Annotated in this window: 57 protein-coding genes and 1 tRNA gene (1 of these 58 running past the window's edge); 26 read left to right on the top strand and 32 right to left on the bottom strand. The window is 36.6% G+C overall.

Translation table 11 applies throughout. From position 1 onward, the window contains the following. Positions 1 to 474: 474 nt before the first annotated feature. Positions 475 to 2,124: a DUF6029 family protein gene (locus ACPDG9_RS07145; protein ID WP_430527070.1), complete on the bottom strand. Its 1,650-nt coding sequence runs from the start codon at positions 2,122 to 2,124 to the stop codon at positions 475 to 477. Positions 2,125 to 2,127: 3 nt separating this feature from the next. After that, positions 2,128 to 2,616, bottom strand: coding sequence for a TlpA family protein disulfide reductase (locus ACPDG9_RS07150; protein ID WP_430527071.1), 489 nt, complete (start codon positions 2,614 to 2,616; stop codon positions 2,128 to 2,130). Between the two features lie 124 nt (positions 2,617 to 2,740). Between ACPDG9_RS07150 and ACPDG9_RS07155 the strand changes: the two genes are divergently transcribed. Beyond that, positions 2,741 to 3,673, top strand: a complete 933-nt coding sequence (locus ACPDG9_RS07155; RefSeq protein WP_430527072.1) for an Omp28-related outer membrane protein — start codon at positions 2,741 to 2,743, stop codon at positions 3,671 to 3,673. Between the two features lie 105 nt (positions 3,674 to 3,778). Here the strand turns inward: ACPDG9_RS07155 and ACPDG9_RS07160 are convergent. Both ACPDG9_RS07160 and rseP read right to left on the bottom strand, forming a co-directional pair. Next, positions 3,779 to 3,852 (bottom strand) — tRNA-Asn (locus ACPDG9_RS07160). Between the two features lie 76 nt (positions 3,853 to 3,928). Beyond that, positions 3,929 to 5,281, bottom strand: a complete 1,353-nt coding sequence (rseP, locus tag ACPDG9_RS07165) for an RIP metalloprotease RseP (protein WP_430527073.1) — start codon at positions 5,279 to 5,281, stop codon at positions 3,929 to 3,931. Positions 5,282 to 5,606: 325 nt separating this feature from the next. On the opposite strand from rseP, the gene serS reads away from it, so the two are divergent. The 5 genes from serS to ACPDG9_RS07190 all read left to right on the top strand — a co-directional run bounded on the left by serS (position 5,607) and on the right by ACPDG9_RS07190 (position 10,374). Continuing rightward, positions 5,607 to 6,878 (top strand): serine--tRNA ligase, encoded by a 1,272-nt coding sequence (gene serS, locus ACPDG9_RS07170; protein ID WP_430527074.1) that lies wholly within the window; start codon positions 5,607 to 5,609, stop codon positions 6,876 to 6,878. Between the two features lie 93 nt (positions 6,879 to 6,971). Continuing rightward, positions 6,972 to 7,283, top strand: coding sequence for a DUF4286 family protein (locus ACPDG9_RS07175; RefSeq protein WP_430527075.1), 312 nt, complete (start codon positions 6,972 to 6,974; stop codon positions 7,281 to 7,283). 11 nt (positions 7,284 to 7,294) lie between these two features. Further along, a complete protein-coding gene (gene rsmA, locus ACPDG9_RS07180) occupies positions 7,295 to 8,083 on the top strand; it encodes a 16S rRNA (adenine(1518)-N(6)/adenine(1519)-N(6))-dimethyltransferase RsmA (RefSeq protein WP_430527076.1) in 789 nt (262 codons plus the stop codon). After that, complete coding sequence (mgtE, locus tag ACPDG9_RS07185; RefSeq protein ID WP_430527077.1) at positions 8,064 to 9,416, top strand: magnesium transporter; 1,353 nt, start codon at positions 8,064 to 8,066, stop codon at positions 9,414 to 9,416. The genes rsmA and mgtE overlap by 20 nt, the downstream gene beginning before the upstream one ends. Positions 9,417 to 9,426: 10 nt before the next feature. Then, positions 9,427 to 10,374 carry a 2-hydroxyacid dehydrogenase gene (locus tag ACPDG9_RS07190; RefSeq protein WP_430527078.1) on the top strand — a complete coding sequence of 316 codons (948 nt, stop codon included), beginning with the start codon at positions 9,427 to 9,429 and terminating at the stop codon, positions 10,372 to 10,374. A 39-nt stretch (positions 10,375 to 10,413) separates the two neighbouring features. Here the strand turns inward: ACPDG9_RS07190 and ACPDG9_RS07195 are convergent, their stop codons facing one another. Continuing rightward, positions 10,414 to 10,854, bottom strand: a complete 441-nt coding sequence (locus ACPDG9_RS07195; RefSeq protein ID WP_430527079.1) for a hypothetical protein — start codon at positions 10,852 to 10,854, stop codon at positions 10,414 to 10,416. 172 nt (positions 10,855 to 11,026) lie between these two features. Further along, positions 11,027 to 12,850, bottom strand: coding sequence for a GNAT family N-acyltransferase (locus ACPDG9_RS07200; protein WP_430527080.1), 1,824 nt, complete (start codon positions 12,848 to 12,850; stop codon positions 11,027 to 11,029). Positions 12,851 to 13,151: 301 nt separating this feature from the next. On the opposite strand from ACPDG9_RS07200, the gene ACPDG9_RS07205 reads away from it, so the two are divergent. The 3 genes from ACPDG9_RS07205 (at position 13,152) to ACPDG9_RS07215 (ending at position 16,344) form a co-directional block, all read left to right on the top strand. Further along, positions 13,152 to 13,919, top strand: coding sequence for an exodeoxyribonuclease III (locus ACPDG9_RS07205; RefSeq protein ID WP_430527081.1), 768 nt, complete (start codon positions 13,152 to 13,154; stop codon positions 13,917 to 13,919). A 24-nt stretch (positions 13,920 to 13,943) separates the two neighbouring features. Further along, a complete protein-coding gene (locus ACPDG9_RS07210; RefSeq protein ID WP_430527082.1) occupies positions 13,944 to 14,846 on the top strand; it encodes an OmpA family protein in 903 nt (300 codons plus the stop codon). 157 nt (positions 14,847 to 15,003) lie between these two features. Next, a complete protein-coding gene (locus ACPDG9_RS07215) occupies positions 15,004 to 16,344 on the top strand; it encodes a mechanosensitive ion channel family protein (RefSeq protein WP_430527083.1) in 1,341 nt (446 codons plus the stop codon). Positions 16,345 to 16,388: 44 nt separating this feature from the next. On the opposite strand, the gene xseB is transcribed toward ACPDG9_RS07215, so the two are convergent. Both xseB and xseA read right to left on the bottom strand, forming a co-directional pair. Further along, positions 16,389 to 16,583 (bottom strand): exodeoxyribonuclease VII small subunit, encoded by a 195-nt coding sequence (xseB, locus tag ACPDG9_RS07220; RefSeq protein WP_430527084.1) that lies wholly within the window; start codon positions 16,581 to 16,583, stop codon positions 16,389 to 16,391. Then, positions 16,544 to 18,031 (bottom strand): exodeoxyribonuclease VII large subunit, encoded by a 1,488-nt coding sequence (gene xseA / locus ACPDG9_RS07225; protein WP_430527085.1) that lies wholly within the window; start codon positions 18,029 to 18,031, stop codon positions 16,544 to 16,546. Before xseA ends, xseB begins: the two co-directional genes overlap by 40 nt. 177 nt (positions 18,032 to 18,208) lie before the next feature. Between xseA and dut the strand changes: the two genes are divergently transcribed. The 6 genes from dut to amaB all read left to right on the top strand — a co-directional run bounded on the left by dut (position 18,209) and on the right by amaB (position 24,171). Next, the gene (gene dut, locus ACPDG9_RS07230) at positions 18,209 to 18,646 is read left to right on the top strand and encodes a dUTP diphosphatase (protein ID WP_430527086.1); all 438 of its coding nucleotides are present in this window, start codon (positions 18,209 to 18,211) and stop codon (positions 18,644 to 18,646) included. A gap of 22 nt (positions 18,647 to 18,668) precedes the next feature. Further along, entirely contained in the window at positions 18,669 to 19,679 is a 1,011-nt protein-coding gene (locus ACPDG9_RS07235) for a sugar phosphate nucleotidyltransferase (protein ID WP_430527087.1), read from the top strand. A gap of 84 nt (positions 19,680 to 19,763) precedes the next feature. Continuing rightward, positions 19,764 to 20,540, top strand: coding sequence for a DUF4292 domain-containing protein (locus ACPDG9_RS07240; RefSeq protein WP_430527088.1), 777 nt, complete (start codon positions 19,764 to 19,766; stop codon positions 20,538 to 20,540). A 39-nt stretch (positions 20,541 to 20,579) separates the two neighbouring features. After that, positions 20,580 to 21,839 (top strand): murein hydrolase activator EnvC family protein, encoded by a 1,260-nt coding sequence (locus ACPDG9_RS07245; RefSeq protein WP_430527089.1) that lies wholly within the window; start codon positions 20,580 to 20,582, stop codon positions 21,837 to 21,839. A gap of 15 nt (positions 21,840 to 21,854) precedes the next feature. After that, positions 21,855 to 22,376 carry a 3-hydroxyanthranilate 3,4-dioxygenase gene (locus ACPDG9_RS07250; RefSeq protein WP_430527090.1) on the top strand — a complete coding sequence of 174 codons (522 nt, stop codon included), beginning with the start codon at positions 21,855 to 21,857 and terminating at the stop codon, positions 22,374 to 22,376. Between the two features lie 247 nt (positions 22,377 to 22,623). Continuing rightward, positions 22,624 to 24,171 carry an L-piperidine-6-carboxylate dehydrogenase gene (gene amaB, locus ACPDG9_RS07255; RefSeq protein WP_430527091.1) on the top strand — a complete coding sequence of 516 codons (1,548 nt, stop codon included), beginning with the start codon at positions 22,624 to 22,626 and terminating at the stop codon, positions 24,169 to 24,171. Positions 24,172 to 24,239: 68 nt separating this feature from the next. On the opposite strand, the gene ACPDG9_RS07260 is transcribed toward amaB, so the two are convergent. The 3 genes from ACPDG9_RS07260 to ACPDG9_RS07270 are packed head-to-tail and all read right to left on the bottom strand — an operon-like array spanning position 24,240 to position 26,713. After that, entirely contained in the window at positions 24,240 to 24,797 is a 558-nt protein-coding gene (locus ACPDG9_RS07260) for a DUF3575 domain-containing protein (RefSeq protein ID WP_430527092.1), read from the bottom strand. Positions 24,798 to 24,837: 40 nt separating this feature from the next. Then, positions 24,838 to 25,572: a metallophosphoesterase family protein gene (locus ACPDG9_RS07265; protein ID WP_430527093.1), complete on the bottom strand. Its 735-nt coding sequence runs from the start codon at positions 25,570 to 25,572 to the stop codon at positions 24,838 to 24,840. Continuing rightward, a complete protein-coding gene (locus ACPDG9_RS07270; RefSeq protein ID WP_430527094.1) occupies positions 25,565 to 26,713 on the bottom strand; it encodes a DUF5929 domain-containing protein in 1,149 nt (382 codons plus the stop codon). The genes ACPDG9_RS07265 and ACPDG9_RS07270 overlap by 8 nt, the downstream gene beginning before the upstream one ends. A 167-nt stretch (positions 26,714 to 26,880) precedes the next feature. Here ACPDG9_RS07270 and ACPDG9_RS07275 point away from each other — a divergent pair, with 167 nt between their 5' ends. From ACPDG9_RS07275 to ACPDG9_RS07310, 8 genes are all read left to right on the top strand, one after another. Continuing rightward, positions 26,881 to 27,885, top strand: coding sequence for an AAA family ATPase (locus ACPDG9_RS07275; protein ID WP_430527095.1), 1,005 nt, complete (start codon positions 26,881 to 26,883; stop codon positions 27,883 to 27,885). An 84-nt stretch (positions 27,886 to 27,969) separates the two neighbouring features. Continuing rightward, the gene (locus ACPDG9_RS07280; RefSeq protein ID WP_430527096.1) at positions 27,970 to 28,833 is read left to right on the top strand and encodes a DUF58 domain-containing protein; all 864 of its coding nucleotides are present in this window, start codon (positions 27,970 to 27,972) and stop codon (positions 28,831 to 28,833) included. Between the two features lies 1 nt (position 28,834). Beyond that, positions 28,835 to 30,472, top strand: coding sequence for a BatD family protein (locus tag ACPDG9_RS07285; RefSeq protein WP_430527097.1), 1,638 nt, complete (start codon positions 28,835 to 28,837; stop codon positions 30,470 to 30,472). 2 nt (positions 30,473 to 30,474) lie between these two features. Further along, complete coding sequence (locus tag ACPDG9_RS07290; protein WP_430527098.1) at positions 30,475 to 31,476, top strand: vWA domain-containing protein; 1,002 nt, start codon at positions 30,475 to 30,477, stop codon at positions 31,474 to 31,476. A gap of 7 nt (positions 31,477 to 31,483) precedes the next feature. Beyond that, positions 31,484 to 32,515: a vWA domain-containing protein gene (locus tag ACPDG9_RS07295; RefSeq protein WP_430527099.1), complete on the top strand. Its 1,032-nt coding sequence runs from the start codon at positions 31,484 to 31,486 to the stop codon at positions 32,513 to 32,515. Positions 32,516 to 32,534: 19 nt separating this feature from the next. After that, positions 32,535 to 33,425 (top strand): tetratricopeptide repeat protein, encoded by an 891-nt coding sequence (locus tag ACPDG9_RS07300; protein ID WP_430527100.1) that lies wholly within the window; start codon positions 32,535 to 32,537, stop codon positions 33,423 to 33,425. A 10-nt stretch (positions 33,426 to 33,435) separates the two neighbouring features. Then, on the top strand, positions 33,436 to 35,199 hold the full coding sequence (locus ACPDG9_RS07305; protein WP_430527101.1) for a BatD family protein: 1,764 nt from the start codon (positions 33,436 to 33,438) through the stop codon (positions 35,197 to 35,199). Beyond that, on the top strand, positions 35,199 to 35,960 hold the full coding sequence (locus ACPDG9_RS07310) for a tetratricopeptide repeat protein (RefSeq protein WP_430527102.1): 762 nt from the start codon (positions 35,199 to 35,201) through the stop codon (positions 35,958 to 35,960). Before ACPDG9_RS07305 ends, ACPDG9_RS07310 begins: the two co-directional genes overlap by 1 nt. On the opposite strand, the gene ACPDG9_RS07315 is transcribed toward ACPDG9_RS07310, so the two are convergent. After that, the gene (locus ACPDG9_RS07315; RefSeq protein ID WP_430527103.1) at positions 35,957 to 36,496 is read right to left on the bottom strand and encodes a CvpA family protein; all 540 of its coding nucleotides are present in this window, start codon (positions 36,494 to 36,496) and stop codon (positions 35,957 to 35,959) included. The genes ACPDG9_RS07310 and ACPDG9_RS07315 overlap by 4 nt on opposite strands. A gap of 95 nt (positions 36,497 to 36,591) precedes the next feature. Between ACPDG9_RS07315 and ACPDG9_RS07320 the strand changes: the two genes are divergently transcribed. Together ACPDG9_RS07320 and pheS are read left to right on the top strand one after the other, a co-directional pair. Further along, on the top strand, positions 36,592 to 36,948 hold the full coding sequence (locus ACPDG9_RS07320; protein WP_430527104.1) for a hypothetical protein: 357 nt from the start codon (positions 36,592 to 36,594) through the stop codon (positions 36,946 to 36,948). Between the two features lie 83 nt (positions 36,949 to 37,031). Further along, positions 37,032 to 38,048, top strand: a complete 1,017-nt coding sequence (gene pheS, locus ACPDG9_RS07325) for a phenylalanine--tRNA ligase subunit alpha (RefSeq protein ID WP_430527105.1) — start codon at positions 37,032 to 37,034, stop codon at positions 38,046 to 38,048. Positions 38,049 to 38,156: 108 nt separating this feature from the next. Here pheS and ACPDG9_RS07330 read toward each other — a convergent pair whose 3' ends face one another. From ACPDG9_RS07330 to ACPDG9_RS07370, 9 genes are all read right to left on the bottom strand, one after another. Then, positions 38,157 to 40,643, bottom strand: coding sequence for a DUF5686 and carboxypeptidase regulatory-like domain-containing protein (locus ACPDG9_RS07330; protein WP_430527106.1), 2,487 nt, complete (start codon positions 40,641 to 40,643; stop codon positions 38,157 to 38,159). Between the two features lie 126 nt (positions 40,644 to 40,769). After that, complete coding sequence (locus tag ACPDG9_RS07335; protein WP_430527107.1) at positions 40,770 to 41,474, bottom strand: hypothetical protein; 705 nt, start codon at positions 41,472 to 41,474, stop codon at positions 40,770 to 40,772. 9 nt (positions 41,475 to 41,483) lie between these two features. Beyond that, positions 41,484 to 42,182 carry a hypothetical protein gene (locus ACPDG9_RS07340; RefSeq protein ID WP_430527108.1) on the bottom strand — a complete coding sequence of 233 codons (699 nt, stop codon included), beginning with the start codon at positions 42,180 to 42,182 and terminating at the stop codon, positions 41,484 to 41,486. A 10-nt stretch (positions 42,183 to 42,192) separates the two neighbouring features. Then, positions 42,193 to 42,864 (bottom strand): hypothetical protein, encoded by a 672-nt coding sequence (locus ACPDG9_RS07345; RefSeq protein WP_430527109.1) that lies wholly within the window; start codon positions 42,862 to 42,864, stop codon positions 42,193 to 42,195. Beyond that, a complete protein-coding gene (locus ACPDG9_RS07350) occupies positions 42,857 to 43,507 on the bottom strand; it encodes a hypothetical protein (protein ID WP_430527110.1) in 651 nt (216 codons plus the stop codon). Before ACPDG9_RS07350 ends, ACPDG9_RS07345 begins: the two co-directional genes overlap by 8 nt. A 6-nt stretch (positions 43,508 to 43,513) precedes the next feature. Continuing rightward, on the bottom strand, positions 43,514 to 44,155 hold the full coding sequence (locus ACPDG9_RS07355) for a hypothetical protein (RefSeq protein WP_430527111.1): 642 nt from the start codon (positions 44,153 to 44,155) through the stop codon (positions 43,514 to 43,516). A 17-nt stretch (positions 44,156 to 44,172) separates the two neighbouring features. Next, positions 44,173 to 44,814, bottom strand: coding sequence for a hypothetical protein (locus ACPDG9_RS07360; RefSeq protein WP_430527112.1), 642 nt, complete (start codon positions 44,812 to 44,814; stop codon positions 44,173 to 44,175). Next, positions 44,814 to 45,458 (bottom strand): hypothetical protein, encoded by a 645-nt coding sequence (locus ACPDG9_RS07365; RefSeq protein ID WP_430527113.1) that lies wholly within the window; start codon positions 45,456 to 45,458, stop codon positions 44,814 to 44,816. Before ACPDG9_RS07365 ends, ACPDG9_RS07360 begins: the two co-directional genes overlap by 1 nt. Before the next feature lie 37 nt (positions 45,459 to 45,495). Next, positions 45,496 to 45,831 (bottom strand): PadR family transcriptional regulator, encoded by a 336-nt coding sequence (locus ACPDG9_RS07370; protein WP_430527114.1) that lies wholly within the window; start codon positions 45,829 to 45,831, stop codon positions 45,496 to 45,498. 144 nt (positions 45,832 to 45,975) lie between these two features. Here ACPDG9_RS07370 and ACPDG9_RS07375 point away from each other — a divergent pair, with 144 nt between their 5' ends. Then, positions 45,976 to 47,028: a 2Fe-2S iron-sulfur cluster-binding protein gene (locus ACPDG9_RS07375; protein WP_430527115.1), complete on the top strand. Its 1,053-nt coding sequence runs from the start codon at positions 45,976 to 45,978 to the stop codon at positions 47,026 to 47,028. A gap of 31 nt (positions 47,029 to 47,059) precedes the next feature. On the opposite strand, the gene ACPDG9_RS07380 is transcribed toward ACPDG9_RS07375, so the two are convergent. The 11 genes from ACPDG9_RS07380 to ACPDG9_RS07430 all read right to left on the bottom strand — a co-directional run. Beyond that, entirely contained in the window at positions 47,060 to 47,626 is a 567-nt protein-coding gene (locus ACPDG9_RS07380; RefSeq protein ID WP_430527116.1) for a hypothetical protein, read from the bottom strand. Between the two features lie 77 nt (positions 47,627 to 47,703). Next, complete coding sequence (gene argH, locus ACPDG9_RS07385) at positions 47,704 to 49,035, bottom strand: argininosuccinate lyase (protein ID WP_430527117.1); 1,332 nt, start codon at positions 49,033 to 49,035, stop codon at positions 47,704 to 47,706. 1 nt (position 49,036) lies between these two features. Further along, positions 49,037 to 50,098 (bottom strand): M20 family metallo-hydrolase, encoded by a 1,062-nt coding sequence (locus ACPDG9_RS07390; RefSeq protein WP_430527118.1) that lies wholly within the window; start codon positions 50,096 to 50,098, stop codon positions 49,037 to 49,039. 16 nt (positions 50,099 to 50,114) lie between these two features. Next, positions 50,115 to 50,894: an acetylglutamate kinase gene (gene argB / locus ACPDG9_RS07395; RefSeq protein WP_430527119.1), complete on the bottom strand. Its 780-nt coding sequence runs from the start codon at positions 50,892 to 50,894 to the stop codon at positions 50,115 to 50,117. 2 nt (positions 50,895 to 50,896) lie between these two features. After that, complete coding sequence (locus ACPDG9_RS07400; protein ID WP_430527120.1) at positions 50,897 to 51,895, bottom strand: acetylornithine carbamoyltransferase; 999 nt, start codon at positions 51,893 to 51,895, stop codon at positions 50,897 to 50,899. A gap of 11 nt (positions 51,896 to 51,906) precedes the next feature. Continuing rightward, positions 51,907 to 53,046, bottom strand: coding sequence for an aspartate aminotransferase family protein (locus ACPDG9_RS07405; RefSeq protein WP_430527121.1), 1,140 nt, complete (start codon positions 53,044 to 53,046; stop codon positions 51,907 to 51,909). Positions 53,047 to 53,059: 13 nt separating this feature from the next. Beyond that, positions 53,060 to 54,037, bottom strand: coding sequence for an N-acetyl-gamma-glutamyl-phosphate reductase (gene argC / locus ACPDG9_RS07410; protein WP_430527122.1), 978 nt, complete (start codon positions 54,035 to 54,037; stop codon positions 53,060 to 53,062). Then, positions 54,027 to 55,226 carry an argininosuccinate synthase gene (gene argG, locus ACPDG9_RS07415; RefSeq protein ID WP_430527123.1) on the bottom strand — a complete coding sequence of 400 codons (1,200 nt, stop codon included), beginning with the start codon at positions 55,224 to 55,226 and terminating at the stop codon, positions 54,027 to 54,029. The genes argC and argG overlap by 11 nt, the downstream gene beginning before the upstream one ends. A 17-nt stretch (positions 55,227 to 55,243) precedes the next feature. Continuing rightward, on the bottom strand, positions 55,244 to 55,924 hold the full coding sequence (locus ACPDG9_RS07420; RefSeq protein WP_430527124.1) for a GNAT family N-acetyltransferase: 681 nt from the start codon (positions 55,922 to 55,924) through the stop codon (positions 55,244 to 55,246). Positions 55,925 to 56,429: 505 nt separating this feature from the next. Continuing rightward, positions 56,430 to 57,329: a hypothetical protein gene (locus tag ACPDG9_RS07425; RefSeq protein ID WP_430527125.1), complete on the bottom strand. Its 900-nt coding sequence runs from the start codon at positions 57,327 to 57,329 to the stop codon at positions 56,430 to 56,432. Positions 57,330 to 57,620: 291 nt separating this feature from the next. Continuing rightward, positions 57,621 to 57,671: the 3' end of an adenine phosphoribosyltransferase gene (locus ACPDG9_RS07430; RefSeq protein WP_430527126.1), read on the bottom strand. 462 nt of this gene lie beyond the right edge of the window; only the last 51 of its 513 coding nucleotides appear in the window; the start codon falls outside the window, past its right edge; its stop codon occupies positions 57,621 to 57,623.

The following is a 57,671-nucleotide window of genomic DNA, read 5'->3' on the forward strand; positions in this document are numbered from 1 at the left end:
GATTTTTTGTCGGTTGTTTGTTGTTTGTTGGGAGCTATCACTGATCTGTTAGGAGGTATCGGTCAATTTTTCTGAAATAAGAAAGGTGTGCTCTTTAAACGATAATCTCTACGACGAACAACAAAAAGTGATCCGTGATCTGTTAGGAGGTATCGGTCAATTTTTCTGAAATAAGAAAGTGTTCTCTTTAAACGATAATCCCTACAACCAACAACAAAAAGTGATCTGTGATCTGTTAGGAGGTATCGGTCAATTTTCCTGAAATAAGAAAGGTGTGCTCTTTAAATAATAATCTCTACAACGAACAACAAAAAGTGATCTGTGATCTGTTAGGAGGTATCGGTCAATTTTTCTGAAATAAGAGAGGTGTGCTCTTTAAATAATAATCTCTACAACGAACGACGAACAAAAAAGGAGAGCTTCCGCTCTCCTTTTTATACAAAAACAAAATAATAATTCTAAAATTATAAAAACTTAAAATGATGTTGTGATTCCAACAGTTAATCCTGCAGCTTCTGTTACATAACGACAAACCCCTCCTACACACAATAATCCTCCACGTTGTCTTCCATAGCTCGTTGAAATACGCGTTGTACCTTTCGAATAGCTTACTCCTGCATTATAATAATGGATGCGTTTTTCTTTATCATCATTACCATAATTATACATATCATTAACAAAGACAGCCCAATTAGCATTGTAAGCAAACTCCAGCGTTCCTCCAACCCAGTTCTTCTTATCTTTATCCGCCCACATATGTTGCGCTTCTAAACGCACCGACTTGTTATCCAAAAACTGGTAAGTTGTCTCAGCACTAAAAATTTGAGCCTTAACATCATCAATCTTACCTTCTAGAGCTGCCATATTATAGTATTGATCTAAGTACATAAATATTGAAGACCAATTACTCGACCATTTCTTTCTTACTTCTACTCCAAAATCTCTGTAATATTTATCTCCGAAAGACAAAAATTCAGAAGATAGTTCTTTTTCCATCAAATTATATGTTGTTTTTAAACCCGCCCAATAAGAACCGTTAACAACTAAATTTGTACCATATTCACCACCCAAAACACTTCCTTTAGGAAATTCGTAATAAAAATCAAACTGTCCTCCGATTTCCCCACTTTTATTACCAAACAAATCAGCATTAGTTTGCGCTTGATAAACATAGATATTTTGTAATGAATAATCATATTGTTTCACTAAGGCTGGTAAATAATTTATTGCCCCTTTATGGTATTCGTTACCTGTTAACTGTCGTTCCGAATATGCGGACATACTTTCCATTCGTCTAAAGTTAAAATCAAAAGACAAACCTTTCTGAAAGTATCCTAAATTCACCAACCAAGCATTACTATCGATTTTTACATTTTTATTAATATTTACGGAGGAAGCAAAATAATCCTTGTCTCTAAAAACGTATTCAGACCCCACATAAAAGCCACCATTTCGATAATCAAATCTAAATGCATACCCAGAGTTGAAATTATCCAATCCTTTATTTAAATCATCTGATTCAAATGAACGTCCTAAATAACTAACCCCAACATTCAAATCTAAATGCTCTGAATTACTCAATTGTCCCACATTTACTTCAAAATCTGCTCCAAAAAGAAAAGATTTTGACAAATCAAATCCCATACCAACCCTTTGCTTACCACCAATAAGTTTAACATATCCCCAGTCGGCAATATCATATTTCACGTTTAATCCGAAAAGAGCATTATTGATACCTAATTGTCGATCTTCCCAAGACCTATAAAGCAATCCACTACCAAATTGATCATAAAAATGTCCTGCTGTAACATCCAATCCTATCTGACGATTATTATAACGCGCATAAATTGCACCAATATTAATCCCATCTAGGTCAGGTGAATAATTTAAGATCGACTTTGGTTCGTATCCTTCAATTTGGGTACCAAAACTCCAATTATTCCAATCATAGTCCACTTTCAAATATGTATTTGAACGAAAACGATCTTCAGCTTCATTTGGATTAATTTTAACTTTCTTATCATCGACATACCACTGCGAATTATTTTCTAATCCTACTCTAATTTGGGCATATGTACTTGTCAAACTAAAAAAAATACCTACCGCTACTAATATTCTTTTCATTTTTTATTTTTTTAGTAATGCTTTCACCTGTTTATACAATTCCTTTTCTATTCCTGGGGTATAACTAGTATGTTTATATACAATCTCTCCTTTATAAACGATAGCTGTAAAAGGCACATTCACCACATTCATCGCACGTTTTAACTCATGATTATCATCTAATAAGACTTTGTAATCCCACCCTTTTCCGTTCACTAAAGGCCTTACTCTTTTTACTGATTTTGCATCGTCAATAGATACCGCGACCAACTTCACTCCTGTCTCTTTCTGCCAATCCGCATATACATCATCAATTGCTGCTAACTCTTTTAAACAAGGGCCGCACCAGGTTGCCCAAAAACTCAAAATCACTGGCTTCTCTTCCTTACTTAAATCATTAATATTAAATGTTTTCCCATCTAAATCCTTTAATACAACTGAAGGCAAAACACTTTGTTGTGCTGTGACACAAAAAGACGAGACAAATAACAATAATGCTACAAAAACTTTCATAAAAAATTATTTACTTAAATTAAAAAGTAAATATATGCAAAAAAACAAGTTGCTAACTTTTTTTTATGTTTTTTTTATACGTAATATTGTATTTATTTATACAACAATTAACAATAAATAGACAATGAAAAAAACAATTTTAAAATCTACTTTACTTGTATTGACTATGGCCTTTATGACTGGATGTTCTAGTGATGATAGTTCTATTGGTGGAAATCCAGGTGGACCTGAGGGACCTGAAGGACCTGAGGAAACGGAAACGGTATATTATGCTCACAAATCAATCCTTGAGGATTTTACATCAATTGGCTGCCCTGCGTGTCCAATCGGTTCTTTTATGATCGAAGAAATTGAAAAATCAGATTATAAAGATCAAATTATCCCTATTGCACTTCATGATGACTATAATTATAGTGATCCTTACAGACTTCCCTTTGCAGAAACATATGCAAGACATATGGAGTTAGCTTTTTATCCTAGTTTGTTTTGGAATAGAAATAAACCGGCTTGGGACCAACCAAATCAATTTATAGACGGAGAACTTGACGCCAACAAAAATCCAGTTTATTTTTTAGCGAAAGAAGAATTTGCTGAGTACATCAAAGGAACTGGATATCTAAAAGAGAAATCGAATATTGGAATTAAAATCAATTCTGAGCTTCAAGCAACTAATGGAACAGTAACCGTAAATTTAAAGTTTAGTGAAGATCTAAATGCAAATTTAAAACTTGTTGTTTATGTTCTTGAAGATGGTTTAGTTTCTCGTCAAGCTAACTCAACACCATTATATGGAAATACTTCTGGAAGAGGAAGATGGGAGAGTAACTTTGTACACAACCATGTTGTAAGAGCATCAAATAACGTATTAGGTGATGCAATAGCTGCAAGTGCAACGGTAAAAGATACCGAATTCACTACCTCTGTTGAGTTAACTTACGACACAATTGATCTTAGCAAATCTGAAGTAGTTGTTGTCATTCTTGATGAAAAAGGACTAGCTTTAAACGCTCAAAAAGCTAAAGCTAATACAACACAAGATTATCAAGTAGTGAAATAAATCACTTCTTCATACGATAAAAAAACCTATACTTGCGTATAGGTTTTTTTTATACCCGCTCCTAAAAACAAAAAAGCCTGACAATTACTTGTCAGGCTTTATTTGCTCCCCCTCTTGGGCTCGAACCAAGGACCCTCTGATTAACAGTCAGATGCTCTAACCAACTGAGCTAAGGAGGAAGGTATCTTACCTTAAATGCAGTGCAAATATAAGATCATTTTTTATTTCTGCAAATACATTCGCTTTATTTTTTATTTACTTGAATATCGCCTTATAGATATCGTTCCCGTTGGCAAACAATAGCAATCCGATAAGGATAAAGAAACCAACCATTTGAGCATTCTCTAAAAACTTATCACTTGGTTTTCTTCCGGTAATCATTTCATATAGTAAAAACATCACATGTCCTCCATCTAATGCAGGAATAGGTAATAAGTTCATCACCCCTAACATAATAGACAATAAAGCAGTAATATTCCAAAAATACTCCCAACTCCAAACCGAAGGAAAGATATCGTAAATGGCTTTGAATCCACCTACACCTTTATAAGCCCCTGTTTCTGGTTTTACAATTTTCTTCAATTGATCAAAATAACCGCCTACTTTCTCAACTCCTTTTGCAATTCCAACAGAGAAAGATTCACCTAGCGAATATTTCACTTGGCTGATCGTATACAAGCCCATTTTTTCAAGCGTATCAATGGTTAGAATTGGAGCGAAGAAAAGGTTTAGTTTACCTTCTTCATCAACTTTTAGATTAACCGTCAATTCTTTCCCGTCTCTGTCAATTACAGCAGGTACAACCTGTCCTTTATTAGCAGCTAACACTGCTTGCACTTGATCTACAAACGGCGTATTTACACCATTTACACTTTTCACTTGATCTTTTAGTTGCAACGTTTGAGCATTGGATTGATCTCCTTCTTCATTAAAAGCAACTACAATAAATGGCACACGCAAAGAAACAAGTCCGCCAGCTTTGTTCCCTTCACTTAATTGTCCAAGTAAGTTAACCGGTAAATCAATACTCTCTTTTACACCATTTCGCTCAACTTCCACTTGATGCCCCATCATAATTGCATACCCTACATCATTAAAGCGATCAATTTCCTTTCCATCTACTGCGATAATTTTATCTCCCGTTTTCATTCCTGCTTCTTGTAAAATAGGTGATTGTACCCATACACCATGATCCATATCCTTATTGGAAATATACAAATCACCGTAGGCATAGGTCATACCGATATAGATAACAAAAGCCAAGATAAAGTTTACGGTAACCCCTCCTAACATAATGATCAAACGCTGCCAAGCTGGTTTCGAACGAAATTCCCAGGGTTGTGGTTCACTTTTTAATTGCTCCGTGTCCATACTTTCGTCAACCATTCCTGAAATCTTCACATACCCTCCTAAAGGTAACCATCCAATTCCGTACACTGTATCCCCTATTTTCTTCTTAAATAATGAGAACTTAACATCAAAGAAAAGGTAGAATTTCTCTACGCGAGTTTTAAATAATTTAGCTGGAATAAAATGCCCTAACTCGTGCAGAATAATCAAAAAGGATAAGCTCAATAAAAATTGAGAAAGTTTAATCAATATTTCCATTGTCTAATTTGGTTTCAAATCTGAATAATAAGCAAAAATAAAATATTAGTTGAACTATCAACTATATTTTAGGAAAGTATTCGGAAGAAAGGGCCGATTCTTTTGATCCCCTCTTGTACCCTATAAAAAAACACTCCCTTTTTCTGTATTTTAGTCCAGTAGTCCAGCATTCTTTCACTTGTTTATTTTTCTCAAACCATCAATAAAATGGTATTTGCGCGTTGCTCATGCCTTTTGTTATCGAGAATCAAGATGAAAAACGACAAAAAGACGAATAATAAAAAAGTATTTTCTAACTTTGTTATCTTAAACTATTATTTATACTATGTTACAGATAGCTTTTATTAGAGAGAATCAAGAACAAGTGATCAAAGGCTTGGCAAAAAGAAATCTTGATGTTACGGAGGTGCTAAACGAAGTGCTTGCTTTGGATGAAAAAAGAAGAGCAACACAAGTTGAATTAGACAATGTCTTAGCGGAATCCAACAAGCTATCCAAAAGTATTGGTGAGTTAATGAAAAGTGGAGAAAAAGCAAAGGCAGAGCTCATCAAAGAAAAAACATCTAATTTACGTGAGCAAAGCAAAGAACTAACAGAACAGCTGAATCAAGTATCTGCGGCGCTTACGGAAAAGTTATATACAATTCCCAACGTTCCAACGGATATTGTTCCTGCGGGTAAGGATGCGGATGACAACATCACAGTTCACCAACATGGAGAAATTCCAACGCTACACGAAGGTGCATTACCACATTGGGAATTGGCAAAAAAATACGATTTAATTGATTTCGAATTAGGAAATAAAATTACAGGGGCAGGTTTTCCGGTATACAAAGGAAAAGGAGCACGTTTACAACGCGCTTTGATTTCATACTTTTTGGATAAAAATACCGCTGCTGGATATAAAGAATATCAAGTACCTCATGTGATCAATGAAGCATCTGGTTTTGGAACGGGACAATTACCTGATAAAGAAGGACAAATGTACCACATCGGCGTTGACGATTTGTACTTAATTCCAACAGCAGAAGTTCCGATTACCAATATGTTTAGAGATGTTCTCTTACAAGAGAATGACTTCCCTATTCTATGTACAGGATATACCCCATGTTTCCGTCGTGAAGCAGGATCATATGGTGCACACGTAAGAGGATTAAACCGCTTACATCAGTTTGACAAAGTGGAGATTGTTCGCATTGAGCACCCTAGTCGTTCTTACGAAGCCTTAGACGGTATGGTAGAACACGTACAAGAATTATTGCACGAATTGAAATTACCGTACAGAATTTTGAGATTATGTGGAGGTGATATGGGCTTCACTTCAGCATTAACCTATGATTTTGAAGTATTCTCTACAGCGCAAGACAGATGGTTAGAGATTAGCTCTGTTTCAAACTTTGAAACATTCCAAGCTAATCGTTTAAAACTGCGTTTCAAAGACAAAGAAGGTAAAAGTCAATTGGCTCATACCTTAAATGGTAGTTCACTAGCTTTACCACGTGTATTGGCTGGAATCCTAGAAAATTATCAAACTCCAGAAGGAATTGTGATACCTGAGGTCTTAAGACCATACACAGGATTTGATATTATTGATTAATTTTACACGATAAATACACGCATATGAAAAGCACCAAATCCTAAAAAGACATTTGGTGCTTTTTTTATCTTTGCATAACCCTAATTGAGACTTATGATTATTTACAATATCACAATAAACATTCACGAAAGTGTACACGACGATTGGATGGCATGGACGAAAGAGTTTTATATTCCTGGCATCTTAAACACACAAAAATTCGACAAAGCACGAATGGTAAAAGTCTTAGTGGATGAAGACATGGGAGGAATTACGTATTCTATCCAATTTGAAACACCTGATGCTAAACTTTTACAACAGTTCTACAACGAAGAGCACGATTATTTTGAAATGGAATCACGCAAGAAATTTGGTGATAAGATGCTTACGTTTAAAACAGAATTAGAACTTATAAGCGAACACTAAACCGAGAACTAATGGACAAAGTTAGAGCAAAAAAACACCTGGGCCAACACTTTTTAACAGATGAGAATGTGGCAAAGCGCATCGCTGATACGCTTACTTTAGAGGGATATAGAAAAGTACTGGAGATCGGTCCTGGAATGGGGGTTTTAACCAAATATGTATTGGAAAAACCCATTGAAACTTTCGTTGTAGAAATTGATACGGAATCTGTTGATTATCTACATAAGCATTACGCAAAGCTTCACAATCATATTTTTGCACAGGATTTTCTAAAATTCAACATTGTTCAGGCCTTTAATCAGGAGCCTTTTGCGGTGATCGGAAACTTTCCGTACAACATTTCCACTCAAATTGTATTTCGCGTTTTAGAACTTCGTGACTATGTGCCCGAATTCTCTGGTATGTTTCAAAAAGAAGTAGCAGAGCGCATATGCGAAAAAAAGGGAAGCAAGACTTATGGTATTCTCTCTGTTTTAACGCAAGCGTTTTACGATACTGAATATCTATTTACCGTATCTGAACATGTGTTTAATCCTCCGCCTAAGGTAAAATCAGGTGTAATGCGCATGCGTCGCAAGGAAAATTACACCTTGCCTTGCAATGAAAAACTGTTTTTTACAGTTGTCAAAACGGCCTTCAATCAACGACGAAAAACATTGAGAAATAGCCTTAAAGGGTTTGGGTTACCCGATGAAATTCGAGAGGAAGCTATTTTCAACTTGCGCCCTGAACAATTGGGCGTTGAAGAATTTATTGATCTTACAAAAAAAATAGAAGTACATGGAGTTCAAAATCAGTGATGAAACTATTCTACAAATCGAAGAGCTTATTGCTACAGGAAGAGAAGCCGAATTATTAGAGCTACTCAAGGATATTCACGCCGTGGATATTGCTGAGATGATGAATGAGCTTCACTCAGAAGAAGCTATTTATATCTTCGATATACTAGATAGTGAAGTTACTGCAGAGATATTACTCAATTTAGATGAGGACTTACGAGAAAAGATCTTAAAAAGTCTCTCACCCAAAGAAATTGCAGAAGAGTTAGACGAACTCGATACAGATGATGCGGCAGATATTATAGCTGAATTATCCGAAAAAAGACAAGAAGAAGTGTTATTAGAGTTGGAAGACTTAGAACACGCCAAAGATATTGTCGAACTTTTGCGCTATGATGAGGATACTGCGGGGGGATTAATGGCCAAAGAGTTCGTTTCGGTGAATGTTAATTGGTCCATCCTCACTTGTGTCAAAGAAATGCGCAAACAAGCAGAACACGTTTCCCGCGTACATTCGATCTATGTGGTAGATGACGAAGGACGATTAAAAGGACGCTTATCGCTCAAAGATTTGTTAACATCTTCTACCACCACCCATATTAGCGATGTATACATTCCAAAAGTTGATTACGTCAAAGTTGACACAGAAGATACAGAAGTAGCGCGTATCATGCAAAAATACGATTTAGAAGCGATTCCTGTGGTTGATGAAATGGGACGATTAGTGGGGCGAATTACCATTGATGACATTGTCGACGTCATTAAGGAAGAAGCAGATAAGGATTACCAGCTTGCTGCGGGGATTTCTCAAGATGTCGATACCAATGACAGTATTTTAACCTTAACGAAAGCAAGACTTCCTTGGTTAATTCTTGCCATGATTGGTGGCTTTGTTGCTGTAAATGTATCCCGTAGTTTTGAAGATGCCATGGAAAAGTTTGGTGTACTCTTCTTTTTTACGCCTTTGATTGCGGCTATGGCGGGAAATGTAGGGGTGCAATCCTCTGCTATTATCGTACAAGGACTGGCTAATAATACCATATCAGGCTCTATTTGGAAACGATTGAGCAAAGAAGTATCCTTAAGCTTACTCAACGGATTTTTATTGGCTATTTTATTAATGATTGGGAGCCATGTATTATTAGGGGTTGATTACATTATTGGCATTACTGTTTCTATTGCATTGATCAGTGTAATTATAATTGCAAGTCTCATTGGAACATTTGTGCCAATTCTATTAAATAAATACGGTGTAGATCCTGCCTTAGCGACAGGTCCATTTATTACAACAAGCAACGATATTTTCGGTATTTTAATTTACTTCTCTATCGCAAAAGTAATTCTAGGGTTTTAAAATCTCTGTTATGGCAACAAAAAAAGTACTTCATTTAGATAGCAACCACCCATTAATGTTAGCGCAATTAGCCGCTATGGGGTATGAGAACATTGAGGATTACAGCTCAAGTAAAGAAACTATTGAAGCGAGTATTCACGAATATGAAGGCCTCATCATTCGCAGTCGATTCAAAATCGACGCGGCCTTTTTAGAAAAAGCTACACGATTAAAATTCATTGGACGTGTTGGTGCAGGTTTAGAAAATATTGATTGCACCTTTGCCAAAGCGAAAGGCATTGCCTTACTTGCAGCACCCGAAGGGAATCAAACGGCTGTAGGAGAACACGCCTTAGGCATGTTGCTTAGCTTATTGAACAAACTAAATCTAGTAGATCAAGAAGTTCGAGAAGGCATTTGGATTCGAGAAGGCAATAGAGGCATTGAGCTTGAGGGAAAAACAGTAGGTATCATTGGCTATGGCCATATGGGAAATGCATTTGCCAAACGCCTACAAGGCTTTGATTGCGAAGTAATCTTTTACGATATCAAGGACAATTTAGAGAATCAATATGCCAAACAGGTTTCTCTACTCGAATTGCAACAAAAAGCAGATATTATAAGCTTACATATTCCACAAACTCCAGAGACTATACATATGATCAATCAATCGTTTATTGAGCAAATGGCTAAGCCCTTTTGGTTGATCAATACAGCAAGAGGAAAAGCAGTACACACCGCAGATCTCGTTACTGCACTAGAAAATGGAAAAGTTCGCGGGGCAGCACTTGATGTGTTGGAATACGAGAAATCTTCCTTTGAGCATATGTTTGCCGATGAAACACTACCTCAACCGATGCAATACTTAATCCAGTCAAAAAAGGTGCTATTATCCCCTCATATTGCAGGATGGACCGTAGAAAGTAAAGAAAAATTAGCGCAGACTATTATAGATAAAATACGCCGTCATTTGACATAAAAAAAGAACAGCCCAAAAGCTGTTCTTCTTTTATATGATTTAGATCCCTACATCTAAAAGTATCTTTTCACCTGAAGATCTTTTATTAACGATAGTATCTCCTTCTTTCGCGATGATAATTAACGCATATTCTCCAGCGTTTTCAGCAGTTCCTTCTACCAAAACACTAATCAATTCAGCACTTGTTTTAGAATAACTTTTCGTCCATTTCTTTGTCTTTTCTGGAAGCGGAGCAGTTGGATCCACTACAACAGGAATATCGTTTTCCGTATTTAACAAATAATCTGTCGATACTTTCGTACTACTCGACTTATTTACGGCAATTGTCTTCAAATAAACGTCATCCGTTATTTCAACCGATATGTCGTAAACCTCGCTCTTTAAGATTGGTTTCGGATCACTATCATTATCTGTACCACAAGCTGTAGCACCCATTGCAAGAACTGCACATACTAAAATAAACTTAACTTTTCTGAACATTGCTTTCACTTTTATTTAACAACTCAAAAATAGCTTTTTTTTTACATTATGCAACCAATAACCAAAAAAATTATCTATTACTACACAAAAAAGATAAAATAAAAGAAACTAAAAGAACATATCTACTTTAAAAACAAAAAAACACCCTGAATTAGGTGTTTTTTATATTTTTCTAATTAAACTTATTGGCTTCTTCTTGAATTTTTCGCTCAAGTTCCGCTTCAAATTCCTCCATAACTGGCTTTACTGTGCTTTCAGGCAAATCCGCAATCTTAATATACATCAATCCGTCAATAGCATTATTAAACATCGGGTCTACATTAAACGCAATAACCTTTGCGTTTTGTTTGATGTATTTCTTGATTAAGACAGGCACTCTCAATTTTGCAGGTTCCACATCTTCAATGATCTTATCGAATTTATTCAAATCGGATTCCGTTTCATTAAAGATTAAATCTTTATCTGCATCTTTTAAATTTACTTTGTACTCCATTTTAGGAGTAACATACTGTGCAATAAAAGGATCGAAATAATGGGAACGCATGAATTCTATCATCAGTGATTTTGAGAAATCAGAAAACTGATTGCTAATACTTACCCCCCCGATTAAGTATTGGTGTTCTGGAAAGCGCAAGGTTGTATGAACAATTCCCTTCCACAATAAAAACAGTGGCATCGGTTTTTGTTGATAATCTTTAATAATAAAAGCGCGCCCCATTTCGATAGACTGTGCCATCATAGGGTATAATTCAGACTCAAAGCGAAATAATTCATTCAAGTAAAAGCCGTTTATGCCATACTTTTTATAAATTTCAGATCCTAATCCCATGCGGTACGCACCGCAAATTTGTTCTGCCTCGTTATCCCATAAAAACATATGGTGGTAATACTTGTCGTATTGATCCAAATCGAGCTCATTATTTGTTCCTTCGCCAACTTCTCGAAAAGTAACTTCTCTAAGTCGACCTAGTTCTAATAAAATAGTAGGAATCCTATCTGCTTTACACAAGAAGACTTCATAATTCTTACTTTGCAGTAAGCGGAAATTCTTTTCGCGTAAAGCTTCTATCTCTTGTTTGATTCTATCAACGGGTTGTGGAGGGACAATGTCCTTTACCATCTTTGGAAATTTAAAATTAAAAGAGGGAACCTTAATCCATTTACGGGAGTCCTCATCTTTGTAAGCGTTGGATAATAAATACGTTTTAAAACGCAAGAAATTACCGTAATCGCTCAAATCATAATGTTCGTTTTGTTCTTCAACAGCTATTGGACGCCCAATGCGCACTTTTATTACACGATCTTTTTGCGTTAACAGTTCAGATGGTAATTTTGCGGTGCGTAACGTAGGGTTGATCTGAGATAAAAAGTAAAATAACTTACTGTTTTTTGCATGAAAATAGATCGGTACAACCGGAACATTGGCCTTTTTAATCAACTTAATGGCGCCTTCTTCCCACGGTTTATCAACAACCAAACGATCATCTTTGTAAGTAGACACCTCTCCTGCTGGGAAAATACCCAAAGGCTTTCCATCACTTAAATGCCTCAGCGTTTCTTTTAACCCTAACACGCTTGATTTTACATCTTTGTTGTTTTCAAACGGATTTACTGGCATGATATACGGCTTTAACGGCTCGATTCGATGCAATAAGAAGTTAGCAATGATCTTAAAATTGGGGTCGTGTTCTAACATCAACTTCAGCAATAAAATACCATCAATACCTCCTAATGGGTGATTGGAAATCGTTATATAAGGGCCTTTTTTAGGCAATCGTTTTAATTCCTCAGGATCAATTTGAAATTCAATTTGAAATTCTTCTAAAATCGAATTCAAAAATTCTAAATCTTCTAGATGTTTATTTCTATCGTAAATCTTATTTAATGTGGTAACCTTAAGCGTTTTCATAAGCAACCACCCGGTAAAAGTACCAAATATACCATACTTGTCCACATTAATCGCTTTCGCTACTTCCTTAGCTGTTACTAACCCCATCAATTTCAAAATTTAAGTAAGACAAATATACTAAAATCTTTAGGTAATCTGTTTTATTTTATCAACCTTGCCCGCATATCCTTAGTCATATTGACGATAAAAACCTAAATCACTGATTAAAAAAAAGATACCTCTATTCCTATTCCTATTTTAGTTTCCCGTTCCGCTCTCCTCTTTTCCTTAGTACGTACTAATCTTGTGAGAATGCTAATTAAAGATTAAAATACGGCCTATCCCAAGCTTTTAAATGAGAATAAAGCATATTTTTTCTATTTTTGATTTTCACACAAAAAAACGCAAAATGAAAAAAATCATTTCCTATAATGTTAACGGGATTCGCGCTGCAATAAAAAAAGGTTTACTGGATTGGATGCAGGAGGAAAACGCAGATATTATCTGCCTACAAGAAATCAAAGCCAAAGAAGATCAAATCCCAACGGATGAAATTACGTTAGCAGGATATCCTTATCAATACTATTTTTCAGCACAAAAAGCGGGATATAGTGGAGTTGCCATTTTTTGTAAAGAAAAACCCAACCACATCACGTATGGAACAGGGATTGACTACATGGATTTTGAGGGTAGAAATCTACGCGTTGATTTCGACACCTTTTCTGTAATGTCCTTATATCTGCCATCGGCATCGAATATCGATCGATTAGATTTTAAATACCAATATATGGATGACTTTTTCGACTACATTCAAGCGTTGAAAATAGAAATTCCCAATTTAATTATCTGTGGAGACTATAATATTTGTCACAAAGCGATCGACATCCACGATCCTGTTCGCAACGCGAAGGTATCTGGTTTTCTTCCAGAAGAAAGAGCTTGGGTTGACAAATTTGTAGCCCATGGCTTTATTGATAGCTTCCGCATGTTCAATACGGAGCCGCATCAATATAGCTGGTGGACATACCGAGCTAATGCGAGAAACAACAACAAAGGATGGAGAATTGATTACAATATGGTTTCTCAACCGATGCAAGATCGCCTATGTAGTGCTTCTATCTTACAAGACGTCAAACACTCTGACCATTGTCCGATTGTTGTAGAAATCAACGATTAATTCCACTTATAAACACTCATTTACATGATAAAAAGACTTTCCATCGGCTTATTCACCATCCTTTTACTCTCTTCTTGTGTAACGAGAAGATTGTACAACGAACTCGATCAACAATACCAAAGTGCACTTGAAGAAAATCAAAGACTATCAGAGGATTTAACTACTTTAAATAGTTCGATGACTGATTTAGAACAAGCAAAAAAACAATTGGCTCAACAGCTAAAAGATCTGCAACAAGAAAGACAAAATTTAAACGCAGAGATTGCAGCTGCTCAACACCGTCTTCAAGATCTGCAAAGTTCATACACCAATTTAGAAAAGCACAGTGAAGAATCCTTACAAGCAGAAGCGGCACGTTTGGCAAAAGCGCAAGCAGAATTAGATTTAAAATCGCAACGCGTTCAAGAATTAGAAGCGATCTTAGCGGCCAACGACAAACAGATGAAAGCACTAAGAGACAATCTCTCTCACGCATTAAATGCCTTTGAAGGAAGAGGGCTAACAATTGAACAGAAGAATGGAAAAGTCTATGTATCCATGGAGAATAAACTACTATTCAAATCAGGGAGTTGGGCTGTGAACGACGAAGGTCGCCAAGCGGTCGTAGAACTTGGTAAAGTTTTAGCAATTAATCCCGATATAGCCGTACTCATTGAGGGGCATACAGATAATGATAAGATATTGGGTAACCTAGGCGATGGGGTACAAAACAACTGGGATTTATCCACCAAGCGCGCTTTAGCGATTGTTTCTATCTTAACCGAAAATGGATCAATCGACAAAAAGAACTTAACTGCTGCTGGACGAAGTGAATATGCTCCATTAATGAGCAATACCTCAAATGAGGGCAAAGCCAAAAATCGACGCATTGAAGTTATTCTAACACCAAATTTAGATCAAATCAACGAAATGTTGAATCAACTATAACGCTTACTTCAATCTTATTTAAAAGCACTATAACTACATATTATAGTGCTTTTTTTGAGTTTTTAGTAATTTATAATCTTTGATTTGCCTTCTTCTTAACACATAAACCAGTTTTTATTGGTTATCTTGCCTTTTTTCAATCAAAAAACAAACAACAATGTTCCTCTTAGCTTTAAATCAAAAAAACATCAATGATATCATCGATTTTAGTCAATTGAATAGTATCTACAAATGGTTTTTTGATCATCTTCATTTTTTACATCTAGAAGACCATGAAACACACGTGGTCACAACGATTGTTTTACTTCTTGCGTTTTCCCTTGTGATGTTTACGTTAGATTATATACTAAAAAATATATTCATAGTCATTGCTCGAAAATATGCCGCTTTATCCAAAACACAACTAGATGATATCATCATCAACAATAAAGTCCTGCACAATATCACCCATTTTATTCCAGTAGCTTTAGCTCGCATTTTGTTTCCTATCTTTTTCATGGGATTTCCCAATGTCATCAATTTCGTTTTATCGCTAACCAATATCTTATTCGTTATCGTTATTACTTTACTATGTCGATCTATTATTCGGACAGTTAGAGATTACGCCAAAACCAAACCGCGTTTAGCGGATAAACCCATTGATAGTTATACACAAGTTGCGAGTATTATTCTTTACTTCTTTGCAGGAGTGATCATTTTTTCTACTCTTACGGGAACAGATCCTATTAAGTTCTTAGTGTCTTTAGGAGCTGCCTCTGCAATTTTAATGTTAGTCTTCAAGGACACCATTATGGGATTTGTCGCGAGTATACAAGTGTCTACTAACGACATGGTTCGCGTGGGGGATTGGATTGAAATGGCTAAATTTGGTGCAGATGGAACAGTTTTAGAGATCAACCTCAGTACAGTAAAAGTGCAGAACTTCGACAAAACGATTACAACGATCCCCACTTACTTACTGATTAGTGATTCCTTCAAAAACTATCGCGGTATGCAAGTTTCAGGAGGAAGGCGAATTAAAAGAAGCATCAATATCAAGATGTCATCCATTCGCTTTTTAGAATCATCAGAGCTCAATGAATTAAAGAAAATTCAGCTGCTAAAACCTTATATAGAAGAGCGTCAAAAAGAAATCGACGAATACAACATCAATACAAATGCCGATCAATCAATGCCTGTTAACGGTCGTCGCATGACGAATATTGGTTTGTTTCGAGCCTATGTATTGCGCTATGCACAACAAAACCCAAACATACACAAGGAATATCATTTGATGGTTCGCCATTTGCAACCGACGGAGCACGGACTACCTATAGAATTGTATATGTTTACGAATAGTACCGTCTGGGCATTCTACGAAACGGTTATGGCCGATATGTTTGATCATGTCTTAGCTGCTATCGACTACTTCCACTTAGAAGTATTTGAACTTCCTTCCTCTGATGATGTAAGACAATTTATTGCCAATAGTCAAGATTCAACTACAAATCCATCTTAATCATACCAAAAAAAGCTTCGAGACTACTCTTGAAGCTTTTTTTATTACTGTTCTAGTTTGTGAATAATTTTCTCAATCTTCTCTTCCGTAGCGGTTAATTTTTTTTTGCAAAAAACAATCAACTGAGAAGCGCGTTCTACTTTTTCGGCAAGTTCATCTACCGTAACTTCATCATTTTTCAATGCAGTTAAAATTTGATCTAACTCATTTGCTGCGGTTTCATAAGTAAGTTTCTCCATTGCTCTATTTCTTCTATGTGATCTATTGTTATCTTATACTGTTTGTTGTAGAGGATTATTTCCAATTCATCTCCCTTTTGCAATACGGTTGATGCAGTGACTACCATATTTTGATGTCGAACAACAGCTAACCCCTTTTTTAAAAGGTGACCTAAATCGTATAAAGATAAGATTTCCTCCGTTTGTCCGAGTCTCCCTTTTGCTTGGGTAACTTTATGCTTGAAACGCGCTAAAATTACCTCTTGTAACCCCTTTGTTTTTTGCTGTTCTACCACTAAGCGCTGTTTAGCCCATAACGTCAATCGCGTAGAGCGATCGGATAAAACATGTCCTTCTTTTTTTAATCTAGTGTTTACTTGCGTTTCTATCGCTAATTCAACGAGATATAATTCATTTGTTTCCTGTTGAATCAATTGCTTAACAACATAAGATAATGCTGTTGTTTGAGCATCTAAATCAGCTTGACTTTCGGTAATACTGAACTTACTCATTCGACCGATGTTCTCTTCTAGTTGAAGTATGTTTGCTTGACTCTGTGCGACATATCGTCGACTTTGCATTTGTATTCCTTTTGCGCTTTGCGTTAAAAACACGTCAAACTCTAGAGCCAAAGCTAAAATAAAAGCAGCTACAGCGCTTGGGGTTTTAAAATGCGTATGCGCAACATAATCTACAACCGTATAATCCGTTTCATGCCCGATTCCCGTAAAAACGACAAAAGGCATTTGAGCAATCGCTGCTGCAACTTCATAAGCATTAAACACATCCAAGTCAAACTTTGACCCACCTCCGCGAATTAACACAACGGCATCATAACTTCCTTGAGCGATCACTTCCAATTGCTTGACAATACTCTGTACGGCTCCTTCTCCTTGCACTTGTGTGTCACAACACGTTAATTCAAAGGAGAAATTATAGGGATTCTGTTGTAGATGCTGTATAAAGTCCGCATAACCAGACGTACCCACAGAAGCAACCACGGCAATATTTTGGATAACCAAAGGTTGGCTGATCTGTTTATTTAGCGCGATCAACTTATGTTGTTGCAAGCGCAATAAAGTCTGTTGTTTTTTCCTTTCTATCTCTCCGAGACTAAAGGCATAATCAACGTGAATCACATGCAAGGAAAATCCAAAAACAGGATGAAAAAGAGCCTCACCATAACATAAAATTTCCGCACCTTCTTTGACTACTTTCTCTAAATCATCCCCTCCATCAATAACACAGCGCTCTACATTTCTACTCCAAATCGTCGCTCTACACTTGGCTAAAACCTGATCCTCTACTTGCTCAACGAGTTCTAGATAATAATGCCCGCGCCGATCTTTATTTACCTTGAGAACCTCTACCTTAACCCAAAAGTATTTGCCCAGCATCAGTTCGTCAAAAACTTGCTGTACACGATTGAGAATGGCGTGTAAAGAGAATATTTTTCGCGTGTCTTGCATAAGAGAAATAAGAACGAAAATACAAAATTTTAGAGGACTACCCTTTCTTTTTTCAATTTGATTCACGCTACATCATCTGGACAAATACAACTCATCCCAAGAGGAAAACTACTCACTTACAGGTTAATTGTCAGAACAAAACTTTATATTTGTCGCCACATTTTAATCCTATTCTTTATGACATCAGTAAAAATTATAAATAAATCGCAGCATCCATTACCTCATTATGAAACTATGCAATCAGCGGGAATGGATTTAAGAGCTAACCTTTTAGAGCCCATCACATTAAACAGCCTAGAAAGAGCCATTGTTCCTACAGGATTGTTTATCGAATTGGCTGACGGATATGAAGCACAAATCAGACCTAGAAGTGGTTTAGCTGCAAAAAAGGGAATTACTTTATTAAATTCACCAGGTACTATTGATGCGGATTACAGAGGTGAAATTGGCGTTATTTTGGTCAATTTATCCAAAGAGCCTTTTGTAATTGAAAATGGAGAGCGCATTGCCCAGATGGTTATTGCAAAATACGAACAAATCCAATGGGAAAACACAACAGAACTATCTGAAACAGCAAGAGGAACAGGTGGTTTTGGAAGCACTGGAACAAAATAAAAACAAAAAATAAGCTAAAAAAATGAAAATTATTGTACCTATGGCTGGACGAGGATCCCGTTTACGTCCACATACCCTTACGACACCGAAACCTTTAATTCCAATTGCTGGTAAACCTATTGTACACCGCTTAGTTGAAGATATTGCAAAAGTTTTAAACGACAAGATTGAGGAGATTGCCTTTATCATACACGAAAGTTTTGGCAAACAAACGGAAAAAGATTTAGTGGCAATTGCTGAAAAATTAGGAGCAAAAGGAACGATATGCTACCAGAATGAGGCATTGGGAACGGCTCATGCTATTTTGTGTGCAAAAGAGAGTATGACAGGTCCCATCGTTGTAGCTTATGCCGACACTTTATTCCGCGCAGATTTTAATTTAGACAAAACAGCAGATAGTGTTATTTGGGTAAAACAAGTAGAAGACCCGAGTGCTTTTGGCGTGGTGCAATTAAACGATAAAAATGAAATTGTTGACTTTGTAGAAAAGCCCGCTACCTTCGTTTCTGACCTAGCGATTATAGGTATTTATTACTTCAAAAGTGGAGAAACACTACGCAAGGAATTGGAGTTTTTACTTGACAATAATGTTATTAAAGGAGGTGAATACCAGTTGACAGACGCATTAGAAAACATGAAGCAAAAAGGCATGCGTTTTGTTCCCGGTCAAGTAGAGGAATGGATGGATTGTGGAAATAAAGATGTAACTGTCGATACCAATAACCGCATGTTAAACTTCCTAGAAGCTGAAAGCAGCAATTATGTATCCACTTCTGTTCAAATAGAAAACAGTACAATCATCCCTCCTTGCTATATTGGAGATAACGTAGTATTGAAAAATGCAACCATTGGTCCGAATGTTTCCTTAGGAGATCATTCTAAAGTAGAAAATGCGACCATTAAAAATAGTTTGATTCAAACCCATGCCTACATAGCAAATGCTAATTTAGACAATGCCATGATTGGAAATCACGCAAAATACAACGGAAACCACACCAACATCAGTATTGGTGATTATTCTGTCTTAGACTAAAAAATACTAAATCCGTTTTAAATTCCTTTAAAACGGATTTTTTTTATCTATATTCGATATACAAATTCCATTACTCTAAAAATTATGAAAAAAATCACTTTTATACTCCTTGCCGGATTACTAATTATGAGTTGTAAAAAAGGGAACGACGGATTTCTTTTACGAGAGTCAGATGCAAAAAAATCAAAAACAGCTTTGGTTATTTTGAATGATCACGCTAAAAATGCGCAGCAATTCAAAACAGTAATTCTTCAAGGAACGGCACAGTATAAAGATGAGTTTGAAAACAGAAAAGTGGGAATGGAAGTCTTAATCGAAAAAGACAAGCAAATTCAGATCAATATTCGCTATGCGGATATTCTCATTTTCAAGGCGTTAATCACACCAGAAAACATACAATATTTCAACAAGTTAAACGAAACTGCATTTCAAGGAGGGTTTGATATCCTCACTCAATTTGTCGGCACACCTATCAATTTTAATCGCATGCAAAATTTGCTATTAGGTCAAGTTTTAGATAGTCAAGGTGATACAGCATTCGTCTCCACCATTGAAGAGGGATTACACAAAATCAGTAGTACCCAAGAAGCAGAACTACAGTCGACCTATTTCTTTGAAGATGAAAACAGTTTATTGAAAAAAGAATCAATTGAAGAACGCGATTCCAATCGAAAAGTAACAATAGCCTATCCTGGTTATCAAAAAGTCAGTTCTTTCATTGTTCCAACTGCAGTAAACATTCAGGCCGAAGAAGGAGAAAAAAACTTAAATTTAGACATCCGTTATCAAAAAGTTACCTTTAACGAAGATTTACGTTTTAATTATAGCGTTCCTAAACGATACAAAATGATTAATTTGTAAAAATTCCGTAATATTGTAAGGTTTAAGAAGTACATTGCTATGAAAAAAACCTACTGCTCTATATTGTTCATTTTAATGACATTGCCTTTATGTGCCCAACAGAAAGAGACACAAGAACAGTTGGAAAAACGAAAGCAACAGATTATTATCGAAATAAAATCTGTGCAACAACTCCTTCATAGAGAACAAACCAAAGAGCGCAATATCTTAGCTGAGATTGAAGAAATCAATCAAAAAGTTACCTTAAACAAACAGTTGATTAACAATGTGCGCAAGCAAATTAATATCACAACCAACACTATTGCTAAAAATCAGAAAGAGGCGAATGCGTTAGCCAAAGAGTTAGATCAGCTGAAGAAAGACTATGCACAAACCATTGTAAAAGCTTATAAAAGCAGATCCAATCAGAGTAAGATGATGTTTATTTTATCTTCTGAAAACTTTTTGCAGGCCTATAAACGCGTACAATACCTAAAACAGTATGCTGATTTTCGAAAAGAACAAGGGGAAGAGTTAAAAGAAAAGACCCTTTTATTAAATGAAGCACTTGCCAAGTTGGAAGTTGAAAAAGAGAAACAGCGCAAATTATTAGCGGAACAAGAGTCGAATGAAAAAACCCTACAACGCGATTTAACGGAGCAACAAAGTTTAGTTTCTTTGGTCAAGAAAGATCAGAAAAAGTTCAATGAGCAGATCAAGAAAAAGCAAGACGAGACCAAAGCGATTGACCGCAAGATTCAGCAATTGATTCGAGAAGCCATTGAGGAGGCAAATAGAAAAGCGAGAGAAGCGGCTGCAAAAGCGGGTAAATCGACTACGAAATCAACCACAAAATCAACTAATGCTGCTACATTTGAGCTAACACCAGAAGGTAAATTAGTTGCCGATAATTTTAAGGCCAATCGAGGCAAACTACCTTGGCCTGTAGAAAAAGGATACATTTCTTTAGCTTATGGAGATCAACCCCACCCGGTGCAAACGCATTTGACCATTCACAACAGTGGAGTTGAAATCACTACAGAGGCCAATGCCAAAGCACGAGCCATTTTTGAAGGAGAAGTACTACAAGTCCAAGTCTTATCAGGAGGAAATAAAGCCGTTTTAATTCAACATGGTGATTATATTACCGTTTACCAAAACTTACGCGACGTTACAATTAAAAAAGGCGATAAGGTTAGCCTAAAGCAAACCATTGGAACAATTAACACAAACAGCACTGGAAAAACTGTTTTAAAATTCTTACTTTCGCATAACTCCAATATTGACAACCCTCAAAATTGGTTGAGTAGAAGTAACTAAACGCATTTTTATCCTATGAGTAATGCCGTAGCCTTTAATCTTTTACAGTGGGTTCGCGAAAACAAAGACTTACTGAAACCACCTGTATCCAATAAAAACCTCTTTGTAGAGGCGAAAGATTACATCATTATGGTTGTTGGGGGGCCCAATAATCGCAAAGATTTTCACTACAATGAGAATGAAGAGTTTTTCTTTCAGTTGGAAGGAACCATCTACATAGACATTCAAGAAGACGGCGAAAGAAAGCGCATTACCTTAAATCCTGGAGATATCTACCTATTACCGGCAAAGATGCCACATTCACCTATTCGAACTGCAAATTCAGTAGGACTCGTTGTAGAAACCAAAAGAAAAGAACCACAGGCGAAAGACGGATTAATTTGGTATTGTGAGAACTGCAACGAAAAATTATATGAAGTATATTTTGAATTAACGGATATAGAAAAAGATTTTTTACCTCATTTTACTCATTTTTACAATTCGGAAGCATTGCGCACTTGCGCGCACTGCAACTGCGTCATGGATGCCGTTCCTTAGAAAAGAAAGGACCAACAAATACAACACAAAAAACCATCATTTTATTATTTTTGAACAAACAGACAGGTATCACTAACAACCTAATTATAATTTCACAGTTTACGCAAAATAAAAGTTACATTTATTTCAAATAATTGTCAACAACCTAATAATAAAACAAAATGATGTGTTTTTATTAACACCTCTTAGCTAAAATTATTTTTATATCTTAGCGAAGAACTATCTTATAAACTATAAAAGAAGAATAATGGCAACAACAAATGACCAATTTGGAATTTTGGATGCGATGAAGCATTTAGGACTTGAAGAAGTAAACAACGGTACTTCAACGGGTTTAAATTCATTTTCTAACGGAAGAATTATCGAATCATACTCACCTGCAACTGGTGAATTAATAGGAAAAGTAAAAGCTACAACAGCTGAAGATTACGAAAAAGTAATGCAAACGGCACAAGAGGCTTACAAATCTTGGAAATTAGTTCCTGCACCGAAAAGAGGAGATATCGTTCGTCAAATCGGAGAGGAATTACGCGCCAATAAAGAACACCTTGGAAAACTTGTTTCTTATGAAATGGGTAAGAGTTTACAAGAAGGTTTAGGTGAAGTTCAAGAAATGATTGACATCTGTGATTTCGCAGTGGGATTATCACGTCAATTGTACGGATTAACAATGCACTCAGAAAGACCAATGCACAGAATGTATGAGCAATGGCACCCAATCGGAATTGTAGGTATTATTTCTGCTTTCAACTTCCCTGTGGCTGTTTGGAGCTGGAACACGATGATTGCATGGGTTTGTGGAGACGTATGTGTATGGAAGCCAAGTTCAAAAACACCTTTATGTGCGGTAGCTTGTCAAAATATTATTGCTAAAGTATTCAAAGCGAACGACATCCAAGAAGGAGTATGTAACTTAGTTGTTGGAAATGAGTGTGGAGATTTAATGAACAACGACCACAGAATTCCATTAGTATCTTTCACAGGATCAACTCGTATTGGTCGTCACGTATCAAAAACAGTTGCTGAGCGTTTTGGAAACACCATTTTAGAATTGGGTGGAAACAACGCAATCATCGTTTCTGAGCATGCTGATATTAACATGGTATTAGTTGGAGCAGTATTCGGAGCAGTTGGAACAGCAGGACAACGTTGTACTTCAACTCGTCGTTTAATTATCCACGAAAGTGTTTACGATAAAACAATCCAAGTATTACAAAGTGCATATGCGCAATTAAAAATTGGAAACCCATTAGATGCAGCAAATCACGTTGGACCACTTATCGACAAAGGAGCGGTTCAAGATTACTTAGATGCAATTGAAAAAGCGAAAAAAGAAGGTGGAAAAATCATCGTTGAAGGTGGTGTTGTAGAAGGTGCTGGATATGAAAGTGGTTGTTATGTAAAACCATGTATCATTGAAGCTAAAAACGAATTTGAAATTGTTCAAGCAGAAACGTTTGCACCAATTTTATACGTAATGAAATACAGCAACATTGAAGAAGCTATTGCTATGCAAAATGGTGTTCCTCAAGGATTATCTTCTTCAATCTTCACAAACAATATGCGTGAGATGGAGTTATTCCTTTCACATGCAGGTTCTGATTGTGGAATTGCGAACGTTAATATCGGTACTTCAGGTGCTGAAATTGGTGGAGCTTTTGGAGGTGAAAAAGAAACAGGTGGAGGACGTGAGTCTGGATCTGATGCTTGGAAAGCTTACATGAGAAGACAAACCAACACAATTAACTACGGAAGTCAACTTCCTTTAGCACAAGGTATTAAATTTGATTTCTAATCAAATTCAAACATAAAAAAAAAGACGTCTCAAAAAAGACGTCTTTTTTATTTTATATGTTGATCGAACTAAAAGCGATAGCCTATCATTATTCCTGCATTGAATTCAATTGCAGAAAAACGATCATTTACCTCGCTGCTGAAGTTTCTTGCTACATTAACGAAAGGTTCGATTGCGAAAGAATCACCCATCGTCCATTTATGACCAAAACCAATTCCGACAATAAAGCTGTTCATATCCGTTTTCACACGAGCTACACCGTCAATCTCAGCTATGTATTTGTCTTCTTTAAAATTACCAAAGCGATACTTAATAAAAGGGGAAACAGAATATCCACTTCCATTAGCACCATTAGCACCACCGAAGTAATACTTGTAGTTTAAAGCTAAACTCGTTGTGTTGAACTTTTGATCCTTTGATTTACTTTCGTGATAATAGGAAAAGCGATCCATAAAATGTACATCAACCCCAATCGACTGGTTATGATCAATAAAATGCTCATACCCCAACTCAACAGAGGGTATAACGATCGTATTAAGAATATTAATCTTAACCTCATTTACAGCTTGCGCCTTTACACCCAAGATGCTACCAATTAAAAAAGCAGCTGCGATTATTTTTTTCATTTTTTCTAAACTTTTGCTTACAAAGATATAATTTTTTACCCTAATTGTGATTTCTTCCGACTTCATTAGGGTATAAATCTACAAGACAATCACTTTGCCAAAATTCTTTCGTATCAATATCCATTAGGCTGATTTTTCCAAGAAAAGCAGCTCCAGTATCCATATTCCACACATTGGCAAAATTTACAGGCTGATCAAAGCCAAAATGCGTTACTGGTGTATGTCCGATGTAAATCTCTTTGTGAAATTTTAATCGTCGCGGATAAAGTTCACTACTTTCATCTAAGTGAGGATCCATCGCCATGACCATTTCCCATAACGTCCGATCCCAATAGAGATATTCCTCAAAAAACTCCGCTTTAATTCCACGTGGATTTGTAAAACCCGCATGAACAAAGAGGCGATTTTCTTCATCGATATAGTAATTTTCTAACTGTTCAAAAAAAGCTAAATGCTTGTTTATAACCGCTTCACTTACTTTTTTATAAGCAGCAACGGAAGCGTCTCCCCCGTTTTTAAACCACTGTGGATTTTCTTCTCGGGTCTTCAACCACTTAGTCAATAAACTCTCGTGATTTCCCCTTAAAAACACACATTGATTCGTTTGCGCTATTGTGAATAAAAATTCAACTACTTCGGGTGACTCACTCCATCCATCTACATAATCTCCCAAAAAAATAAGCTGATCCTCTTGTGTTACGTTGGCTCGTTCAAAAAGTTGTAGTAACCCTTTATATCCTCCATGAATATCACCAACAACCAGTGTTCTACTCATAAGTTTCTGTTTCGTATTTAAGCTTTCGCAAGATACGCATAACTTGTTTAAAGCCATTAAACAACTCGGGATCATTCGCAAACTTTAAATAATCTTTAACCGAAATAAGCTGCTCTTTCGCTTGTTCAAAGCCATTTAAATAGCACAGCATCATATTGTAACACAATTTATTCAAGACGCGTTCTTCCTTATTAGTCAAACGTTCTTCCCTCTGTATCTTATAAATTACCTTCACGCTATTTCGATAAATATGTTCTAGGATATTTTCATTGTACTTCGGCGGCTCAAACAGCATTTTACTTTCCATTGCATAACTGCCATTATCGTAAAACACAAGTCGAACTTCTTCAAAAGGATAATAACTCGTACCGTCGTTTAACCCTAAATTTAGATACTCCGTCAACACAAATGACGCTGTATCGTAAAATAGCGTAACCACGTCTAAGGACGAATAAAACAACTTAATTTGTTCATTGACAAACTCAACATCCATGCGAGAGTAAAAAGGAATTCCTCGTATATTCATCTTTTTTCCCATCCAACAAATGACAAATTGTTCCTTAAACACTTTGTAATTCGCGTGAATGTCTTTCGAAGAATGTGTCATATAGCGAACCACACTATCGAGTACATCCTTTAAATTATTTTGAGAATTTTTTTCAACACTTTCGACATCATTTTTATTGCCATTATAAAGCAAGGGACCATCGGGAACAGAGGTACTCCCTACTCTTGAAAAATACATCCCTTCAGCAATTTCTCCTATCGCGCGTTTAAACGTCGTGAGTTCCACAGTAGGAAAGATCGTTACCAAGCCAATTACCTTATCTTCTGCTAGATCCGTAAAAGTTACATTGTCATAGGTAATACTAGGGGGATTAGAAAAATAAGCATTAACTAAATTTTGAATTTTGCTGTCATCATAGAAATCAACGCCGACTAATTCGTTGTTATTATCCTCCACTCCAACGATAATAAATGAATTATTTTCAGGATTTGAGTTTGACAAGGCACAAATATGTTTTAAAAATTTTGCTTTCCCCGATTTGGTATGTAAATTTAGCTGCCGTTTCTTATCATAGAAACTATTCTCATCATATTGAGCTAATAGATTTTTAATAAGTAATCGCTTATTAATCATTGCAAATTATTTTTTGTTCTTAAAATTATAAAAAGAAACCCATAAATCATGCCCAAATGTTGAAGTGCTCCTTTAGATTTAACCATCTATTAACAACTTTGTAGCGAATATTTTTTGAATTTGCATGAATAATTAAATGAGCGTTATTTTCAGACAAAACTTTTATTATGGAAACACTTGGATCAAATTACGATATTCGAGAATTAAATGAACTAATAGAAAGAGAAAGTGCTTTTATTGACATCCTAACCATGGAGATGAATAAAGCGATTGTTGGTCAAAAGCACATGATTGATCGATTGTTAATTGGATTACTAGGACAAGGACACATTTTGCTAGAAGGTGTGCCAGGACTAGCTAAGACCCTAGCCATCAACACCTTGTCAAAAGCCGTACACGGATCGTTTAATAGAATTCAGTTTACACCAGATTTATTACCTGCCGATGTAATCGGAACGATGATCTACAACGTAAAAGAAAATGACTTTTCTATTCGCAAAGGACCTATTTTCGCGAACTTCATTTTAGCGGATGAGATTAACCGTGCTCCAGCAAAGGTGCAGTCTGCACTTTTAGAAGCGATGCAGGAAAAACAAGTTACAATTAGCGACACGACATATCCCTTAGACAAACCCTTTTTGGTTATGGCGACCCAAAACCCAGTTGAACAAGAGGGGACGTATCCCTTACCTGAAGCTCAAATGGACCGTTTCATGTTAAAGACGGTAATTGATTACCCAAAACTAGAAGAGGAGCGCCTTGTTATCCGCCAAAACCTTGCAGGAGAAAAACAAACGATTAATCCTGTTGTTACGCTAGAACAAATCAAACGTGCGCAAGATGCGGTAAAAAAAGTATATATGGACGAAAAGATCGAAAAATATATACTTGATATCATTTTTGCAACGCGTTATCCAGAGCAATTCAAGCTTGAAAAGTTAAAACCGTTGATTAGTTTTGGTGCTTCTCCACGTGGAAGTATTAATTTAGCGACAGCTGCCAAATGTTATGCGTTTATTAAGCGAAGAGGTTATGTTATTCCGGAAGATGTTCGCGCTGTAGTTATCGACGTCTTGCGTCACCGTATTGGTGTTACCTACGAAGCAGAAGCAGAAAGCATTACCTCTGTTGATATCATCAATCAAATTGTAAACGAAATAGAAGTGCCATAGTTGTCCCCAACTAGATCTAACTTCTGTTTAATGAACAATTACTACCCTTCAAGGGAGTAATTATATTTGAATAATTCTTTTACAATGGAAACCAAGGAAATTTTAAAAAAGGTCAAAAAAATTGAGATCAAAACCAAGCGTTTGAGTGATCATATTTTTTCTGGGGAGTATCACACTTCCTTTAAGGGGCGTGGTATGACTTTTTCTGAAGTGCGACAGTACCAATTTGGCGACGATGTTCGCGCCATTGATTGGAATGTTACTGCGCGTTACAACGAGCCGTATATTAAAGTTTTTGAAGAAGAGAGGGAGCTTACGCTCATGCTTCTCGTAGATATCAGCGGATCGGAAAACTTTGGTTCTTCAGATGCCTTTAAACAAGAGATTGTAACAGAAATCGCCGCTACATTAGCCTTTTCTGCCACACAAAATAACGACAAAATTGGACTTATTCTGTTTTCAGACCAAATAGAATTATTCGTACCGCCCAAAAAGGGAAAAACACATGTCTTGAGAATCATTAGAGAGCTAATTGATTTTACGCCAAAAAGTCAGCAAACAGACTTGGCACTTGCCCTGTCCTATTTGTCTAAAGTGATCAAGAAAAAAGCCATTGTTTTTATCTTGTCCGACTTTATCACACCGCCTTATGAAAGCACCTTAAAAATAGCCGCCAAAAAGCACGACATCACGGGAATTCGCATTTATGATCAACGAGAAAAAGAGCTTCCCAATGTTGGTTTAATCAACGTGTACGATGCGGAAAGCGGTAAAGAACAATTGATCAATACAGGTAGCAAAGAAGTTAGACTTCAATACGCGGCTCATTTTTTAAAACAAGAGGATCAATTCAAGAAAACGTTTTCAAAATGTGGTGCAGGAGTAATCAATATGCGTGTAGACGAAAGTTATGTAAAAAAATTATTAGGGTATTTCAAAGCTAGATAAAATGACACTGAATAGAACTAAATACAATCTTTTAAGCGTACTTATTCTTTTGTTATCATCTCAGTTGATGTTAGCTCAGGTGCCTCTTGAAACAAAAGTAGATACTACTTCCATCAAGATAGGGGAACCTATTCAATATACCATTCGAGCCATTGCCCCGAAGAGCAGCAAAGTTCTTTTTCCTGAATCGGAGACGCTTGGTTCCTTAGAAGTATTGGACTCCTATCCGATTGATACCATTACAAAAGACAACTTCTTCGAATTGACGAAAAAATACGAATTGACTCAGTTTGACGAAGGTAGCTATACGATTCCAGCGCTGCCCATTCTCATCGATTCAAAACCGTACCATACAGATTCTATACACATTCAAGTACAAAATGTAGTAGTAGATACTTTAAAAACACCACTATACGATATCAAGTCAATTTCAAAAGCAGGTGCTGCCCCTTCTACTGGTTGGTACTACTTGGCTTTTCTTATTTTAGCGCTTCTAATCGGAATTGTCGTGTACTTTTTTATTAAAAAGCTACAAGACAAAAATTTAACAGAAGACGACAAGTACAATACTCCTTTTGAGAAAGCGGTTACGAAGCTCAAACAATTGGAAGAAAAGCAAAATTGGACTCGTGGTGATGCCAAGCCCTATTACTCAGAAATGACGGATATTGCACGTGCCTTTATCGAAGACACTTTTGGTATTTCAGCACGTGAGCTAACGACTTTTGAAACGATTTCCATCTTAAAAAATACCCTTCGCGACAAAGACATCAAAATTGATCCTAAAATAATCAATGAGTTTAAACGCGTATTAGGTACTGCGGACTTAGTGAAGTTCGCTAAATCACAACCTTCCGATAATGAAATTGCAGGAGATACAGCTAATACACAAAAGATCATCAACGAAATCAATACAGCTTATCCTATTTCTGCAGCGACTCAAACGGAACGCATTCGATTAAGAGAAGAGCGCAAGAGAAAAAGGAAGAGAATACGCCTTGGAATTCCGAGTGCAATAACGGCAACGCTTATGCTGTGTACAGGTATTATCTATTTGATTAATATTACCTCGGATCAAAATTTAAATTTATTTACATTTAATTCCACTAAGCGCCTACTCAATCAAGAATGGATTACAAGTACATATGGCAGTGGTCTAGGTCTAACCGTGAGCACACCGGAAGTATTAGTTCGAAAAAATGATCCAACCGTAAACAACAGTGGTATTGATGGTATTGAGAATATCCAACAATTCAGAGAAGGAGAATTAGATGAATCTATTTTCCTTACGCTGAGCACAATAGAAACAAGCAAAGACTTTAAATACACCGATGAGGAAATCATCGATCATTCACTGAAGTTAATCACGAAAGAGTACGCAGTAGATCAGATTGAGATTGCACATGAAAAGTTCGAAAATGCTTCTGGATTAACAGGGTTAAAAGCAAAAGGAACCTTGGTTCTTCAATCGGAAAAAACCAAAGGAAAAGAGCACAAAATAACCTTTGCGTGTGTATTAAGTCACGAAAATAAAAACGTTTTAAATCAAATGTGGATTTTCCACGATACGGAAGATCAATATGCAGATGAAATTACCGAAAAGGTATTCGACTCTATGCAATACAAACAAGAGAAGTAATTATGAGAAATGTAACCTTTTTACATCCTGAATTCTTTTGGTTGTTTCTACTATTACCGCTTGTCATTTTTATTTGGTATAGAAACAGAAAAAAACAAAAAGCAACACTAAAGTTGAGTTCAACAGCGGCTTTTGCAGGTCATTCTACTTTTTTAGTTCGCTTATTACCTTTGTCTATTCTTTTGAGAACGCTGGCATTAAGTGGAATCATCCTAGCACTAGCTCGACCACAAGTAATTAGTGTTGATCATCAGATCCATTCTACCCATGGGATTGACATCGTAATGGCGATGGATATTTCGGGTAGTATGTTAGCTCGAGATTTAAAGCCTAATCGCTTGGAAGCGTTAAAAGAAGTTGCCGCTGACTTCGTCGGTCAACGAGTAGCAGATCGCATAGGAATTGTTATTTATGCCGCAGAAGCCTATACGAAGACACCGGTTACCAGCGACAAAACGCTACTCTTAAATTCATTGCGCGATATTAAATATTCCGATGATTTAAGAGATGGTACAGCAATTGGTGTTGGATTATCAACGGCTATTAATCGCATTAAAAACAGTCCTGCCAAGAGTAGAGTTATTATTCTCTTAACGGATGGGGTTAACAATACAGGAACAGTAGATCCTCTAATGGCTACTCAAATTGCCAAAGAATTCAACATTAAGATTTATACCATTGGAATAGGAACCAATGGACTAGCAGAATCACCCGTAGGTATACGCCCGAATGGCGATATCATCTACGATAAAATTCCAGTTGAATTGGACGAGGCTTTAATGAAAACAATCGCAAAAGAAACGGGAGGTCAGTACTTTAGAGCAACGAATACACAAAGTCTTAAAAATATATATGAAGAAATCAATCAGCTAGAAAAAACGAAAATCGACGAGCAGAAATATGTAAATACAGATGAAAAATTTAGGCTATTCGCACTTCTTGCGTTTTTCTTATTAGCCTTGGATTTTATTCTGAGCAAAACACTTTTTAGAGGATTTATTTAACAGCATTATGTGGGAATTAGACGACAAAAAATATTTTCTATTACTAATTGCAATTGCAGTAATTGCACTGCTTATTGTATGGGAAATACTGTGGAAAAAGAAGGTGCAAAAGACATTTGCTACGGCGAAAGCACTACAAGCATTAGCGCCTAATAAATCAGCGAATAAACCAATTCTAAAAGCGTGTTTATATTTTGCGGCGTTAATTTGTTTAGTATTGGCTTTAGTCAATCCAAAAATAGGCACGCGCATTGTTACGGTAAAAAGACAAGGGGTGGATATTGTTTTTACCTTAGATGTTTCCAAGAGTATGTTGGCTCAAGATATGGCTCCTGATCGCCTATCTAAAATGAAGCAACTTACCTCTCAAATCATCAATAGTTTAGGCCCAGATCGAATTGGAATTGTAGGCTATGCAGGAAGTGCATTTCCTATGTTGCCCATTACAACGGATCATTATGCGGCAAAAATGTACTTGCAATCGATGAATACAGATATGGTTTCTTCTCAAGGAACAGCGCTAGAAGATGCTATTCACGTGGCGAGTAATTACTTTGACAATCCAAGAACAAGCAAAGTGATGATTCTTATCTCTGATGGGGAAGATCACGGAGAAAACATTGATGCAGCAATCCAAATAGCAAAAGATAAAAAGATCAAAATTATTACGATTGGTGTTGGAACTGAAAAAGGGGGGCCTATACCTATGCGAACGGCCAAAGGAATAGAATACAAAAGAGATTGGGACAATGAGATTGTCACTACCAAATTAGATCCTGCTACACTCAAACACATTGCAGATGCCACTGGTGGAAAATATTTCTATGGATCAAATACACAAGAAATCGTTGATCTGATTACCCATGAGCTAAATAAAATTGAGAAAACAGATTTCGAATCCCAACAAATTGCAGAATTTCAGTCGCAATTCCAGTGGTTTTTAGGTCTTGCCTTTTTGTTTATTTTCCTTGATTTATTTATTCTTGAACGCAAAACGAGTTGGATGAAGAAATTGAATCTCTTCAATGAAAAAGAATAATGCTTATACTTGTAACAAAATGAAAAATATATATTTCTCCTTTCTATTGCTTTTTTTCACCTCATTGACATGCTTTGCTCAATCGGCAGGTCGTGCTTTGACTATAGGAAATGAAACCTATGAGCACAAGCAATTCAATCAATCTGAAGCGGCTTATCGCATTGCTTCTTCTAAAAGCGAAAAAAAAGAAACAGCAACCTATAACTTGGGGAATAGTTTACTTCGCCAAAAACAAAGCAAAGAAGCTATTTCTGCTTACACTAGAGCGACAAAAGAGGCTACTACAAAAGAAGCAAAACACCGCGCTTTTCACAATTTAGGCAATGCTTATATGGCTGAAAAAAACTATAAAGCAGCAGAACAAGCTTATAAAAATGCGTTGAAAAATAATCCAAAAGACGATGAAACTCGTTATAACTATGCTGTAGCGAAAAAGCTAAACGAGGAAAATCCGCAAAATGATCAAAATCAGGATCAAAATCAGGATCAAAATCAGGATCAAAATCAGGATCAAGATCAAGACAATAAGGACCAGAATCAAGATAATAAAGATCAAAACCAGGATCAGAATCAAGAGAACAAGGACCAAAACAAGGACCAAAACAAGGACCAGAATCAGGATAACAAGGATCAAAACCAAGATCAAAACCAAGATCAAGACAAAGACAACAAAGGAAACGATAAGAAAGATCAAGGAGAGGACCAAAAAGACAAAGAGGACCAAAACTCCGATCAAAAACAACAGCCTAGTCCACAACAGCAACAGAGCAAAGAGCAAATGCAACGTATATTAGATGCAGTAAACCGCGATGAACAAGCGGTTCAACAACGTTTAATTGACAAGAATAAAAAAGGAGACAAAAAAGGAGAGGCACAAGGGGTTTCTACGCAACGTAAAAAAGACTGGTAAGCTTTAAACTATGAGATCATTATACTTACATATTGTATTTTTTTGTATTCTCTTCACACAGCCGCTACTAGCTCAAGTGAGCTTTGAAGCGAGTGTGAACAAAGAACAGGTACCTTTAAACGACGTGATTCAAATCGAATTTACGATGAATAGTGATGGAGATAATTTCTCTCCACCTTCCTTTGATGCCTTTACTGTTGTTGGAGGGCCAAGTAGTTCGGTTAGTTATTCTTGGATTAACGGTAAAAAATCGTTTAAAAAGTCTTATTCATTTCTTTTACAACCCAAGCGAAAAGGAAAATTCACCATTGGCAAAGCGAGTATACAGATTGAGGGTGAAATCCTTACTACCAATCCAATTACCCTAACAGTTACGGACGCGGTTGAACGCCAAGATCCTCGTCAACGCATGAATCAAATGCAACAGGGATCCTTAGATAAAGTGCACTTGGTTGCAGAAGTATCTAAAACAAAACCGTTTATTAATGAACCTATTACCATTGTATATAAGCTGTATTTTAATGCCAATGTAGGAGGATATCGAGGCAATCAAATTCCAACCTATGACAAATTTTGGACCTACAACATTGAAATGCCACAACGCCCGGAGTTAAAACAGGGCAAATACAAAGGAGAGCCTTACAATTACGTTATCTTGAAGCAAGATATCATTATGGCTCAAGAAGTAGGTAAACAAGTCATCAAGCCTTTATCATTAACCGTACAAGTAGAAGTTCCGACAGGACGTCGAGATTTTTTTGGTTTTCCTGAATATGGTTTAGTAGAGAAAGAGTATAGCTCTCAATCGATCACCATTGATGCACAAGGCTTACCACAAAAAGATAGGCCCGCTGATTTTTCTGGTGGAGTTGGAGAATTTGCCTTTAAAGTAACCCCTTCCAAACAAGAAGTTAAAGCGGGAGAATCGCTCAATTTGACGGTAAGTGTATCAGGGAAAGGAAATCTAAATTTAGTCACCCTTCCTACACCCGTTGCACACTCTGCCTTAGAGGTATACGATCCACAATATTCAGAAAAATTAACCCCAACAGCTTTCGGGTTACAGGGAAATCGAACCAATAAATACACCATTATACCCCAGTATAAAGGAGAATACAACATTGAACCAATGGAATTTTCTTATTTTGATTTAACGTCAAAACAATACAAAACCATTCAAACCGATACGATTAAAATCACTGTTTTAGATGGTCCGACACTACCGACTAACAAAGAGATGGCAGGAACAGATGGTATTGATGAGCAAGATTTTTTCCAAAAAAACAAAGCAAACTTGACCTTTGTTGAGCAACAGAAATCGTCATACTGGAAAACTTCGTTATTCTATTTCTTGCTATTGGCACCTCTTGTAGCCATGCCTTTATTTGTATTACTTCGTCGCGTTAAAGAAGCAAGAGCCAATGATGTGGAAGGAAATCGATTGAGAAGAAATAATCGTTTGGCCAAAAAATACTTGAGTGAAGCGAAAAAACAAATGAATGACAAAGCGCTCTTCTATGAGGCTTTAGAACGTTGTTTACACAACTTTTTAAAAGCAAAATTGCAAATGGAAACGAGTGAAATGAGCAACGATAATATCGCGGAGATCTTAGAGAAAAAAGCCATTACAACAGAGGCGATTGAATCCTTTATGCGTCTTAAAAATGCTTGTGAATGGGCGCGTTATACCCCAACAGAACAAGTCAATATAGCAAAAGATTACGAAACGGCGATTGATGTTATTGATCAATTGGAAAAACAATTTAAAGCCTAATGAAAAAGTTAACTTTTTATCTTGTATTTGCTTTGTTTGGCATAGGAACCTATGCACAACCAACGGATTGGCAAAAGACTTTTGACAAAGTAAATGAGACTTTTCAAAAGGAACACTATAAAGAAGCTATTGAAGGTTATATTGCCTTGGCACAATTTTACGACAATTCACCTGAATTGTACTTTAATCTAGCCAATGCATACTACAAAACAGGAAACTATGTTGAGGCGGTTTACTACTATGAAAAAGCCTTGAAATTAGCTCCAAATATGCAAGAAGCGCAAACTAATCTCAATTTTACAAAGGAACATTTAGAAGATGATATCACAATCATTCATGACTATGACAAGGCTGCTATTGCTCATCAAACATTGGGTAAGCTATCCGTTGATGGTTGGGCTATTTTAGCTACTGTTTCTAGCTTAGCGCTATTTGCATTCTTTATTGTCTTTTACCTTACCCCCCGCAGTGCTTTAAAGCGATTTTTATTTGTGGCGATGTTGCTAAGTGTTGTGGTAGGTGCCGTTAGTATTTATGCTGCTGTATTTGAAGACAGCTATACCGAATCCTTAGAAACAGGTATCGTATTCGCTGCCAAAACAGACCTTAAAGAAGAGGCTAAAACAACCTCAACAACAATAAAGGAATTACACAAAGGCACGAAAGTGTTTATCCTCGATCGAAAAGGTTTATGGCTTGAGATCCGATTAGAAAACCAAGAAACGGGGTGGATTAACAAAGATGTTATTCGAGCAATTTAAATAGATTCGGGCGTAGGTGTTTGTAAAACCTCTACGCTTTTTTCAAATAAATGCGTTACCATATCGAACAAACTTGGAAAGATATGTTCTGACACGAACAAATAAACTTGGTAACTCTTTGCACTAGCTAAGGTTTCAGGACTAATGACTGTCAATCGGCTATTCAGCTGATCCAAAATAGAATAGAACAGGCTCATAACCAAAACAACCACTAAAATCTGAAAAAGTGCGCCTAGAATGCGATTAAAAAACCCGAGAAAAGCAGCTTCAAAGATCTTCGTGGTAAGTTGAGCGGCTAATCGCACCGCTAGAATAGCTAATACAAAAGCAAGAATAAAAGATAAAACGGGTAAGAAGCTAGACTCCCATCCCCATTTATGCTGTAAAAAATCTTTGATTACATTAGAAAATTTTAGCGCTCCTATTGTTCCAATCAACAGGGATAGAAAGGCAACTACCGATACAAAAAAACCGTTTTTCACCCCTTTAAACACACCAAAAATCAAAGCCAATAAGGCCAATATATCGAATATCATTCCTTCTACATTTTAGAAACTACTAAATTATTATTTTTTCTATAAATCTTCGTCATAACTAAATTGTATCTTTGTTTCATCAAACAAACAACAATATGGCAAGAGATGAACATTTAAAAAAGCGATGGGACGATGTAGTACAGAAGATATCTACCCGCTTTGGAGATGGCGAAGTCCTTGATCTAGAATCAATCATCTATCTTATTGGTGTTCAAGAACTCGGTAAAATTAAAAAACGATATAAAAAAGACGATAAAGTTAATTTGATGCATATCGCTATATGCCGCCTACTTGAACCCTACGGATATTATGAATTTGATCACTACGACGACGACGGTTGGCCACACTATACGGTAAAAGAACAGCTACCTGCATTAAGAGCAGGAGAACAAAGCGTCTTGATGAAAGAAGCAATTGTCCATTACTTCTTAGAGCGAAAATATATTGACTAAACCTGGATAAATAAAAAATTTAGCATGCTTTAAATTTTATGTCTAAATGAAAAGCAGTAAATTTGCCTTTTACTTTACTTAAAATGATAGATAAAATAAAAGAATACATCGGGGAGGCAGAACATTTCCAAACCGATAACAAAGAACAACTAGAAGCTTTTAGAATTAAATTCCTTTCCAAGAAGGGAATCTTAAACGAATTATTTGCTTATTTTAAAACCGTTCCTAACGATCAGAAAAAGGAATTCGGTCAGGCGATTAATACGTTAAAAAGCGCCATTGAAACTAAAGTAAAAACCATCCAAGAGGAAATAGAATCTAAGAATGTACAAGGATTATATGGCGATTTAACCCGTCCAGGATACCCTACACTTATCGGATCTAGACATCCTATTTCACTTGTAAAAAATCAAATTGTTGATATTTTTAACAGCATTGGTTTTACTATTTCTGAAGGACCAGAGATTGAAGACGATTGGCATAACTTCTCTGCCTTGAACTTCCCTGACTATCACCCAGCACGTGATATGCAAGATTCATTCTTTGTACAGTCAAATCCTCAACATTTATTGCGTACTCATACCTCATCGGTACAAGCGCGTTATATGGAGGATCACAAACCGCCTTTGCGTACAATTTCTCCAGGACGCGTATTTAGAAATGAGGACATCTCTTCTCGTTCACATTGTATTTTCCACCAAGTAGAAGGTTTATACATTGATAAAGATGTGTCTTTTGCGGACTTAAAACAAACTTTGTTATACTTTACCAAAGAAATGTTTGGCAAGTCTAAAATTCGTCTACGCCCTTCTTATTTCCCATTTACAGAGCCAAGTGCTGAAGTGGATATTTATTGGGGATTGAAAACGGAAGTAGATTATAGAATTACAAAAGGAACAGGTTGGTTAGAAATCATGGGCTGCGGTATGGTTGATCCAAATGTATTGACCAACTGTAACATCGATGCAAATGAATACAGTGGATTTGCCTTTGGTATGGGTATCGAGCGTATCGCTATGTTATTATACCAAATCAGTGATATCCGCATGTTCTATGAAAACGATGTTCGCTTTTTAGAGCAATTTAAAGCAAACTTTTAATCGCATTTTTCTATTATACAAAAGCCCGATACCATGGTATCGGGCTTTTTTTGGATTGAATTAGGATATAAACTAAATTCAGCATTCAACCCAAGTATCAAACTAACTTTAAAAATCTTTCTTAAATCCAACCATCACACCTTCTTTGAAGAATTGACTTCCTTGAAATGCACGGACATAATCTACGCGGAACCCTTTCATACTGCCAATACCAATGTTAGACAATCCTAGGGTCAACTCTTGGTATGCCTTGGCGTCTGACATTGCCGCATTGTGATAGCCTGCGACAACATTCCATCCTGTCCATTTCAATAAAGGCAAACGATTCATGATAAAACCTTTGAAATTATATTCTAAATGGGTTTCTACATAGGACTTATTCGTACTTAAACTGTAATATGGCAGTAAGTTAAACGAACTCATGCGATCATTCTCTATATTCAGATGGGTTTGGTTTCCTGTAAAATGTTTGCGGTCTATGTAAGAGATACCATCAGCATTAAAGAAATGTCCTGCTCTTAAGTTATACGAAAACTCTCCTTTATTTTGAAAAGAAATATCTTGTTGAACTCCTGCCGTTACCAAATCGTAATTATAACCACTTAAGTTTCCTGCGAAGGCCTTCTCATATCCCACTTTAATTTTTGGATATTTTGCATTAGGAATATACCAGCGTCCTTCCGGATAGGAGGCATACGTCATTCCGAGGTTAAGGGTTGCTCCAATTCTAAACTTGTACAAATGTTGTAACTCAATAGGTGCGCTCCAATCGTTTAAAGGCGCTGTAGGATCATTTGAAGTATACGCTCTACTTCCCTTATAGAAAGACCCATTGGCGTTATTAAAAAGCGGTTTACGTTGCTCATAGCCTATTTCAGTAGACAAAGCGATCGCTTCATCAGCAAATTTCCCTCTATACCCCACATAAAACTCTTCCTTATTGTAGTATTTGGCGAAATTCTTTCTAAATAGCAAGGAGAAAGCACTGTTGAGTAACTCACTAATATTATCTTGGTGGAATTGCTCTATTTTTGTTCCTCCTTTTGCATAGAACCTAGATTTATGCCTATCGTTCAACTGATGACTAATCGATCCATACGCTCTCAAACGCTCTGACGCAAAACCATAATCAAAATCAACGACCGCATGCGTATAAGATTGTTTATCCTTTGCATATAGCTTCGCGGATAAACCTGTGCCCATATAGAACCCTTGAACGGTATTAAATCCTATTTTATCCAGTTCGATCAATCCATTGTAATTAAAAGTAAAACGCTCGTTTTTACTTCTGTAATTATATCCTGAAAGAGGAGAGGATACACTGAAGCGATTATACGCCATTCGAATACTGTCTTTATACTGTGGAGAATCTTTGCGTGCACGAATACTATCCTTGAACTGATAATCTCTCATTTCTTCTGTTGATAGCGGGTATAAACGATGATTGTTCCAAAAATCATCCTCTTTTTTATTGGCGTCTTTGGCAAATGACAAAACTTCTTTACCAAAATCCGCTCTCGTAAAATTCGGACTAAAGTTGTAGTTATTAAATACACTCAAAAAAACACCTTGTCCTTTAAAGCCCAGTAGACCAATCATCATATCTAAAGTTTGCGAACGCTTCACCCAAGTCTGATTTCCTTCATTATAGAAAAAGTTTTGACTCACTGTTATTGATTCAATAAAAGGCTGTTGTAAACTTACCCCAGTTACTGTTAAATCAACGCCATATAAAGCAGCAGATTGATCGACAATGTAGATATCTCCATAAAAAACAGGTTGATTCTTCACCTTAGGAGTTACCTTGATCTTATTGATCAAAACACCATTGTCTTTAAACGTAGCTTCCAAGCTGTATTTATAAAAAGAAAAAGCTTGATTGGATAAAGGAGAAATCAACTGTATGTCGAAATCAGCGATTTTTAGCTGATTCTCGTAAAAATCATAGAAAGATTCATCGGCTGTATTAAAACTATAGCCATTGTTACTTCCACTTACCTTAGAAGCGATAATGTGTTCTTTGAGTTGGTTGGGTTTTTGGTATTTCAATTGAGATACCGTTTCTGATAAATACAAAATTCCTTGCCCAAGCGAATCAATACCCACAGCCTTGCTGTCGTTGATTGAAATCTTATCTTGTGCAAATTTGGGAATCTTTAAGCTTTTGATCATCCCCTTTGAATAAAAGTCTGCCGAAAAAGAAGCCAGTCCTTTCGTGTTTTGTTCTTTATTGGCAATCGCTCTTCGAATAATATCATCTGCAGGGTTTTTCCCTACTTTAATTACAATATCGTCAAGTTGAAACTCTTCTTCATGCAACACAATAGCAATGGTCAAGGGTTTTCCTTGGTATTGAATAGTTTTGCGCTCGGTTTTATACCCTAAAAATTGAAAAACAAGGGTCATATTCCCTTCTGATTTAGGTTTAATTTCGAATACGCCCTTGTCATTGCTAATTGCTCCTTGTTGGGTTTGCTCTAAGATTACCGTAGCATAGCTAATTGGCTTTCCCTCTTGATCGACGATTGTACCCGATACTTGAGCAAAGGAGAACAAGGAGAACAAAAAAGAAAATAAAGTGAATAATGGTTTCATACGCTATTTGTTGGTTGATATAACATAAGACGCAACTCTTCATTTTATGTTACACTTTTACAAAATGCGATCTTTTACGTTCATTTTCTATATAAAAAAAGCGACTATAACTAGTCGCAGGCTCTACTACACCGCTTGATATTTTTGAGGTAATTGCTGAATTTCCCTTTGCAATTGAGGCATGAGAACATAGATCGCTACATAGGTCCACAATCCCATAAATAGAATAAGTAAAGCAACAATGCATGTAGCGAGTATCGTATTCGCAATAAAGCTCGTTAAATGGGGGAGTTGAATCATCATGGACGTGAAAGAGATAAATGCACCTCCCGCATAACTCTGAACAGCAACTGACTCTAATAAAAATCGTTTATTCACGCTCTTTTGTCTTTGCTTTATTTTTCGTTGCCAAAGCATACCCACCACAATATAAAGGCTTATAATACCAAAAAGGATACAGTATAAACTCCAAATACCTACTTCTTGATAGGTATAACCAATAGCAAACAAAATCAAATAAATCGCAAGAGAGAAAATAATCTTGGGTAGTGTAAAAAAAGAACCTACTTCTCTCAACATCAATTTAATATAACGACCTTTTAACCGATCGATCTTTGAGGCTACCACATCAGTAAACCCAAAAACTCCAAACTTTTTGAAAGCACAATCCAATGCTTTTTCAAAGGATAATGCTTTATCTTTTCTCCACTGTTCTTCAATATCATGGGCCAAATGATCGACTAATTCTAATTCGACATCATAAAACTCGACATAGTGTTGACGGACAAAGCTATGTAATTGCACTATTTCTTGTGGGGTTGCTGTTCTCATAAGTTCCAACTAAACGGTTGTTATTCGCTGTTTCTGCAGCCTTAAATCTGCATTGATTGTGGGGATAATGATCGCTTTTAAAATATAGATATACAAACCTGTGACTGTGATTACGACTGTCTGCATCACCAAAGCAAAAGTAGTTGTCCCTTCGACTAATAAGATTCTAAAGAAAAGAAAAAATAAAAGGTAATAGGGCCATATTTCCAAGTGAAACAACACCGCATGCAACAACCATTTTTTCTCCTTTTGCTTCTCTCTTTTGCTCCGCGCGTAAAACAACCGTATCAGTTGAAAGACTAAAAACAAAAACACTCCTCCTTCGACCACTTTCACAACAGTAACATTTCCAAATTGGGCTAAAAATCGAAGCAAAATAAAAACAACACTGAGTAAAGCCATGGAAAATACAATCTTAGGTATCGTAAAAAAACCTTTCAATAATCGAAAACTCTCCTTATAATACGCACTACTCAACCTATTAATCTTTTGCTCCACGACATCGCTAAAACCGAAGATGCCAAATTTTTTGAAAGCGCGTTCTAAAGCTACTTCAAAAAGCAAAATATGATCTTCTTGCCATTGCGCTTCAATATCAAGGGCCAAGTGATCGACCAATTCCAATTCAACATCGTAATACTCCACATAGTGTTTACGGACAAATTGATGCAATTGTTCTATTTCTGGTTGAGTGATTTTTCTTTCCATACGATGGGTATTAAATAGTGTTCCATTTAATTTGATACAATTTTTCCTTTTGGTAATCGATGCGCCAATGCACCATGTAAAACAAAGCGATCGATCCCATGAGAATATAGGTATATATATACCAATCTCCTTTGGGCATAAGCTTTAATTGAGAGAGCAAGGTCAGAACAGCAAACGTACTCTGTACAAGTCCTAATCGCTTAAATTCAATGCGCAGAAAACTACCTGTAGCGGTATGTAGAGCGGTCTTTTTTACCAAATTAAAGTTGTGTATATAAACCACAATTCCACTGAGGAATAACAAGGCAAAAAAGCTTAAACTCAACCAATTCCCTAAATCCGAATCTAGCAATCGATGAAAGAGTCCTCCGTACAACAAAGTCGTTAATACACCAAAAAGTAGGGCTTTTCCTCCTAGCCTGATCCTTTCTTTTCTCCATTGTTCCGCAACAAAACAAGGAATTCCTCTAAAAAAACCTTTTGCAGGTTTCAATAGGGCATCCCATTTCGCCATAACCAACACAAAAGCTTCTTCATAGCTCACCTCCTTACGGCGTTCCATTTCAATTGCAGTTGCAATATAATCCACCACCTCTGCTCGAAGATCAATGTAGTACAAGCGATAATGCGCTACGAGAAATTGATCGATATGTTGCAGTTGATGTTCAGTCAATTTATACATAATCTATTGTTTTAGTAGTTTGCTTTACCTGATAGAGTCTATAAGTGAAATAGGCATTATAGGCGACTAAAAGCCAACACGGAAACCAAATCGCTGCACGTCCATAGGGGGCTGCAGGCGTATTCCAAAAGAAAAACGCACCGATTAGCAAAGCCAACACAACGAGTAAATTAAACCTATTCAAATACTTGACTTGGCTTTGATAATAGATCATGGCAAAGCTAGTTTGCTGTTTAACTTGTCGCAACATCCATACTTGGATTCCCCAAGAACAAAACAACAAGCCAAGTCCAGTATAAATCAAGGTCAAACTAGGTATATCCACTAATCCAAACGAGAGCAGTAAGCATAGCGTAACGCCAAGTTGAACACTTAGATCAAGTCGAATTAAACGCTTAGCCAAAAAACGCGGTACCTTACTATAACCATTAAATCGAGAAGGCTGTAGAAGGATATGCCATTTACTTAACACAAGCTTAGAAGCCTCAAGATAAGAAGCACCTAAATTGAGTTTTTCTTCAATTTCACAAGCCACGTGATCTAAAACCTCTACGCGCACCTGATAATCCACCTCAAGCCCGTATTGATTCACCAAAAAAGCTTCAAGTTGTAGAAACTGTTCTACAGTTAATTTTTGCATCATATAAGCTTATTTGAGTTGAACTGTTTGAGTCTTGTGGTGTTGAATAACTTTACTAGCAAAAAAGACATTCAGCAACAACACATGAAGTGCAAAAACGAAAAAAGAATAGGCAGACAGTCCTAAAAACGATTCAATATTATTTCGAATCAATAGCATAGCCAAGGTCATCCCTATAATATTGACCAACATCAAGGCTCCTAAAGCATGTATATAAAACTTCATTTCGTAATTGGCCTGTTTGTAAAATCGCTTTTGGACTCCAACAGAAATCGAAAAACCAACTACTATACAAGCTAAACTAATCCAAGGATGAGGTACAAAAATAACCCAATCATAGCTACCTAGAATCCAGGCAAATAAGAAAGTAAAGGCAAAAACAGTGTAACTTATAGCATCTTTTCGATACAATTGTTTAACAATACAGGTAGGAATTCCTTTTTCTCCCAACACGGGTTTTAAATCAAAATGCCATTTTGCAAGCACCCGTTTACTGGCTGTCGCATAGTCAACCCCTTGTTCTAAATACGCTTCAATTTCACAGGCCATATGGTCAACAACCTCATCCCGAAAAGTATCGAACTTCAACTCATAACGCTGATTCAATTTGGCAGTAATCTCTGCAATTTGGTCGTGTGTCACTTTTTTCATCTTATACTAGTTGGGCCTTAGGCCATTTTTATTTTATTTTTCTTTAAAGTTTTAAAACAGTGATACAAGAAATAACACATACTCAAAAAACCGTAGAGTATAAAAAACTCGAATACACCTGTACGCGTTTGCTCTCCTCTTAAAAAGAACATTCCAATACCCAAAAGTACAATCAACATACTGATAACAAACATCATCTTAGTTTGTCGAAGATAAAACTCAACCAGGTATGCTTTGCCTTGTTTTATATAAGAATAAACAAGTAGAGCAATTAAAAAACCAAGACAGGGTAAAGAAACAAAGAGCCATTCTGTTCTCACGTTTAGATAATCGAAAAGAAGCAATAAAGGAAGACTCAAAAAGAAACCCAATAGTTTGAGCTTCCAATCCGATTGGTTAAAGCGTTCGGCCAACTGTTGTTCAATAAACTTAGGAATACCCTTGTAAATACCCCAATTATTTGTCCGTAATTTCTCATTCCAACGAGCATCTACTGCTTTATAGGCTGTATCGAAATCTTGTCCTATTGCCATTTCCGATTCAATTTCGCAAGCCAAATGATCCGCGATTTCTTGTCGAAGATCTTCAAACGAAATCCCGTAATACACCATCAATCGCTCTTCTATGCGATACAGCTGCTCTTGCGTTATTGTATCCATTACTTTGTCAATTTAACGTGTTGATTTTTACAGTTTTTCCAAAATCTATACAAAAGAATAGAACTAAAAACAAAGTAATAAATCACCAATAAATTAAGCTCAGAAGTATTAACTTCGATATTACACAGCACAGCTAGAAGAGGAGAAAATGCTAAAAACATTCCACCTTTAAGTAAGCTAATGCCCGCTTTTTTCTTCACAAAATCATAGCGATACTCTTGAAATCCCTTAGACTCATAGTAGATAATACCAACGCCAATCGCCTGTAGTACAAACAAAGAAATTAGGAAAATTAGGTTATTAAAATCCCAATACAAAATAGCTCCGAACAGGGGAATAGCAAAAAGAACAGCGATGAACATCGACATTATTTCCACTTTTTTATACTCTATTCTTAGCTGATTTAAAAGATAATGCGGAATGCCCTTATACCATCCTTTTTTATCCGAAATCAGTCGTACATTCCACTTTCTGAACACTAAGATTGTCGCTTCATCATAGCTTTCACCTTTACTCATCAAGTCTTCGATTTCACAAGCAATATGATCCAAGAGTTCGTCGCGAAGTTCCTCATATTTTATATCGTACTTGCTCAATAATCGCTCTTGAATAGGTTGCAGTTGTTCTTTGGTTAATTTCATCATGCGTGTTTTCCATTCGTACTTTAAGTTAGACCTCCCTTTACGTCAACTTCAAATTGACGATATGCTGCATATTTCGGATAAAGTTTTCTAATTCTTCTAGCTTATTATCCGTTTCCTTCACACCACTCTCGGTCAATTTGTAGTATTTTCTCACTCTTCCATCTACGCGTTCCATATCGACATCTAAAAAACCTTCTGCTTCCAATTTATGTAAAGCGGGATAGAGTGCGCCCTCTGTTAAACTCATTTCACCAGCCGTTATTTCCTTTACTTTTTGCGTAATTTCATACCCATACATACGACCATTTTCAGCCAATAGCTTCATAATAATCGTATTCAAACTTCCTTTGTATAATTGTTGTTGCTTTGCCATATATAAGATTCTTAGGTATACAAATATAGTATTTTTTTAATACATCTGAATGTTAGGTATTAATTTTTTTCATTAATCTGAGTTCTAAAACTTCCTTTTACTCAATGGGTTTTGTATTTTTGCGGACTTAAACAGAACTAAACAATGTCAAGATTCAACAATTTAACGGTAAAAGAGATTCGAAGAGAAACTCCACATGCGGTATCTATTGTATTAGAAGTTCCGGCTTCGTTACAACAAGAGTATACCTTTGTTGCTGGGCAATATCTCAACATTAGCTATACGTACAACGGCAAAGAAATTAGACGAGCGTATTCGATCTGTTCAACGCCACAAAGTGGTGAAATCCGCATTGTGGTAAAGCAAGCAGAACAGGGTGTATTCTCGACGTATGCCAATGAAGTGTTGAAAGTTGGGGATCAATTAGCAGTAGAAGCTCCTGAAGGGCGCTTTACATTTATACCACAGGCAAACGCATCCAATAACTATGCTGCCTTTGCTGCTGGTAGTGGTATTACGCCTGTAATGTCGATCTTACAAAGTGTATTGAGCGAAGAACCCAACAGTACATTTGTTCTTGTTTACGGAAATAAAACAGCGGAAGAAACTATCTTTCATACGCAATTACACCAATTACAAGAGCAATATCCCACGCGTCTATACGTACATTTCGTATTTTCTCAGATGAGAGAAAACGATTCTCTTTTTGGACGTATTGACAAAGCGGCAATTAATTTTGTGGTGAACAACAAGCACCAAGACAAAAGCTTCTCTACCTACTTTTTATGTGGCCCTGAAGCCATGATCGATGTCGTAAGTGAAACACTTCAATCTAAAGGTGTAGAGAAAGACCATATTCTCTTCGAAATTTTCACCCCTAATACGGATGGAAATAACCCTGTTGAAGTGCAAGGAGGAAATACAAAAGTAACCGTGATTGTCGACGATGAAGAGTCTACTTTTGATATGCCCAAAAGCCAAGCGTTGTTAACGGGTGTTTTAGAAGCAGGTATAGATGCTCCATACTCTTGTCAAGGTGGTATTTGTAGTTCTTGTATGTGTAGAATTACCAAAGGTTCTGCAACGATGAAACGCAATAGTATTCTAACAGACGACGAAGTTGAAGAGGGATTAATTTTATCGTGTCAAGCGATTGTTACCTCAGATGAGATTCACATCAATTACGATGATATATAAAGAACAAAAAAGGCTGCAGTAGCAGCCTTTTTTATTTTTTCTTAAAATATAAATATACTTTCTCTATAGAGCCAGGACGTGTATAATGAGACATACGATCTTCAATACGCAAGTAATCACCTTGAAAACCAATTTCTAAATTGCCTTTAAACGCCCAATTTTCATCGCTATCGTAATACTGACGTACGCCTTCTTTATCGTAATAAAAATTTCCATTAAAGTACATATTTGTCCTAAATACACCCTTCTCAACCAACTCATTTTTAACTAAGATAATACTGCCAAATCCTTCTGAACAACGTTTATTCGACCTAATATATTCTAAGCCAGAGAAATTGTCTTTTTCATCAAATGAAGGCACTAAAATATCATCTTTAATACATGAAGTCGCATCCGGTGGGAGCACGCTAGTTTTATATCCCTCAATTTTAATACCAGCATAAAAATAAGTTGATCTTCCTAATTGTGAAAAATCAGTTAGTGGTGTATATTTAGCAGAAAAAATAGGATCATAGGAACTCTCATCATCTGAAGAACAAGAGGATAAGAAAGTTACACTCACCAAGATATAGATCCAAGAACTCTTAAATAAATTCATAATAACATTTTTGTATTTAACTTAAATTTAAACAAAAAAAGCGTAGAAACAAATTTCTACACTTTTTTTACAATTAATCACAACACTAAACGTACTAGTTTATCTTTGATCTGTTCAAATCTAAAGGATTGATATACAGCATTAAATTCTTTTTTTATTTCTTCATTCATCAGATTCCCAATACTTCCTTGATGGGTGTGATGCACGTTTTTATCTGGTTGATAAGTTCCCTCTTCGATGGCTAAGCCAATTTGTTTATAAGCCTCTCTAAAGGGCATTCCTTCTAAAACTAAAGTGTTTACTACCTCAACACTAAACAAATAATCGTATTTTGGATCGTTTAAAATAGTTGTATGGACCTCGATGTTATTCAACATCAATTGCGTCATTGTTAAACACTCTTTTAACGACGTAAAAGCGGGAAATAAATTTTCTTTAAGCAATTGCAAATCTCTGTGATAACCCGCAGGTAGATTGGTTGTCATTAAGGCAATTTCATTGGGCAATGCTTGTATTTTATTGCAACGCGAACGAATAAGCTCTAACACATCTGGATTTTTTTTGTGTGGCATAATACTCGATCCTGTGGTTAAATGATCGGGAAAGCTAATAAAGTTGTAATTCTGACTCATATACAGGCAACAATCCATCGCCCATTTTCCTAAAGTAGCGGCAATCGAACTAATTCCTTGAGCCAATAAACGCTCGCTCTTCCCTCTTCCCATTTGTGCATAAACCACGTTGTAGTTCATGCATTGAAACCCCAGAAGATCCGTTGTTAGTTGACGATCTAAAGGGAAAGAAGAACCATATCCCGCTGCTGAGCCTAGAGGATTTTTATTCACGACTTTCCAAGCAGCTAACATCATTTCTAAATCGTCAACCAGGCTCTCCGCATAGGCACCAAACCAAAGTCCAAAGGATGATGGCATAGCTACTTGCAAATGGGTATACCCAGGCATTAAAATAGCACGGTGTTGATTGCTCAACTGCTGAAACGTTTCAAAAACAGTTTGTACTTGTTGAACAACTTCTTCTATTTCATGTCTAAAATACAGTTTCAAATCAACTAAAACCTGGTCATTTCTCGAACGTCCTGCGTGAATTTTTTTTCCTGCTTCACCAATTCTTCTCGTTAATAACAGCTCTATTTGCGAGTGAATGTCTTCTACTTCTGCTTCGATTTGAAATTCTCCGTTCATGATTTCGCGGTAAATTGTCTTTAATTCTTTTTGAATTATCGCTAATTCATCCGATGTCAACAGACCTATCTGCTGTAACATTTGGGTGTGAGCTAAGGACCCTAGCACATCAAAAGGCGCTAAGTTCATATCCATTGCTCTATCTTGACCAACAGTAAAAGCATCAACGGCTTGATTCACTGTCGTATTTTTTTGCCATAATTTCATTTTACTTCACGATTTGATTCAACATTTCAATATAAAGGGCAATTCCGTCTTCAATTTCATGCAGATAGATAAATTCATCCGCCGTATGAGATCGCGCAGAATCGCCAGGTCCACATTTCAACGAAGGAATATCTAATAAGGCTTGATCACTTGTAGTGGGCGATCCATACGTCGTTCGCCCTAGTTGCAACCCTGCTTGAACAATCGGATGTTCTTTGGAAATAGAAGAAGGTTTTAAGCGAGTAGAACGCGCTTTTACTTCACACCCTACTTCTTTCTTGATGATATCCAACACTTCTTCATTGGTATAGGCATCTGTAACGCGAATATCGACCACAAAATCACACGTTGAGGGCACAACATTGTGCTGTGTTCCTGCCTGAATCATCGTCACACTCATTTTGATCGGACCAAATTCATCTGATACTTTTGGAAACTGATAGGTTGTAAACCACTCGATATCGCGTATTGCTTTTAAAATAGCGTTATCTCCTTCATTTCGAGCCGCATGTCCTGAACGACCATGGGCGGTACAATCGAGTACCATCAATCCTCGTTCAGCCACCGCAAGATGCATCTGTGTTGGTTCGCCTACTATGGCAAAATCCAACGCTCCTAATTTGGGGATCACATATTCTAAACCATCTGTTCCTGATATTTCTTCTTCTGCAGTAGCTGCAATACACAAATTGTACTTCAAGTCTTTCTCTTTGTAGAAGTACAAAAAAGTAGCCAAAAGAGAAACTAAACAGCCTCCAGCATCATTACTGCCCAACCCGAACAACTTTCCATCCTCAATTTCAGGAGCAAAAGGATTTCGTATATAATCCTTATTCGGGCGAACCGTATCATGGTGTGAATTCAACAAAATAGTAGGTTTATTAGGATCATAATACTGATTGAAAGCCCACACATTATTTAATTCACGCTTCATAACCACGTCGTTTTGCTGTAGAAAATTGGCGATTAGTTCTGCTGTACCCTCTTCTTCCTTGCTAAATGAAGGAGTTGCGATTAGTTCTTGTAATAGTTGTATTGCGGCTGTAGTTATTTCTGTTTTCATCTCTTTATATTGGGGGTTAATGACTAATACGAGTACCAGCCTTTTCATCTAATAGGTCACTTGCTTGTTTAATGTAGACTTGTGCTACTTTTTGTTCAACCGCAGCTAACGCATTGACAATTTTGGGTACCATCCCCGCTGCAATGATTCCCTCCTCCATTAACTGTTTAAAGTTAGTTGCATTAAGGTGGGTAATTACAGCGTTTTCATCTTGTACATCGCGCAATACTCCTTTACGTTCAAAGCAAAAAACAAGATCTACTTGATAGTGCGTTGCCAAGGCAATAGCGAGGTTTGAAGCGATCGTATCGGCATTAGTATTCAACAGCTGTCCTTCTTTATCCGCTGTTATAGCAGAAAATACAGGACAGAGTCCGAGGTGAATCAGCTGTTGTAAACGCGTTACATTGACATCCTCTGCTGTACAATCTCCGACAAATCCGTAATCTACCGTTGTCACTAGACGCTTATTACTAGTAATCAGTTGCCCATCAGCACCAGAAACACCAAATGCATCACACGATCGCTTTTGCAATTGTGCAACAATTTGCTTGTTGATTAATCCTGCATAGACCATAACCGCAAGGGGTAACATGGCTTGCGTAGTAATTCTTCGTCCCTCAACCATTTCAGTAGACACACCTAACTGATCGGCTACTTTTGTAGCTAATTTACCACCCCCATGTACCAAAATTTTCGGCGTCTTCACTTGTGAAAAAGCATCGAGAAAATCGCTTAATGCCTTTGTATCATCGACAATATTTCCGCCTATTTTTATTACGGTTAGTTTTTGCATTTTTATTTATTTTTCAATATTTCTTGTAGTACTGCTTGAGCGGCCCATACGCGATTTCCAGCTTCTTCTATAACAATAGCTTGATTACTATCTAACACTTCAGAAGCAATGACCAAATCGCGTCTTACTGGCAAACAGTGCATCACTTTGGCTTGATTGCTCCCCTTTAAATGGTCTAGAGTTAACATCCAAGATGAATCTGTACATGTAATTTGTCCATACTGCTCATAACTTGACCAGTTCTTTACGTACACAAAGTCAGCATCCGCTAAGGCCTCCTCTTGATTTGTAGTTATCGTAGCACCTGTGGTGAATTCCTCAGCAAGCGCATAGCCTTCAGGATGCGTAATAACAAAATCAATCCATCCTTGTTTTTCTGCTTCAATCATCCATTCTGCAAATGAATTAGGCACCGCTTGCGGTAAGGCTTTTACGTGAGGAGCCCACGTCAATACGACTTTGGGTTTCTTTCCTTGTGGTATATATTGTTTTTTACTTTGCTCATAGATAAAATTTCCTTTTTCAACGATCGTCATCAAATCGGTCAAGCTTTGTAAGGGATGTCTAGTTGCGCTCTCTAAGCTCACAAGGGGTTTTCCGCAATACTGAGCAAACTTGTGAAACAGCTCTTCACTGTAATCCTCCTGCGCATCTTTTAAACCCGGAAAAGAACGCAAACCCAAAATATCACAATACGCTCCCATTACAGCAGCGGCTTCTTTGATATGTTCTGCTGTATCTCCATCCATTACTACGCCATCTTTCGTTTCTAGTGCCCAACCATCCGATGTCATATTCATAATCATCACCTCCATACCCAAATTTAAAGCTGCTTTTTGTGTGCTCATACGCGTACGCAAACTCGGATTCAAAAACACTAAGCCCAACACTTTGTGTTTTCCTAGTTGTTCTTCTTGAAAGGGATCTGCCTTACACGCTAAAGCTGTATGTACTGCTTCAGCTAAGGAAGGAATATCGTGTACTGAAAAAAACTGTTTCATCTGTTCTTGTATTAGTATTGTTTTAATCTTTGGTTCAATTTATCTAAAAATAGATCAACCTCTTGTTGTTTGATATTCAACGCCGGAAGTAAACGAATAACATTAGGACTAGCATTACCTGTAAAAATAAAATCCTTAAACAACAGGTCATTGCGCACTTCTTTTAACTCCATGGGCAAATCAATTCCGATCATTAGTCCTTTTCCTCTTACCTCTTGAATTTTGTTGCATTGTTTTAATTCTTCCATCAAATAGGCTCCGACTTTTTTTGCTTGCTCCAACAGTTGCTCTTGTTGAATCACTTCTAATACAGCAACGGCTGCTGCACAGGCTAAGTGATTGCCTCCAAATGTTGTTCCCAGTTGTCCGTGCCAAGGTTTAAATTGTGGAGCTAAAGCAACAGCTCCAATAGGAAAACCATTTCCCATTCCCTTTGCCATGGTGTAAATGTCCGCTTGAACTCCACTGTCATTTACTGCATAAAAAGAGCCTGTTCTCCCGTATCCACACTGAATTTCATCGGCAATAAAAACCGCCCCATACTGTAGTGTAAGCGATCTTATTTTTTGCAGAAAAGATGGCGTTGCTACTCGAATTCCACCAACTCCTTGAATTCCTTCAATAATTACGGCTGTTACTTCCTCTCCATACGTTTGAAAGGCTTGTTCTAACGCATCTTCGTCATTAAACGGCAAGAAAACAACGTCATCTGTTTGATTGACTGCTGCTACAATTTTAGGATTATCTGTCGCAGCAACCGCTAACGAAGTTCTTCCGTGAAAAGCTTGAGAAAAGGCAATTACCCTTTTTCTTCCGTTGTGAAAAGAAGCTAGTTTGAGTGCATTTTCATTCGCCTCCGCTCCTGAATTACACAAAAACAACTGATAGTCTTGTATTCCGGCAACTTTACCTAACAAAGTAGCTACTTGTTGTTGCAAAGGAATCTCAATAGAATTGGAATAAAATCCGATTTGATCTAATTGTTTTTTTACACTACTAACATAATGAGGATGAGTATGTCCGATAGAAATAACGGCATGTCCTCCATATAGATCTAAATACGCTTGTCCGTTTTTATCAAAAACATAACTCCCCTGTCCTTTACCTATTTCAATTGGGTTTAAAGGATATACATCATATAATTTCATCATAATTTTATCGAATTTAGAAAGCAGAAGCCTTCAAGGTTACTCCCATTTTTTCATCAAATCCAAAAAGGAGATTCATATTTTGAACTGCTTGACCAGCAGCCCCTTTCAATAGGTTATCAATGGCACAAGTAATCAATACATCCTCTTGATTTTTTGCAATCGAAATCAAACATTTATTGGTGTTAACCACTTGTTTGAGGTGAATATCTGTTGTGCTAACATGCGTAAAGGGATGTTCCTCGTAATACTGTTTGTACAACATTTGTAGTTCTTCCAGGCTTTTCGTTGATTCTAGTACGATACTTGCAAAAATTCCCCTAGCAAAATCCCCTCTTTCGGGAATAAACTTAATTTTCGGAGTATTTATCGGTTGCAATTGCGCCAAGCTTTCTCCAATTTCCCCTAAATGTTGGTGATTAAATGCTTTATAAACCGATAGATTATTGGTACGCCAACTAAAATGAGAAGTCGAAGCTAAACTTTGTCCCGCACCAGTTGATCCTGTGACTGCTTGAACATAAATAGAATTGGTCAAGAGCTGTTGAGCTGCTAAAGGCAACAAAGCCAATTGAATAGCAGTTGCAAAACAACCGGGATTTGCGATAAACTGCGCTGTTTTAATTTTTTCTTTATTCAATTCAGGCAAGCCGTAAACAAAAGAATTCCCCGCTAGTTTTAATCGAAAATCCTGACTCAAATCAATAATTTTTACTGTCGACCCAAAGGAGTTCTCTTGTAAAAAAACACGACTATCTCCGTGTCCTAAACACAGAAAAACAACGTCAATAGTAGTATCCAATGTAGTAGTAAACAACAGCTCAGTATCACCAAACAAATCACTGTGTACGCTATACACAGGTTGATTTGCATGGCTGTTTGAATGCACGAATACAAGCTCCACTTGCGGGTGCCACAACAGCAATCGAAGAAGTTCTCCCCCTGTATATCCAGCCCCCCCCACTATACCTACTTTTATTTTACTACGACTCATCTTTTTGTGTATTTACTTTGTGCCAAATCATCACTTGATTGCCAAATATTTTCGAAAATCCCTTAACATCTTCCCCTGTCCACATGTTGTTCATCTCTCCATAACTACCAAAATCGTTCGACATCAGATCGTTTTCAGATTCAATTCCTTGAATAGTAAAACGGTGGGGGTGGAGCGTTATCCCTACTTTTCCATTTACTGTTTTTTGCGTATTAGTCAAAAAGGCTTCGATATCGCGCATAATGGGATCGTGAAATTGCCCTTCGTGTAAATAATTGCCATAAAAAGCACTCAATTGTTCTTTCCAACTCAATTGCCATTTGGTGAGGGTGTGTTTTTCTAAGGTGTGATGTGCCTTGACTAAAATTAGGGGAGCCGCGGCTTCAAACCCCACTCTTCCTTTGATACCAATAATCGTATCTCCGACGTGGATATCTCTCCCTATACCAAAGGGTTGTGCTTTTTCTTGTAGTTGTTGGATGACTTCAGTAGGGTTCATGTGAACGCCATTTAATGCTACAGGTTCTCCGTGCTCAAACACAATTTCAACAACCTCTTCGGCTGTCTTGGTCACTGGAGTTGGCCAAGCATCTTCTGGTAAATATAGATTAGAAGTTAAGGTTTCTTTTCCTCCCACTGAAGTTCCCCACAATCCTTTATTAATCGAATATTTTGCTTTTTCTGCGTTTATTTTTACTCCGTTTTTTTCTAAATAAGAGATTTCTTCCTCTCTGCTTAATTTCAAGTCTCGAATAGGGGTAATAATCTCAATTTCAGGAAGTAAAATATTAAAAATCATATCAAAACGCACTTGGTCATTTCCTGCTCCAGTACTTCCGTGAGCAACAGCTGTAGCTTGAATTTGTTTGGCATAATTGGCAATAGCTGTAGCTTGACAAACGCGTTCAGCACTTACTGACAAAGGGTAGGTTGCATTTTTCAATACGTTGCCAAAAATCAAGTATTTCACACAATCGTTATAGTATGCTTCTGTTTCATCAATTGTCGTATGAGAAGTTACACCTAAATTGTACGCTTTGAGTTCAATTTCTTTTAACTCTTCTGGAGAAAATCCCCCTGTGTTCACAACAACAGAGTGCACTTCATATCCCAACTCTTCTTTTAAATAGATGACGCAAAAGCTTGTATCTAATCCGCCACTAAAGGCTAAAACTATTTTTTTGTTCATTTTGTTTCTTGTTAAATTTAAAATAGATGCGTTTTCTTTACCGTTTGTTTTAGCTTCATTTGCAGTCTCTTGAGCAAAGAATATTTTTTCTGCATTTCTTTTAAGCGTTCTTTGGCTTTGGTTTTTTGATCGATTTTTGATCTTAATTCTCTTTCTTTTTCTATCGGATCCCACAACATAGAAGTGCAGAGGCAGTTTTTTCGCTCCTTGCTTTGTAGGATGGAAAAATTGACACAACTTTCACATCCTTTCCAAAAAGATTCATCCTGCGTCAGTTCGGAGTAGGGAACCGGTTCATACCCCAAATCTGAATTGATTTTCATCACGGCTAAACCTGTGGTGAGTCCAAATATTTTCGCTTGGGGATATTGGGTTCGAGACAATTCGAAGATTCTCTTTTTAATGGTCTTAGCCAAGCCTTCCTTTCTGAATACGGGATTGACAATCAGTCCTGAATTGGCAACATACTCCCCGTGGCTCCAGGTTTCGATATAACAGAATCCCGCCCAAGTTCCGTCGCGATGCAAAGCGATAACGGCTTTACCTTCCAGCATTTTGTTTGCCACATATTCGGGTTTTCTCCTTGCAATTCCCGTACCACGAGCTTGAGCAGAAAGTGCCATTTCATCGCAAATTTGTGCGGCATAACCAACGTGTGTTTCATTCGCTGGCATCACCATAAACTGATTTGAATTCATCTCAAAAACAGATAGTTAGAATTCAACAGAGTGTATGGTTCAATCGGCTTAAACGCACGAATTTCCCCTTTCAATCTCGTTGAAATACATTAAAAAATGGATAGATTTATTGGATTGGGAAACAAAAGTTCCCAAGAAAAAGAATGCTTAACGAATTAAGCCCGCGACCGCGAAGACCGCGATGTAGATAACAAGAAAACAGCAGCAGTAGCTGAGGCCATGCTGTTCGTTTTAAAAGTAATATGTTGTACTGTTTTCTTCATTTCTTGTATATACCCTACTGGGTTGGTACAAAGTTTTCTAATAAAAATTTTAATATGCAAGTATTTTTATAAAAAATAACACTAATTAACCAATTAGCTAAAAAACAATAACTTATACCATCTGAACAATCGTATTAATACCCTTTTTTTCTAATTAGAATCACTTAACGCAAAAATTAGGCCAAAAAAAAGAGGCTACTTCAGTTAGTAACCTCTTTCTCTTCATTTGTTTTTTGTTTCACTTATTTTGCAACAGTGATTGTTTTATAGGTGTAACTATACGTTGACCCTACAATTGTTCTATCGTTTTTAAAATAAGCCTTTGCCTTTGTTGGATATCCTTCTGCATTATATTCAAATTCTCTTAGCCAAACTGCTCCGCGATCATCTGTATACGAAGTTATATTATTCGCTCCAATCTTCAACACAGTCAATCCGTAAGTATATTCAAAATCATCATACGATAAATTCATAGACATATGCGTATAAGGATTCTTCTTATCGTCATAAGAAAACACATGGAATCCATTATCTGCTTCTGCTGCGCGAGCGATATTTCCACGATTATCATACTCATAAGTATAATTTAGTACATGTCCACTATCATCAAGTATTTTTAAAGTAGTTACTTGATTCTTTGCATTATACTGAAAAAATTTCGTTTCACCATCAACCGATTCAACAGTTTTTATTAATTGTCCCTCACCATTGTACTCCATTTTTTCATCATACCACGCCTCTCCATCTTGTGTATCTACTGTATAAAGTCTTGTGATTTGATCCTTGTCATTATAGGTTACTGTTGCTCTTGTTGTATAATGCGACTCTTCAGGAAAGGGAATTTCATCTAACTGATCAACATCTATCGCGTCAACTCTACCTTTTTCATCATAATTGAACACATAGTTCGTTATGCTAAATAACTCAGAACCGATCACTTCACCTTCCTCATTGTATTTGGAATCATATATTTTCTCTTCTACTTTATCCAGTACCCATAAAGTTATTGTATCTCCTGGATTTTCTCCTCCTGGATTTTCTCCTCCTGAGTTTTCCTCTTTTACTGTATTATCGTCTGATGTACAACTAAAAGCTAGGCATGCAATAAAGCAAATTCCAACCGTTCTAAAAATCTTTCTCATAGTATTTTAAATTAATTTTTTGCAAAATTAGCTCTTTTTTACACTTTACTATCACCCCTTTTTCCTTTTTATATAATAAAGAATAGAAATACATTCTTTATTAGTATAAAACACAATCAATAGAAATTAGGTTTAAAAACAGAATAAAAACTACTAATTCATTATAAAAAAAAGAATCAACTAGAGCGAAAATAAGGCTTTTTTCAAAATATTATTTCACTGGTTGAAGAAAAAAAAGGAGATGGTCTGACGAACATCTCCTTTTCCTTTATAGATTCAAAAAGTTATAATTTAATAGCTCAATAAACTTTTTACGTCATACGCTTTTAACTTATCTCGTCC

The sequence above is a fragment of the Myroides sp. C6-3 genome, from assembly GCF_050522425.1.
In the GTDB taxonomy this organism is placed as follows: Bacteria; Bacteroidota; Bacteroidia; order Flavobacteriales; family Flavobacteriaceae; genus Flavobacterium.

Bases quoted from the DNA above. Each gene is read 5' to 3' on its own strand.
- ACPDG9_RS07145 (WP_430527070.1), bottom strand. From the start codon at position 2,124: ATGAAAAGAATATTAGTAGCGGTAGGTATTTTTTTTAGTTTGACAAGT.
- ACPDG9_RS07150 (WP_430527071.1), bottom strand. From the start codon at position 2,616: ATGAAAGTTTTTGTAGCATTATTGTTATTTGTCTCGTCTTTTTGTGTC.
- ACPDG9_RS07155 (WP_430527072.1), top strand. From the start codon at position 2,741: ATGAAAAAAACAATTTTAAAATCTACTTTACTTGTATTGACTATGGCC.
- rseP (WP_430527073.1), bottom strand. From the start codon at position 5,281: ATGGAAATATTGATTAAACTTTCTCAATTTTTATTGAGCTTATCCTTT.
- serS (WP_430527074.1), top strand. From the start codon at position 5,607: ATGTTACAGATAGCTTTTATTAGAGAGAATCAAGAACAAGTGATCAAA.
- ACPDG9_RS07175 (WP_430527075.1), top strand. From the start codon at position 6,972: ATGATTATTTACAATATCACAATAAACATTCACGAAAGTGTACACGAC.
- rsmA (WP_430527076.1), top strand. From the start codon at position 7,295: ATGGACAAAGTTAGAGCAAAAAAACACCTGGGCCAACACTTTTTAACA.
- mgtE (WP_430527077.1), top strand. From the start codon at position 8,064: ATGGAGTTCAAAATCAGTGATGAAACTATTCTACAAATCGAAGAGCTT.
- ACPDG9_RS07190 (WP_430527078.1), top strand. From the start codon at position 9,427: ATGGCAACAAAAAAAGTACTTCATTTAGATAGCAACCACCCATTAATG.
- ACPDG9_RS07195 (WP_430527079.1), bottom strand. From the start codon at position 10,854: ATGTTCAGAAAAGTTAAGTTTATTTTAGTATGTGCAGTTCTTGCAATG.
- ACPDG9_RS07200 (WP_430527080.1), bottom strand. From the start codon at position 12,850: ATGGGGTTAGTAACAGCTAAGGAAGTAGCGAAAGCGATTAATGTGGAC.
- ACPDG9_RS07205 (WP_430527081.1), top strand. From the start codon at position 13,152: ATGAAAAAAATCATTTCCTATAATGTTAACGGGATTCGCGCTGCAATA.
- ACPDG9_RS07210 (WP_430527082.1), top strand. From the start codon at position 13,944: ATGATAAAAAGACTTTCCATCGGCTTATTCACCATCCTTTTACTCTCT.
- ACPDG9_RS07215 (WP_430527083.1), top strand. From the start codon at position 15,004: ATGTTCCTCTTAGCTTTAAATCAAAAAAACATCAATGATATCATCGAT.
- xseB (WP_430527084.1), bottom strand. From the start codon at position 16,583: ATGGAGAAACTTACTTATGAAACCGCAGCAAATGAGTTAGATCAAATT.
- xseA (WP_430527085.1), bottom strand. From the start codon at position 18,031: ATGCAAGACACGCGAAAAATATTCTCTTTACACGCCATTCTCAATCGT.
- dut (WP_430527086.1), top strand. From the start codon at position 18,209: ATGACATCAGTAAAAATTATAAATAAATCGCAGCATCCATTACCTCAT.
- ACPDG9_RS07235 (WP_430527087.1), top strand. From the start codon at position 18,669: ATGAAAATTATTGTACCTATGGCTGGACGAGGATCCCGTTTACGTCCA.
- ACPDG9_RS07240 (WP_430527088.1), top strand. From the start codon at position 19,764: ATGAAAAAAATCACTTTTATACTCCTTGCCGGATTACTAATTATGAGT.
- ACPDG9_RS07245 (WP_430527089.1), top strand. From the start codon at position 20,580: ATGAAAAAAACCTACTGCTCTATATTGTTCATTTTAATGACATTGCCT.
- ACPDG9_RS07250 (WP_430527090.1), top strand. From the start codon at position 21,855: ATGAGTAATGCCGTAGCCTTTAATCTTTTACAGTGGGTTCGCGAAAAC.
- amaB (WP_430527091.1), top strand. From the start codon at position 22,624: ATGGCAACAACAAATGACCAATTTGGAATTTTGGATGCGATGAAGCAT.
- ACPDG9_RS07260 (WP_430527092.1), bottom strand. From the start codon at position 24,797: ATGAAAAAAATAATCGCAGCTGCTTTTTTAATTGGTAGCATCTTGGGT.
- ACPDG9_RS07265 (WP_430527093.1), bottom strand. From the start codon at position 25,572: ATGAGTAGAACACTGGTTGTTGGTGATATTCATGGAGGATATAAAGGG.
- ACPDG9_RS07270 (WP_430527094.1), bottom strand. From the start codon at position 26,713: ATGATTAATAAGCGATTACTTATTAAAAATCTATTAGCTCAATATGAT.
- ACPDG9_RS07275 (WP_430527095.1), top strand. From the start codon at position 26,881: ATGGAAACACTTGGATCAAATTACGATATTCGAGAATTAAATGAACTA.
- ACPDG9_RS07280 (WP_430527096.1), top strand. From the start codon at position 27,970: ATGGAAACCAAGGAAATTTTAAAAAAGGTCAAAAAAATTGAGATCAAA.
- ACPDG9_RS07285 (WP_430527097.1), top strand. From the start codon at position 28,835: ATGACACTGAATAGAACTAAATACAATCTTTTAAGCGTACTTATTCTT.
- ACPDG9_RS07290 (WP_430527098.1), top strand. From the start codon at position 30,475: ATGAGAAATGTAACCTTTTTACATCCTGAATTCTTTTGGTTGTTTCTA.
- ACPDG9_RS07295 (WP_430527099.1), top strand. From the start codon at position 31,484: ATGTGGGAATTAGACGACAAAAAATATTTTCTATTACTAATTGCAATT.
- ACPDG9_RS07300 (WP_430527100.1), top strand. From the start codon at position 32,535: ATGAAAAATATATATTTCTCCTTTCTATTGCTTTTTTTCACCTCATTG.
- ACPDG9_RS07305 (WP_430527101.1), top strand. From the start codon at position 33,436: ATGAGATCATTATACTTACATATTGTATTTTTTTGTATTCTCTTCACA.
- ACPDG9_RS07310 (WP_430527102.1), top strand. From the start codon at position 35,199: ATGAAAAAGTTAACTTTTTATCTTGTATTTGCTTTGTTTGGCATAGGA.
- ACPDG9_RS07315 (WP_430527103.1), bottom strand. From the start codon at position 36,496: ATGATATTCGATATATTGGCCTTATTGGCTTTGATTTTTGGTGTGTTT.
- ACPDG9_RS07320 (WP_430527104.1), top strand. From the start codon at position 36,592: ATGGCAAGAGATGAACATTTAAAAAAGCGATGGGACGATGTAGTACAG.
- pheS (WP_430527105.1), top strand. From the start codon at position 37,032: ATGATAGATAAAATAAAAGAATACATCGGGGAGGCAGAACATTTCCAA.
- ACPDG9_RS07330 (WP_430527106.1), bottom strand. From the start codon at position 40,643: ATGAAACCATTATTCACTTTATTTTCTTTTTTGTTCTCCTTGTTCTCC.
- ACPDG9_RS07335 (WP_430527107.1), bottom strand. From the start codon at position 41,474: ATGAGAACAGCAACCCCACAAGAAATAGTGCAATTACATAGCTTTGTC.
- ACPDG9_RS07340 (WP_430527108.1), bottom strand. From the start codon at position 42,182: ATGGAAAGAAAAATCACTCAACCAGAAATAGAACAATTGCATCAATTT.
- ACPDG9_RS07345 (WP_430527109.1), bottom strand. From the start codon at position 42,864: ATGTATAAATTGACTGAACATCAACTGCAACATATCGATCAATTTCTC.
- ACPDG9_RS07350 (WP_430527110.1), bottom strand. From the start codon at position 43,507: ATGATGCAAAAATTAACTGTAGAACAGTTTCTACAACTTGAAGCTTTT.
- ACPDG9_RS07355 (WP_430527111.1), bottom strand. From the start codon at position 44,155: ATGAAAAAAGTGACACACGACCAAATTGCAGAGATTACTGCCAAATTG.
- ACPDG9_RS07360 (WP_430527112.1), bottom strand. From the start codon at position 44,814: ATGGATACAATAACGCAAGAGCAGCTGTATCGCATAGAAGAGCGATTG.
- ACPDG9_RS07365 (WP_430527113.1), bottom strand. From the start codon at position 45,458: ATGATGAAATTAACCAAAGAACAACTGCAACCTATTCAAGAGCGATTA.
- ACPDG9_RS07370 (WP_430527114.1), bottom strand. From the start codon at position 45,831: ATGGCAAAGCAACAACAATTATACAAAGGAAGTTTGAATACGATTATT.
- ACPDG9_RS07375 (WP_430527115.1), top strand. From the start codon at position 45,976: ATGTCAAGATTCAACAATTTAACGGTAAAAGAGATTCGAAGAGAAACT.
- ACPDG9_RS07380 (WP_430527116.1), bottom strand. From the start codon at position 47,626: ATGAATTTATTTAAGAGTTCTTGGATCTATATCTTGGTGAGTGTAACT.
- argH (WP_430527117.1), bottom strand. From the start codon at position 49,035: ATGAAATTATGGCAAAAAAATACGACAGTGAATCAAGCCGTTGATGCT.
- ACPDG9_RS07390 (WP_430527118.1), bottom strand. From the start codon at position 50,098: ATGAAAACAGAAATAACTACAGCCGCAATACAACTATTACAAGAACTA.
- argB (WP_430527119.1), bottom strand. From the start codon at position 50,894: ATGCAAAAACTAACCGTAATAAAAATAGGCGGAAATATTGTCGATGAT.
- ACPDG9_RS07400 (WP_430527120.1), bottom strand. From the start codon at position 51,895: ATGAAACAGTTTTTTTCAGTACACGATATTCCTTCCTTAGCTGAAGCA.
- ACPDG9_RS07405 (WP_430527121.1), bottom strand. From the start codon at position 53,046: ATGATGAAATTATATGATGTATATCCTTTAAACCCAATTGAAATAGGT.
- argC (WP_430527122.1), bottom strand. From the start codon at position 54,037: ATGAGTCGTAGTAAAATAAAAGTAGGTATAGTGGGGGGGGCTGGATAT.
- argG (WP_430527123.1), bottom strand. From the start codon at position 55,226: ATGAACAAAAAAATAGTTTTAGCCTTTAGTGGCGGATTAGATACAAGC.
- ACPDG9_RS07420 (WP_430527124.1), bottom strand. From the start codon at position 55,924: ATGAATTCAAATCAGTTTATGGTGATGCCAGCGAATGAAACACACGTT.
- ACPDG9_RS07425 (WP_430527125.1), bottom strand. From the start codon at position 57,329: ATGAGAAAGATTTTTAGAACGGTTGGAATTTGCTTTATTGCATGCCTA.